The sequence below is a fragment of the Streptomyces sp. NPDC048269 genome, from assembly GCF_040652395.1.
In the GTDB taxonomy this organism is placed as follows: domain Bacteria; phylum Actinomycetota; class Actinomycetes; order Streptomycetales; family Streptomycetaceae; genus Streptomyces.
In genome coordinates, this window is record NZ_JBEZLW010000021.1 from 1 (window position 1) to 57,671 (window position 57,671).

Annotated in this window: 46 protein-coding genes and 1 pseudogene (1 of these 47 running past the window's edge); 28 read left to right on the forward strand and 19 right to left on the reverse strand. The window is 71.3% G+C overall.

Annotated features, from left to right (window positions below; genetic code table 11):
* The first annotated feature begins 318 nt into the window (after positions 1–318).
* Genes AB0D48_RS22475 through AB0D48_RS22505 form a run of 7 tightly spaced genes read left to right on the forward strand, consistent with a single transcriptional unit; the run spans position 319 to position 6,930 of the window.
* Positions 319–1,254, forward strand: a complete 936-nt coding sequence (locus tag AB0D48_RS22475; protein WP_362399613.1) for a 3-oxoacyl-[acyl-carrier-protein] synthase III C-terminal domain-containing protein — start codon at positions 319–321, stop codon at positions 1,252–1,254.
* A complete protein-coding gene (locus tag AB0D48_RS22480) occupies positions 1,251–2,915 on the forward strand; it encodes an AMP-binding protein (RefSeq protein ID WP_362399616.1) in 1,665 nt (554 codons plus the stop codon). The genes AB0D48_RS22475 and AB0D48_RS22480 overlap by 4 nt, the downstream gene beginning before the upstream one ends.
* Positions 2,912–4,084, forward strand: coding sequence for an aminotransferase class III-fold pyridoxal phosphate-dependent enzyme (locus AB0D48_RS22485; protein WP_362399618.1), 1,173 nt, complete (start codon positions 2,912–2,914; stop codon positions 4,082–4,084). Before AB0D48_RS22480 ends, AB0D48_RS22485 begins: the two co-directional genes overlap by 4 nt.
* Positions 4,085–4,131: 47 nt before the next feature.
* On the forward strand, positions 4,132–4,443 hold the full coding sequence (locus tag AB0D48_RS22490; protein ID WP_362399621.1) for a hypothetical protein: 312 nt from the start codon (positions 4,132–4,134) through the stop codon (positions 4,441–4,443).
* Positions 4,440–5,144 (forward strand): RraA family protein, encoded by a 705-nt coding sequence (locus AB0D48_RS22495; protein ID WP_362399623.1) that lies wholly within the window; start codon positions 4,440–4,442, stop codon positions 5,142–5,144. Before AB0D48_RS22490 ends, AB0D48_RS22495 begins: the two co-directional genes overlap by 4 nt.
* Positions 5,144–6,331, forward strand: coding sequence for a cytochrome P450 (locus AB0D48_RS22500; RefSeq protein ID WP_362399626.1), 1,188 nt, complete (start codon positions 5,144–5,146; stop codon positions 6,329–6,331). Before AB0D48_RS22495 ends, AB0D48_RS22500 begins: the two co-directional genes overlap by 1 nt.
* Positions 6,328–6,930 (forward strand): class I SAM-dependent methyltransferase, encoded by a 603-nt coding sequence (locus tag AB0D48_RS22505; RefSeq protein WP_362399629.1) that lies wholly within the window; start codon positions 6,328–6,330, stop codon positions 6,928–6,930. The genes AB0D48_RS22500 and AB0D48_RS22505 overlap by 4 nt, the downstream gene beginning before the upstream one ends.
* Before the next feature lie 61 nt (positions 6,931–6,991).
* Here AB0D48_RS22505 and AB0D48_RS22510 read toward each other — a convergent pair whose 3' ends face one another.
* From AB0D48_RS22510 to AB0D48_RS22550, 9 genes are all read right to left on the reverse strand, one after another.
* The gene (locus AB0D48_RS22510) at positions 6,992–7,825 is read right to left on the reverse strand and encodes a hypothetical protein (RefSeq protein ID WP_362399632.1); all 834 of its coding nucleotides are present in this window, start codon (positions 7,823–7,825) and stop codon (positions 6,992–6,994) included.
* A complete protein-coding gene (locus tag AB0D48_RS22515) occupies positions 7,822–8,973 on the reverse strand; it encodes an acyl-CoA dehydrogenase family protein (RefSeq protein WP_362399635.1) in 1,152 nt (383 codons plus the stop codon). The genes AB0D48_RS22510 and AB0D48_RS22515 overlap by 4 nt, the downstream gene beginning before the upstream one ends.
* Positions 8,970–9,227: an acyl carrier protein gene (locus AB0D48_RS22520; protein WP_362399638.1), complete on the reverse strand. Its 258-nt coding sequence runs from the start codon at positions 9,225–9,227 to the stop codon at positions 8,970–8,972. The genes AB0D48_RS22515 and AB0D48_RS22520 overlap by 4 nt, the downstream gene beginning before the upstream one ends.
* Before the next feature lie 10 nt (positions 9,228–9,237).
* Positions 9,238–10,617: a condensation domain-containing protein gene (locus AB0D48_RS22525; protein WP_362399640.1), complete on the reverse strand. Its 1,380-nt coding sequence runs from the start codon at positions 10,615–10,617 to the stop codon at positions 9,238–9,240.
* A 19-nt stretch (positions 10,618–10,636) separates the two neighbouring features.
* Positions 10,637–11,416, reverse strand: a complete 780-nt coding sequence (locus tag AB0D48_RS22530) for an AfsR/SARP family transcriptional regulator (protein ID WP_362399643.1) — start codon at positions 11,414–11,416, stop codon at positions 10,637–10,639.
* A 245-nt stretch (positions 11,417–11,661) separates the two neighbouring features.
* Entirely contained in the window at positions 11,662–12,435 is a 774-nt protein-coding gene (locus tag AB0D48_RS22535; RefSeq protein WP_362399646.1) for an SDR family oxidoreductase, read from the reverse strand.
* Between the two features lie 148 nt (positions 12,436–12,583).
* The gene (locus tag AB0D48_RS22540; protein WP_362399649.1) at positions 12,584–13,546 is read right to left on the reverse strand and encodes a DMT family transporter; all 963 of its coding nucleotides are present in this window, start codon (positions 13,544–13,546) and stop codon (positions 12,584–12,586) included.
* Positions 13,543–13,980 carry a DUF2000 domain-containing protein gene (locus tag AB0D48_RS22545; protein ID WP_362399652.1) on the reverse strand — a complete coding sequence of 146 codons (438 nt, stop codon included), beginning with the start codon at positions 13,978–13,980 and terminating at the stop codon, positions 13,543–13,545. The genes AB0D48_RS22540 and AB0D48_RS22545 overlap by 4 nt, the downstream gene beginning before the upstream one ends.
* Positions 13,981–14,107: 127 nt before the next feature.
* Positions 14,108–15,529: a PqqD family protein gene (locus tag AB0D48_RS22550; protein ID WP_362399655.1), complete on the reverse strand. Its 1,422-nt coding sequence runs from the start codon at positions 15,527–15,529 to the stop codon at positions 14,108–14,110.
* A gap of 866 nt (positions 15,530–16,395) precedes the next feature.
* Here AB0D48_RS22550 and AB0D48_RS22555 point away from each other — a divergent pair.
* The 7 genes from AB0D48_RS22555 to AB0D48_RS22585 all read left to right on the forward strand — a co-directional run bounded on the left by AB0D48_RS22555 (position 16,396) and on the right by AB0D48_RS22585 (position 24,688).
* Positions 16,396–17,436, forward strand: a complete 1,041-nt coding sequence (locus tag AB0D48_RS22555) for a hypothetical protein (RefSeq protein ID WP_362399657.1) — start codon at positions 16,396–16,398, stop codon at positions 17,434–17,436.
* A 27-nt stretch (positions 17,437–17,463) separates the two neighbouring features.
* A complete protein-coding gene (locus AB0D48_RS22560; RefSeq protein WP_362399660.1) occupies positions 17,464–18,300 on the forward strand; it encodes a fumarylacetoacetate hydrolase family protein in 837 nt (278 codons plus the stop codon).
* A gap of 51 nt (positions 18,301–18,351) precedes the next feature.
* A complete protein-coding gene (locus tag AB0D48_RS22565; RefSeq protein WP_362399663.1) occupies positions 18,352–20,064 on the forward strand; it encodes a non-ribosomal peptide synthetase in 1,713 nt (570 codons plus the stop codon).
* 5 nt (positions 20,065–20,069) lie between these two features.
* Complete coding sequence (asnB, locus tag AB0D48_RS22570) at positions 20,070–21,845, forward strand: asparagine synthase (glutamine-hydrolyzing) (RefSeq protein WP_362399870.1); 1,776 nt, start codon at positions 20,070–20,072, stop codon at positions 21,843–21,845.
* 45 nt (positions 21,846–21,890) lie between these two features.
* A complete protein-coding gene (locus AB0D48_RS22575; RefSeq protein ID WP_362399667.1) occupies positions 21,891–22,643 on the forward strand; it encodes an alpha/beta fold hydrolase in 753 nt (250 codons plus the stop codon).
* Between the two features lie 223 nt (positions 22,644–22,866).
* Positions 22,867–23,676 carry a glycosyltransferase gene (locus AB0D48_RS22580; protein ID WP_362399873.1) on the forward strand — a complete coding sequence of 270 codons (810 nt, stop codon included), beginning with the start codon at positions 22,867–22,869 and terminating at the stop codon, positions 23,674–23,676.
* A gap of 220 nt (positions 23,677–23,896) precedes the next feature.
* Entirely contained in the window at positions 23,897–24,688 is a 792-nt protein-coding gene (locus AB0D48_RS22585; RefSeq protein ID WP_362399670.1) for a DUF72 domain-containing protein, read from the forward strand.
* Positions 24,689–24,859: 171 nt separating this feature from the next.
* Here the strand turns inward: AB0D48_RS22585 and recQ are convergent, their stop codons facing one another.
* A complete protein-coding gene (gene recQ, locus AB0D48_RS22590) occupies positions 24,860–26,938 on the reverse strand; it encodes a DNA helicase RecQ (RefSeq protein ID WP_362399673.1) in 2,079 nt (692 codons plus the stop codon).
* A gap of 391 nt (positions 26,939–27,329) precedes the next feature.
* Entirely contained in the window at positions 27,330–28,319 is a 990-nt protein-coding gene (locus tag AB0D48_RS22595) for a GlxA family transcriptional regulator (RefSeq protein ID WP_362399676.1), read from the reverse strand.
* 134 nt (positions 28,320–28,453) lie between these two features.
* Between AB0D48_RS22595 and AB0D48_RS22600 the strand changes: the two genes are divergently transcribed.
* From AB0D48_RS22600 to AB0D48_RS22630, 7 genes are all read left to right on the forward strand, one after another.
* Entirely contained in the window at positions 28,454–29,044 is a 591-nt protein-coding gene (locus AB0D48_RS22600; protein WP_362399679.1) for an isochorismatase family protein, read from the forward strand.
* A gap of 122 nt (positions 29,045–29,166) precedes the next feature.
* Positions 29,167–30,459: a pyroglutamyl peptidase gene (locus AB0D48_RS22605; RefSeq protein WP_362399682.1), complete on the forward strand. Its 1,293-nt coding sequence runs from the start codon at positions 29,167–29,169 to the stop codon at positions 30,457–30,459.
* A gap of 299 nt (positions 30,460–30,758) precedes the next feature.
* A complete protein-coding gene (locus AB0D48_RS22610; RefSeq protein WP_362399685.1) occupies positions 30,759–32,030 on the forward strand; it encodes a hypothetical protein in 1,272 nt (423 codons plus the stop codon).
* 4 nt (positions 32,031–32,034) lie between these two features.
* On the forward strand, positions 32,035–33,249 hold the full coding sequence (locus AB0D48_RS22615) for a DUF2254 family protein (protein WP_362399688.1): 1,215 nt from the start codon (positions 32,035–32,037) through the stop codon (positions 33,247–33,249).
* Positions 33,250–33,562: 313 nt separating this feature from the next.
* Positions 33,563–33,673, forward strand: a complete 111-nt coding sequence (locus tag AB0D48_RS22620) for a class III lanthipeptide (protein WP_362399691.1) — start codon at positions 33,563–33,565, stop codon at positions 33,671–33,673.
* A 104-nt stretch (positions 33,674–33,777) separates the two neighbouring features.
* Positions 33,778–36,471, forward strand: coding sequence for a class III lanthionine synthetase LanKC (lanKC, locus tag AB0D48_RS22625; protein WP_362399694.1), 2,694 nt, complete (start codon positions 33,778–33,780; stop codon positions 36,469–36,471).
* Entirely contained in the window at positions 36,468–38,039 is a 1,572-nt protein-coding gene (locus AB0D48_RS22630; protein ID WP_362399697.1) for an ABC transporter ATP-binding protein, read from the forward strand. Before lanKC ends, AB0D48_RS22630 begins: the two co-directional genes overlap by 4 nt.
* Here AB0D48_RS22630 and AB0D48_RS22635 read toward each other — a convergent pair.
* The 4 genes from AB0D48_RS22635 to AB0D48_RS22650 all read right to left on the reverse strand — a co-directional run bounded on the left by AB0D48_RS22635 (position 38,036) and on the right by AB0D48_RS22650 (position 44,047).
* Positions 38,036–40,996 carry an AAA family ATPase gene (locus AB0D48_RS22635; protein ID WP_362399700.1) on the reverse strand — a complete coding sequence of 987 codons (2,961 nt, stop codon included), beginning with the start codon at positions 40,994–40,996 and terminating at the stop codon, positions 38,036–38,038. The genes AB0D48_RS22630 and AB0D48_RS22635 overlap by 4 nt on opposite strands.
* Before the next feature lie 111 nt (positions 40,997–41,107).
* A complete protein-coding gene (locus AB0D48_RS22640) occupies positions 41,108–41,782 on the reverse strand; it encodes a response regulator transcription factor (RefSeq protein WP_362399703.1) in 675 nt (224 codons plus the stop codon).
* Positions 41,770–42,897: an ATP-binding protein gene (locus tag AB0D48_RS22645; protein WP_362399706.1), complete on the reverse strand. Its 1,128-nt coding sequence runs from the start codon at positions 42,895–42,897 to the stop codon at positions 41,770–41,772. Before AB0D48_RS22645 ends, AB0D48_RS22640 begins: the two co-directional genes overlap by 13 nt.
* 205 nt (positions 42,898–43,102) lie before the next feature.
* Positions 43,103–44,047, reverse strand: a complete 945-nt coding sequence (locus tag AB0D48_RS22650) for a nucleoside hydrolase (protein ID WP_362399709.1) — start codon at positions 44,045–44,047, stop codon at positions 43,103–43,105.
* Positions 44,048–44,233: 186 nt separating this feature from the next.
* Here AB0D48_RS22650 and AB0D48_RS22655 point away from each other — a divergent pair, with 186 nt between their 5' ends.
* Positions 44,234–48,250: a tetratricopeptide repeat protein gene (locus AB0D48_RS22655; RefSeq protein WP_362399712.1), complete on the forward strand. Its 4,017-nt coding sequence runs from the start codon at positions 44,234–44,236 to the stop codon at positions 48,248–48,250.
* Between the two features lie 713 nt (positions 48,251–48,963).
* Here the strand turns inward: AB0D48_RS22655 and AB0D48_RS22660 are convergent.
* Positions 48,964–49,623: a hypothetical protein gene (locus AB0D48_RS22660; protein WP_362399714.1), complete on the reverse strand. Its 660-nt coding sequence runs from the start codon at positions 49,621–49,623 to the stop codon at positions 48,964–48,966.
* 124 nt (positions 49,624–49,747) lie between these two features.
* The gene (locus tag AB0D48_RS22665) at positions 49,748–51,094 is read right to left on the reverse strand and encodes an AMP-binding protein (RefSeq protein ID WP_362399717.1); all 1,347 of its coding nucleotides are present in this window, start codon (positions 51,092–51,094) and stop codon (positions 49,748–49,750) included.
* Positions 51,095–51,443: 349 nt separating this feature from the next.
* Here AB0D48_RS22665 and AB0D48_RS22670 point away from each other — a divergent pair, with 349 nt between their 5' ends.
* Positions 51,444–52,703 carry a Gfo/Idh/MocA family oxidoreductase gene (locus AB0D48_RS22670; RefSeq protein ID WP_362399720.1) on the forward strand — a complete coding sequence of 420 codons (1,260 nt, stop codon included), beginning with the start codon at positions 51,444–51,446 and terminating at the stop codon, positions 52,701–52,703.
* A 35-nt stretch (positions 52,704–52,738) separates the two neighbouring features.
* Positions 52,739–53,495, forward strand: a pseudogene (locus AB0D48_RS22675) (polysaccharide lyase family 8 super-sandwich domain-containing protein); the annotation flags it as partial.
* A 6-nt stretch (positions 53,496–53,501) separates the two neighbouring features.
* Here the strand turns inward: AB0D48_RS22675 and AB0D48_RS22680 are convergent.
* On the reverse strand, positions 53,502–54,200 hold the full coding sequence (locus AB0D48_RS22680) for a hypothetical protein (RefSeq protein ID WP_362399723.1): 699 nt from the start codon (positions 54,198–54,200) through the stop codon (positions 53,502–53,504).
* 106 nt (positions 54,201–54,306) lie between these two features.
* On the opposite strand from AB0D48_RS22680, the gene AB0D48_RS22685 reads away from it, so the two are divergent.
* From AB0D48_RS22685 to AB0D48_RS22700, 4 genes are all read left to right on the forward strand, one after another.
* Positions 54,307–54,738, forward strand: a complete 432-nt coding sequence (locus AB0D48_RS22685) for an Hsp20/alpha crystallin family protein (RefSeq protein ID WP_362399726.1) — start codon at positions 54,307–54,309, stop codon at positions 54,736–54,738.
* A gap of 90 nt (positions 54,739–54,828) precedes the next feature.
* Positions 54,829–55,179, forward strand: coding sequence for an STAS domain-containing protein (locus tag AB0D48_RS22690; protein WP_362399729.1), 351 nt, complete (start codon positions 54,829–54,831; stop codon positions 55,177–55,179).
* A gap of 92 nt (positions 55,180–55,271) precedes the next feature.
* Positions 55,272–55,814: a hypothetical protein gene (locus tag AB0D48_RS22695; protein WP_362399732.1), complete on the forward strand. Its 543-nt coding sequence runs from the start codon at positions 55,272–55,274 to the stop codon at positions 55,812–55,814.
* Between the two features lies 1 nt (position 55,815).
* Positions 55,816–56,418 (forward strand): hypothetical protein, encoded by a 603-nt coding sequence (locus AB0D48_RS22700; RefSeq protein WP_362399735.1) that lies wholly within the window; start codon positions 55,816–55,818, stop codon positions 56,416–56,418.
* 269 nt (positions 56,419–56,687) lie between these two features.
* On the opposite strand, the gene AB0D48_RS22705 is transcribed toward AB0D48_RS22700, so the two are convergent.
* Positions 56,688–57,671 carry the 3' portion of an NADP-dependent succinic semialdehyde dehydrogenase gene (locus tag AB0D48_RS22705; RefSeq protein WP_362399738.1) on the reverse strand. The gene runs 420 nt beyond the window's last position, so only the last 984 of its 1,404 coding nucleotides appear in the window; its start codon lies beyond the right edge, outside the window; its stop codon occupies positions 56,688–56,690.

A 57,671-nucleotide genomic window follows, 5' to 3' on the forward strand; every position in this document is an offset into this window, starting at 1 on the left:
GCCGTCCGCTGGGAACGCCGCACCGAACTCCACGACGCCTTCGTCTCCCTCGCCTGCAGCCTCATCTGCTGGCGACGCCTCAACAAACCCGAATCATGATCGTGTTACGAGCTCTTACGGCCGAGCTCATGATCAGAGACCAGTACGACCCGAGGCAACTTCCCGGACACATGCTGACCCCAACCTGATACGCCTCTGACAGGACCCTGACGGCCCGTCCACACGGACACACGGGCTCGGGAAACCGCTGGACTTCCCCAGGGGTCACGGGCTCCACTGGGCAAGTCGATCAATTGCTTACGGGGGCGCACGGAAGTCATGACGGGAACTGCGGTATTCCTCACCGGAATCGCCTATGAACTCGGTGAACAGGAAAAGTCTCTGGCGGATCTCACCTCTTTTCCCCCGGATGTCCTGGAGGGGCTGCGCGAAGTGGGTGTGTCGGACTTCCGGACCACTTCCCGTACCTCCTCCCAGCTCGCGCACGCCTCGGCGCTGCGCACGCTCGGAACGCTCGGTCCGGGCCGGCGGGACGCGGTCACCCACGTGATCCACGCAACCAACAGCCACCACGACGGGGCCGCGACCCACGAGGTGGGCAGCGGCCGGCTCCTGCGGGCCCTGGGCCTGGCGAAGGCCTTCCCGCTCGGTGTCTCCCTGGGGTACTGCGCCAATCTGCACGTCGCCCTGCACCTGGCGACGGCGCTGATCTCGGCCGGCGCCGCCGGCGACGTACTCGTGATCTGCGCGGACGCCCTCGGGCCCGACGGCGACCGCTCTGTGAGCGGGGGCATATCGGTGCACTGCGACGCGGCGAGCAGTGTGCTCGTGACACGTGATCCGCTGCCCGGCTCGCTGCGTCTGCTCCACACCGAACTCCACATCGATCCCGCCCTCGCGGACATCGACCCGTCCGTCAACTTCCTGCGTCACATGTCCGTGTTCGGCAAGGGATGCGCGCATACGACGGCGAGGGCCCTGTCGGCAGTCGGATCGCTCTCCCAGGACATCTCCCGCGTCCTGCCGAACAACTACAACAACCGCGTGAACCGCGGGCTCGCGGAGATAACCGGGTTCTCCGTCGAGCAGGTGTTCATGGCGAACATTCCGCGGCTCGGCCACGCGCTGGCCTCCGACAACCTGATCAATCTCGCGGACTCACTCGAACTGAACCCGGCCGAACCAGGAGAACGCATGCTGCTGCTCGCCTCCGGCCCCAACCAGTGGGGCGTCTCCGTGGTGGAGGCCCGGTGACGCCCACCGCTCCGGGTCCGCTGCCGTACGAGCAGCGGCACGCCACGCTGCTGCACCACTTCCTGCTCCAGCACGCCGCCCGCCTCGGCGACCGGCCCGCCGTGATCGGCCGTGAGTCGACCCTCAGCTACGCCGAACTCGCCTCCCGCGCCGCCGCCCTCGCCGGGCAGCTCGCCGCCTGGGGGGTCGAGCCCGGGGACCGGATCGTGCTCGGCCTCGACCCGTCCCCCGATGCGCTCGCTCTGCTGTGCGCCTGCTCGATGACGGGCGCGGTGTTCGTTCCCGTCGGTCCCGAGACCCCCGAGGCCCGCTTCCGGTCCCTCGCCGATCGCACCGAAGCCGTCCTGATCATCGCCGAGGACGGGAGCGGCCCGGAGTCACCCGGGGACGGCTCCGCCACCGCGTGGTCCAAGGCCCGTGTGCACGGTGGGGAGCTGGAGTTCTCCGGGCCGCGCGAGGTGCCGCGGGGCCCGGTCCGCCTGGAGACCACCGGCCGCGACCTCGCGTACCTCATCTTCACCTCGGGGACGACCGGGGAGCCCAAGGGCATCATGATGAGCCACACGGCGGTCCTGGCCTTCTGGCGGGCGCTGGCAGAACACTGCGCCCTCGACGGCGACGCACGGGTCGGCAGCTTCTCACCCCTGCAGTTCGACTTCTCGCTGCTCGACTACGGCCTGGCCCTGGGCTCCGGCGCCACGCTCGTCCTCGTGGACCGCGCCCTCTTCCACCAGCCGCGCCGGATGCTCGACCACCTCGGCGACACCGGCGTGACCCAGATGAACGGCGTGCCCTCGCTGTGGTCCTCCATCCTGCGCTACGTCCCGGGGGAGCTGCACCGAGCCGCCTCGCTCCGTACGGTGTTCTTCGCCGGCGAGGGCTTTCCGGCTTCCGAACTCCGAACGCTGCGGGCGGCGTTCCCCGAGCTGCGGATCATCAACTGCTTCGGCCACTCGGAGTCCGTGGCCTGCTCCTTCCTCGACCTGTCCCACCCGCTGCCCGAGGAGAGCGACAACCTGCCGATGGGCTGGGGCCATCCGGGGGCGCAGCTGCTGCTGCTCGACGCGGACGGCGAACCCGTCACCGAGACGGGCGTGACGGGCGAGCTGTACCTGCGGGCCGACAACCTCTTCTCCGGCTACTGGCGCGATCCCGCGGCGACGGGCCGTGCCCTGGTGCCGAACCCGCTGCGCCCCCACGACCGCGAGTTGGTGTTCCGCAGCGGCGACCGGGCCGAACTCGGCGCGGACGGACACCTCTACTTCAAGGGCCGGGACGACCTCCAGGTCAAGGTGCGGGGCAACCGCATCGAACTGGAAGAGGTGGAACGGGTGCTGGGCAACCACCCCGCGGTCGCCCAGGCCGCCGTCACATCTGCGGCCGGCGGACTGCTGGCCGTGATCGCCCGCCGCCCGGCCGCGGCCGACTCCGACGGCCCTCGCGACCCTCACGACGCTCCCGGCACCCGCGCACCCGCCGCTCCGCTCGACACGGCGGAGCTGCGCCGGTGGTGCGCCGCCTGGCTGCCGCCGTACATGGTGCCCGGCAGCCTCCATTTCACCGACTCCCCGCTCCCCACCACGCCCAACGGCAAGATCGACCGATCGCAGTTGCGTGCGCGGTACGCCGGGAGCGGACCAGCGACCGAAGGATCTCCATGACCACCCGGATCAGCCCGCTCGACGAATCCTCCGTGCTGGGCCGCGGGCTCACCCTGCAGAGCGCCGACAACGCCACGATCCTCCTGCGCGACTCCGATGGCGCCACCGGTTCGTACACCGACCTGATGAGCGCGTACGGCGCGGTGAACTTCGGCCACCTCAACCCCCTCATCACTCCCAGCCTCGACCTCACCGCGGACATCGCCGCCGGCGTGTACCCGCCGGAGGCCGCGGCGTTCGCCGACTGGCTCACGGACCGCCTGGGGCTTCCCGGCCATCAGGTGCTCTTCCAGGTCGGCGGCAGCTTCGCCGTGTCCAGCGCGCTTGCCATCGCGCAGCGCGTCCGGCCGGGCAAGGTGCTCGCACTGGAGGGGGCCTTCCACGGCCTGGGTCTCGACGCCCTGGCCGCGACCCGCACGCACCGTGAACTGGCGCTGCAGAACACCGTGTTCACCGAAGCCGTCGACCCGCTGGTGACGCATCTGAGGCCGGGCGCGGAGTTCAGCGGGTGGGAGGACGTCTCCTGTTTCGTCTTCGAGCCGGTGCAGGGCGCCAACGGCTACGTGCCGATCGACTCCGAGTGGCTCACGGCGACCGTCGCGGCGGCGCGGCGGGCCGGGGTCGTCGTCGTGGCGGATGAGATCCAGGCCGGCTACTACCGCCACGGCCACCTCAGCCCCACCCGGGCCCTGGGCATCGACGCGGACATCCACCTGTTCAGCAAGTCCATGACCAACGGGCTCTACCCGTTGTCCGCCGTGGTCTACCCGAAGGCGTTCGACGCGAGTGCGGGCTCCGCCCTCGCGCTCGCCCACACCTTCCAGACCGGGGTGCTCGGCTTCCGTGCGGCTATGGCGGTCGCCGCCTGGCTCGACCAGGGCTCCCTGGACGAGCTGGTCAGCGAGGTGAGCGAGGCCCTGGCCCTGTGTGCCAAGCGCCTCGGGGAAATTCCGGCCGTGCACGACGTGCACACCACGGGCCCGGCCCTGTCGTTCGGCCACGCCCGGGCCCGGGAGGTGGTGCGCGGTTGCGTCCGCCGCCACGTCCTCCCCTTCACCGGCGGTGCGGCGGGCGACCGGATCCGGGTGGCACCTCCGCTGACCATCCCGCGCGAGCAATTGGCCGACGCGCTCGACGTACTCGTACACGAGGTGGAGCAGGCCGTCTGACGAAGACCGCCGACCGCCACCGATCCTCTGTCACAGGAGCAGCACACATGCAGCGTGAAGAGTTCTACGCCCGATTCTCCGACACCCTTCGAACGCTCCGGGCGCCCCGCGAGTTGCCGGTGCCCGGTCCCACGGACAACCTCTGGGACCTCGGCTTCCTGGACTCCTTCGCGATGGTGGAGGTCCTGATACACCTGGAGGAGCTCGTCGGGCGGGAGATCGAGCTCACCGCCGATTCCCTGCGCACCTTCCACACCCTGGAGCGCATCTACGACACGTACGTGGCCGGGCAGTCCGCCGGCACGCAGGCCTCCACTGCCGGCGCGGCGCGCGCCGGGGACCAGGAGGTGGCGGCGTGAGCGTCCCCGACGAGCAGCGGATCGCCGAGATCCGCGCGGACTTCGCCGGCTTCGGCTGTGCCCAGCTGCGTGACGCAGCACCCAAGTACGTCGAGGTGGTGGCCTGGCCGCTGGAGCGCCGGACCCCGGTCACCCACCTCGCGGGCCCCGCCTTCCCCGTCGCCACGGACAACGACATGCTGCCGGTCCTGCAGGGCCTCGACGCCACCCCGCCGGGGCACGTCCTGCTGGTCAGCAACACCGCCCCGCGCTCCGAAGCGCTCGCCGGGGACATCCTGGCCACGGCGGCCGTCGCCCAGCGGCTGGGCGGCCTGGTGGTCAACGGCGCCGTCCGGGACGTCGGCTATCTGCGGCGCCTCGGCCTCGCCGTGTACTCGACCGAGGTCGACATCATCTCGGCGAAGACCGCGCTGGTACCGTCCGCCCGGCTGCCCATGGAGATCACGGTCCCGGTCGTCGACGGGTCCGGGAGCGGCGACGCGACGGTCCAGGTCGGCGCCGGCGACTGGATCTTCGGTGACGAGGACGCCGTCGTACTCGTGCGCGCACGGCACCTGTCGGCCGTCTTCTCGGCGGCCGGGCTCCTGCAAGGTCAGGAGGAGCAGCTGCGCGAGGCGCTGCGGGCCGGTCACAGGCTCAGCGACGTCTGCGGCCTCCACGACTACGTCGCGGGGACCGGCCCCCTGCGCATGGACGTCTGATGACGCCGGCCGTCGTGGTGCCGGGAGGCGTCGAGGGGCTCGCCGGTTTCGACGCCTCCCTGCATCCGCAGGACCCTTGGGCGTACTACGCCTGGTTCCGCGCGCACCAGCCGGTCGGCTGGTCGGAAGTGCACCGGTGCTTCTTCGTCCACGGCCACGCCCTCGCCGACACCGTGTTCCGCAGTTCCCGTTTCACCGTGGAACACCCCTTCCGGCGGAGCCGCCAGGCACTGGGGCCGACACTGCTCGACACCGACGGCCCCGACCACACCCGGCTGCGGCCCTTCGTGAACGCCGACCTGACCGGCACTGCCGTCCGGACACTGATCGAGCGGGTCGTCAGACCCACCGCGGCGGAACTCGCCGCGAGGATGGTGGCACGGGGCACGGGCGACTTCGTGGAGGACTTCGCCACCGAGCTGCCGCTGCGGGTGGCGGTGGCCCTCACCGGCCTCGACCCCGCCGACCGGTACTGGCTCGCCGACCGGCTGCGCCCGCTCGTCGACTGTCTGGACCGGACCACCGCCCCGCTGGGCCCGGCCGCCGATGCCCGCGACGCGCTGGAGGCGCACACCGCCGAAGTGCTCCGCAAGGGCCTCGGGCGCGGCGGGCTCCTCGAGCGCTGCGCACAGGCCGGCGGCCTGGACCTGTCCGAGGCGGAGATCGTCCGGACCGCCACCCTGCTGCTCAGCGCGGGCACCGAGACGACCGTCTGCTCACTGGCCAACACGGTGGTCTGCCTGCTCACTGTCGACGGCGTCCAGGACGATCTGCGCGAAGGGCGGGTGAGTGTCCCGGACTTCGTCCGCGAGGTGCTGCGCTGGCAGCCCCCCATGCACTTCACCCTGCGCTACGCCCGCCAGGACACGGACCTCGGCGGGGTCGCCATCCCGGCCGGAGCGGCGGTGCAGCTGAACCTGGCCTCCGCCAACCGGGACGAGTCCGTCTTCGCGGAAGCCGACCGGTTCGTGGCGGGCCGCTCCGAACGCTCGGAGCTCACCTTCGGCCGCGGCCGGCACTCCTGCCCGGGAAACCGGCTGGCGGCCGCCGAGATCGAATACGCTGTGGACGAACTGCTGGCGCGCACGGCGGCCTTGACCTCCCCGGACGGCGCCGTTCCGCCGGTGGAAGGCGTCACGTTCCGCAGGCCGCGCAGCCTGCCCGTACTGCTGAGGAGCACCCGGTGAGCGTGGAAGCAGCGGCCGGACGGCCCGCGGACCCGGCGCGATCGCCTGCCGGCGTACTGGAATCGCTCGCCCGGTCCTGCGCCCGGCTCGGTTTCGAGATGTCCTGCGATCCGCGTACGGGATCGCTGCTGCGCACGCTCGCGGCGGCCCGGCCCGGAGGCCGGATCCTCGAACTCGGCACGGGAGCCGGCATGTCCACCGCCTGGTTGCTCGACGGCATGGCCGCCGACAGCACCCTGTTGACGGTCGAGAGCGAAGACTCCCTGGTCGAGGTGGCCCGACAGCACCTGGGGCACGACGCACGGGTGCGGTTCGTCCATGGCGACGCCGGTGCGCTGATCGAGCGGCTCGACGGCGAACGGTTCGACCTGGTCTTCGCCGACACCTGGGCCGGGAAGTTCGAAAGGCTCGACGAGACCCTGGAGCTGCTCGCCCCGGGAGCGCTCTACGTGGTGGACGACCTGCTGCCCCAGCCCTCCTGGCCCGAGGGCCACGGTCCGCGGGCCGAGGCCCTGGCGGAGCGCCTGATGTCCGACGGGCGGCTCAGGGCGACCCGCCTCGACTGGTCTTCGGGCCTGATCGTCGCCGCCAGGATCTGAGGCGCGTACGACACCGTCACGCAGCGGGGCCCGGCCTGTCACAGGCCGGGCCCCCGCTGTGTCAGAGGCCCAGCGCCCTGCGGACGGGCCGCGGCCAGGACTCGAGGTCGTCGCCGTGCCGGTGGCGCAGCGCGATCACGATGCGGTCCAGGCCGAAGGCGAGGCAGGCGCTGTGGCCGACGGACCCGTCTGCCAGCCTGAAGCCGAAGGCCTCTCCGAAGTGCTCCTTGTGCCAGTTGGCCGAGGCGATCGACTGCACGAGCCCGTCGGCGAGCTCGGCGGTCACCTCCCACTTGAGCTCCTCGGCCCGCTGCACGGCTGCCACCAGGCGGCCCGGGCGGCCGAAGAAGGGGTCACTGGCGGCGATCACCCGGGTGGCCATGCCCAGCCCGCCCAGCCAGCCGTCGGCCAGCTCCAGGACCTCGTCCCGCCACCGTTCGACGGCGTCGGGCGCCCCGAACCGTACGACCTCGTACATCCGGAAGGAGCGGAGCCGCCCCGTCTCCGAGGTGGCCTCGCCCCGGTAGCAGGACGCCTCCACGCTCAGGGAGCGCTCGCCCGTGATCTTCTCTCCGGCGACCAGCGGGTAGAGGTGATGGCAGGCCGCCGAGGTGAGGGCCAGGTCCGTCGGACCGGGCACGCCGCCGTCCGGGTTGCCGTGCACGGTGCCGAGCAGCTGGGGGAACGACTGGGGGTAGCCCGCGAGGTCCAGGGTGGTGCGGGCAATCACCGGCGGGGCGCCGTAGTGCTCCTCGGTCTCCGCGCCGAACAGCGTGGCGAGGCCGGCGCGCAGCCCGTCCAGGACGTGGCCGTCCCGTCGCGGGGTGAGGGCCACCCCGGGCGCTTCGGCCCCGTGCGTGGTCGTCGGTACCGACGCGGTGGTCCCCGTGGTCATCGTTCCCCCCTGGCCAGCAGCAGTGTCTGGGCGTTGGCCGCCAGCAGCCGACCGTTGCCGATCATCAGCGGCGCGGAGTAGGTGTCGCGCAGGATCCGCGCGATGGAGTACGGACCGTGCTCGGCGAAGCCGGCCATGCCGCAGACCTGAAGGGCGAGTCTGGCCGTCTCGACGGCGTTCTCCGAGACACCGACCTTGAGGGCGTTGAGCTCGATGCCCAGGCCCAGCGTCGGCTCCCGGCCGGCTTGGAACACGGGCTCGGTGGCCCGTACCGCCGCGTCCACCTGGCCCCGTATCCCGGTGAGCTTCGTGTGCGCCGCGGCGAGGGCGGGCACCTGCGCGGACGACCCCGACCGGGCCTTCTCGCGTACGTACGACACCGCCCGGTGGACCGCCTCGGCGGCGAGCCCGCTCCAGACGCCGGCCCACAGCAGATGGGACAGCGGCACCATGGTGCGGGCCGCGATCTCCCCGAAGGGGACCGGGAGGATCTGTGACTCGTCGAAGGTGGCCCGCAGGCTGAATGCGGGACTGCAGGTGCCGCGCATGCCGAGGGTGTCCCACTCGCCGGTCCGTGTCATCTCGGTCTGCTCGCGGGTGGCCAGTACGGCCACCTGGCCGCTCGCGCCGACGTCCGCGTCCTTGCGGGCGGTGATCAGGTAGGCGTCCGCGTGCGCCCCGTACGAGACGGTCGTGCCCTCCTTCTCCAGCGTACGGGTGCGCTCGCCCCCGTCGGTGACGCCCGCCCGGCTGCTGCGCAGGTCTCCGCCCACTCCGCGCTCGCTGGTCACCGAGGCGATCAGCCAGCGGTCGGTGACGGCGCTCCGCGTCATCGGGGCTTCCGGGTGGTGGCGCACCAGGCAGGCCAGCTGCGCCTGGTGCATGGCCCAGATCATCGCGGTGGCCCCGCAGCCGCGGGCGAGCCGCTCGGCGACGGTCACGAGGGCGGCCGGGCCGAGGCCGGCCCCGCCCAGCTCGACGGGGGCCACGGCGGTCAGCAGGCCGGTGTCGCGTATCACTTTGAGTGCCTCGGCGGGAAGCCGGGCCTCGCGGTCGACGTCGGCTGCGGACGCGGCGGCCTCTTCGGCCGCTGCACGCACGGCCTGTTCGATGTCAGGGGGGAGGTGTTCCCCCGTGGGCGAGGTCATCCGGTGGTGGCCTTCCGTCCTTCGAGGAGCGGGCCGAGCACCGCGCCGAGACTTCTTATGCTGGCGAAGGTCTCCCGGGTCAGGGACCCGTCGGGGAACTCCACCGCGTAGTGGTCCTCCAGCCGCAGCATCATCTGCACGCTTGTCATGGAATCCATGCCCGCGTCCCACAGGTCTCCGTCGGCTGCCAGCTGCGGCACGATCTCGCGGAGCTTGGGCACCTCGGAGATGACCTGCCTGATTTCCTCTTCCATGTGCCTCACCTCAGTGTTCGGGGCGGTTTGGGGATGCGGTCGCCGGGCCGAGCGTCGACTCGGCGAGGCGGCCGACCGGGCCGTCGTCGGCTCCGGCGGCGGCCCGCAGCAGGGCCAGCACTTCGTGGCCGATCTCCTCGGAAACCTCCAGGCCTCCGGCCGGCCCTCCGAAATACGAACGGAGCGTCGTCCTGCGCGGCGAGAAGCCGAACCGCCAGGTGGTGACGGTCAGATCGTGCGAGGGTGCGAACGCGCCGTGTTCGGTCACCATGCGCCGCTCCACCGGATCGGCGGCGTGGGCGTCGTCGGCGTCCTCCATCCAGACGTGCAGCTGGATGTACTCCACTCCGTCGTCGAGCAGGGTCCGGCCGAACTCCGGTATCTCCCGGGCCAGTTCCGGGACGCTCAGCAGTGCGCCCCGGAAACCTCGCCAGGTGCCGGCCATCATCGCCTTCATGAAGGCGGACAGAGGCTGTTCGGGGTCCACGTGGCAGACGACGGGCCGGTCGTGGGCGAAGAGGCCGACGGCGACCTCCGAGGCGGCGTCGCGGCGGGTGGAGACGGGACTGAAGAGGACGAAGCGGTTGCGGCCGCTGCGGCGCCAGATCGCGAGCGCAGTGAGGGCGGACATCAGGGCGAACGGGGTGGATTCGTGGGTCTCGCTCACCGCCGCCACCAGGGCGTACAGTTCCGGCCCGACGAAGGTGCTGTCGACTTGACTGCGCATCAGGGGCGCGTCTCCATGGACGCCGGAGGCGTCGGCGGAGCAGTGCGGCATGAGCCCGGTGAGCGGCTCGACCTTCTCCATGGCCGCGGTCCAGCCCCGCAGTTCCCTCTCGCGCTGCGCTCCCGCCCTGGTGGTCCGGTCGCGGCACAGGTCCGGGAAGCCCTTGGGAAGCGGCTCGAGGTCCCCTCGTCCCTCGAGGAGACGGGTCAGGTCGGCGGCGACGATCGCCGCCGAGTTGCCGTCGCACGTGAAGTGGTCGAGCGCGACAGTGAGATGGCGGTTGCACCCCCGCGAGTCCTGGACGAGTTCGAAGCGGGTCCGACCGGCCTCACCGCGGCGCTGCTCGGTGTTGAGCAGCGCCGCCCGCCGTCGCTCGAGGAGCGCCACGTGGTCCTCGCCGGGCCCGGCCGTGATGACGACCAGGTCGGCCGTCTCGGCGGTCACCGTCTGCACGAACGGCGAGCGTCCGCAGAGGTGGGTGCGCAGCGCGTCCTGGCGCTGCTGGAAGCGGGTCACGGCGTCACGCACGGCGCCGACGCCCACGCCCTCGGGCACGGCCACCGTGACACGCATGTTGTGGAAGATTCCCGGCCCGAAAAGGCCTTCGAGAAAAAGCATGCTCTCTTGTTCCGGCGAGAGCGGAAAATATGTCAACGCATTCACCTGTTCTGAGCTGGGCCCGTCACGCCGCCGAAGCGGGAAGCAGCGGCTCGGCGGACGGAATGTCGTGGCGAAGTACGGCGGCCAGGCATTCCTTCAGCAACGGGGACGGCTCGACACCCTGCCCCTCGCGCAAGGCCCGTCTGATGCGGGCGTATTCCGTCAGGGCTTCCGTCTGCCGGCCCGCCCGATAGAGCGCGATCATGAGCTGGCGGGAGAAGTCCTCATGCACCGGATACAGCGCGGTCAGCTCCTGCAACTCACACATGACGTGTATGTGGTGGCCGAGGACGAGCTGGATGTTGATCTTCTCGCTGGTGGCAGCCAGCCGGCCCTCTTCCAGCCGGGCACGAACCCCGCGGAGCCAGGCACTGTCCGACACTCCGCCCAAGGCGGGCCCGCGCCACAGGGAGAGGGCGCGCTCGTAGAGCCCCAGCGCCCCTTCCCCGGACACCGCCCGGGCCTCGGTGCACAGCCGGTCGAAGAGGTGCGAGTCGACCTCGTTCTCGCCCAGACGCAGTCCGTACCCCGGCCGGCCGGTGACCACGCGGGCGTTGGCGAACCCGGATCCGCAAGTGGAGTCGAGGTCCCTGCGCAGCCTGGACATCAGGGCGTAGAGGGCGTTGTCGGCCTTTTCGGGACTGCGTCGGGGCCAGATCTCCCCCACCAGCGTGGAGCTGGAAACGATGGAAGGAGAAGCACTCGCGAGAACGGCGAGCAAAGTGCAGAGCCGTTCTCCCCTGACCGCGAACGTTCCCTGAGTCGATTGAATGGCCACAGGCCCCAACAAAGACACGCGCATGGCAGAATCCCCCGTTCCTGCCGCCCATGTGCCGCCAATGCGGTAGTCATGCGACGGCCAATGCGCTGATCATGCTCACATGCAACCCATGGGCGCAGTCAACGGCCATCTCATCATTTGGTCTAAACCATCAACTGACTTCTAGACAAATGGTGTTGATCGCACGTCAGCCTGACACGCACAGGAAACCCCGGCCGCCGCTCACAGGCGTCGGAAAAGCCCGGAGACCGTCTCCGACGCCCCGGCTAAAGGCTGCGTACGAGCCCGCCGTCGCACCGCACGGCGGTCCCCGTGATGTACGAGGCCTGCGCGCTGCAGAGGAACGCGGCGACCGCGGCGAACTCCGCGGGGCGCCCGTAGCGCCGGGCCGGGATCGTGGCGACCGATGCCTGCTCCACCTCCGCGACGGTACGGCCGGAGCGGGCCGCGTTCGCGGCGTCGACCTGTGCGGTGCGGCCGGTCTCGATGCGGCCGGGCAGCAGGAGGTTGACGGTCACTCCGTCCGCGGCGACCTCTGCGGCCAGCGTCTTGAGATAGCCGGCCAGTGCGGCGCGGCCGAGGTTCGACAGGGCGAGGTTCGGCAGCGGAGCGGCGATCCCGCTGGAGCCGACAGCCAGGATCCGGCCCCAGCCCCGCGCTCGCATGGCGGGCAGGGCCAGCGAGACCAGCTGGACGTGCCGGCGTACCGTGGCGTCGAGTGCGGCGTCGAGGTCGGCGATGCCGACGCCGGTCGCCGGAGCCGGCCGGGGACCGGGGCCGTTGAGCACGAGGATGTCGGGGGGCCCGAATGCCGCGACCGTGGCCCGGAGCAGCTCGTCCGGCCCCTCCTCGGTGAGGAGGTCGACCTCGACGCCGACAGCGCTGGGCAGGTCAGCGGCGATCTCCTTCGCCCGCTCCCCCCGTCGGCCGCAGACCACCGTGTCGGCTCCTTCCGCGGCCAGCAGCCGGGCGACCGCTTCACCGAGCCCTCCCGTGGAGGAGCAGACCAGAGCCGTGCGTCCGGCAATGCCGAGATCCATCAGCGCACCTCCGGCCGGCGGGCGGCCGGTGCGACCGCGGGCGGAAGGAGCGGCCGATCGTGACAGCACATCATCAAGCAACCTCCTGTAGGACCGACCGGCTGTCGCGCCGGCAGGCGGGCTCCTCGACCGCGCCCCTGACCGGCCCCTAGCCGGCGTGCACGGAATCCGGGGCGGTGCGTCGACGGAGCGGACTGGCTCCGAGGACGGCGAAGAGCGCCCCGCCCAGCATGATCAGCGTGCCGACGAGCTGCACGCTCGTGAACGACTCGCCCAGGAACACGGTCGAGAAGAAGGAACCGAAAACCGGAACGGTGAACATCATGGTGGTGGCCGTGGACGCGCTCACACTGCGCAGTCCGCGGTAGTAGAACAGGTAGGCGATCGTGGTCGGCCCGACGGCGAGGAACACGACGTTCGCCCACGCCAGGCCCGAGACCGACTGCCACGACACGTCACCGGCCGCCGGGACGGCGAGCACGATGAGTCCGAGCCCGCCGACGCCCGTTCCCCAGGCCGTGGCCCGCAACGGGTCCACTCCCGACAGGATCGACTTCGACAGGATGCTGTAGGCAGCCCAGCAGCCGGCCCCCGCCACGAAGACGAGGTCGCCGACCAGCCGGGTGGACCCGGCCGCCTCCCCGCTGATCCCCAGGAAGAACACCAGCGCGCCGAGCGCGCCGACCGCCAGACCGGCGACCCGCGGCCAGGCAGCCGTCTCCCGGCCCAGCAGGATCAGCGTGGCGGTGGTCAGGATGGGGCTCAGTACGGGCACGATGACGCCGCCGTCGAGCGAAGGGGCCAGGGACAGCCCCCAGAAGAAGAAGACGTTGTAGGCCAGGACGCCCAGCAGACCGGCCAGCCCCGCGCGTACCGCCGCGGCACGCCCGATCGGACGCGAGCGCCCCCGGAGCACCACGGCGAGGAGGATCAGCAGCAGTCCGCCGCCGCCGAACCGGAGGGCCGCCGCGACCTCGTGCGGCATCTCCCCCACGACCACCTTGGAGCTGGCGAAGGCGCTGCCGAACATGATCATGGTGACGAGGAGGTTCAGGTACGGAACGGCCGTTGACCGCGCCGCCGCCGCAGGGCTGGACACATCGCTCGTCACCGGTACATCACCGCGCCCTTGACCACCTTGTCGACCTGGTTCTTCCCGCCGTGGAGCGCGATGCCCACGAGGTCGAGCTTCGCCGTCCCCACCGCGCGCACCGCCGCACGGTTGTCGTGGTCGTTGCCCGTCGCGAACAGGTCCGAGGTGAAGACCGAGAGCGGCATGCCGCGCGCGACCGCGCGGCCGTGCGCGGCGGTGAGCACCTCGTCGGTCGCCCTGAGCACCAGAACGGGCTGGCGGAACATGGGGAGGTAGGCGACCCCGTCCGCGTCGAGGTACTCCTCCCCGATGATGTCGGGGTCCGCGGTCGGAAGGCCGCTGACCAGGAACGCCGTCACGTTCACGGCCTGCCAGCTCTCGAGGTCGTCACGCAGGACGACCACGATCTTGGTCTTGGGCGGCGCCGGAGTCTCGTGCTGTTCAAATTCCATAGCTGGGGACCCTACTTGGTCACATGATCACGCTGACGTCGAACGGTGTACTGCGCCCCTCGGTGCGGGGACGGACCGGGAACCGGGCCGGCCGCGCACCGGCAGGACACGATCCGAGGGGGACGGGCTAGCGGCCGGAGACCCTGTCGAGGACCTCTTCGCCCTCGGGGTTGCGCTTCGCCGTGATGACCTTCTGGTGCGGGTCGCTGACCATGACCTTCGCGAGGAGTCCCGGCTGAGCGGACATGTCCTGGAACGGCGACCACAGTGCGCCGTCGTGGAGAGCCCGCAGATCGGTCACGCTCAGTCCGCTGATCCGCTCCAGGCGGGCGGCGAGCGCCTGGTCCTCCGCCCCGGCGAGCAGTGCTCGGATGCGGTCCTCCTCCGGCAGCAGGTCGGGCTGCTCTCCGGCGAGGTACTCGTGCAGGTTCGCCGCCCGTCCGGCGAAGGGCGAGTACACCATGCAGACCAGCTGCGTGGTGTCCAGCCCGAAGGCCACCTCGCCGTACTCGGTCGCCGCCTCGCGCATCGACTTGACGCCGACGTCGGTGCGGTAGCGGTCCTCCATCTCCTCGACGAGGTGCTCCGGGAAGTGCTTGCGGCGCATCAGCTCCAGTGCGAAGTCCACGTACTGGGCGATGCCCTCCCGGTAGGAGCGCTTGTAGACGTGCTCGGTCCTCAGTCCGCGCAAGTGGGCCATGAGCGCGGGGTTCGCGCAGTCCGACTCGGTGAAGTTGAAGGCGATCTCGTCGAAGACGAAGTCCAGGAAGTCCGTCAGCAGGCTCCAGTGCGCCCCTGAGGCGTAGCTCGTGTAGTCGTAGATCGAGAAGAAGGCCAGCGTGTCGGAGATGTCCGAGGTCACCCCCCGGTCCTTGACCCGCTCCCCGTTCTCCGGTCCGTGGATCTCCTCGAAGTAGGCCTTGGCCAGCCCGTCGAGCGTCTCCAGCGTGCCCTTGAAACCCTTCCTGCCGTCAGCGGGCTTCTGGCCGGCCCCGCGCGCCAGCTGGCGGATCCACAGGGCGTAGTCGCGCTGCTCCTGCGGGGAGTCGCCGGTGATGATGAGGTCCACTCCCCCACCGTGGCGGGCAGCCACGCCGAAGGAGTTGGCCACGTTCAGGTTGCAGGCGTTGCAGAAGGTCGCCCGGCCGTCGCCGTAGGTGCGGTGTCCGCCCATGAGCATGTCGACGCGATTGAACTCGATGAGCCGGTGCGGCATGGCGCGGTCCCGGGCGAAGGGCCGGACCTGGTCACCCTCCAGGAGCAGCAGCTCCGCGTCCGGGTCGTCGTAGAGCCCCAGGGCACGGTACGTGCGGTCGATGTTGAGCATCACCTGGTAGGGCATTCCTCCGTGGCGCATGGTCACCACGCGCAACCGGAAGGTCTCGCCGTGCCGTTCGGCGAGCGTCAGATGGACCGCACGCACGAAGGCCACCGCATAGGCACTGTCCTTGCCGCCGCCGTAGGCGACCATCACCGTGTTCTGCCCGAGATCGTCCTGCCGCGGCAAGGCGTTGTACAGCTTCGTGGCGCACTCTTCGACCGCCGGCACATCCTGCTCCGGTAGAGCCCTCCGCAAATCATCCAGCATTGTCGTGCGCATCGGAATCCTTCCTGGCTGCTTCTTCGTTAACGGCGCAGCCGGCTTCAGTCGTCGAAGTTCTGTTCGTGGAGGTCTGGTGTCGTGAACGAACGCACCGACCGGCACCAATCCTGAAAGGACCCGTGTGGGTCGGCAGATTGGCGCCCTGTCCGGAATCATCCGGTCGGTTCTCGGTATCCGTCAGCGTGCGAGTCGGCAGGATCCAGCCTGTCGAACGGTGCAGCGGGGTGAAGTGCCGAGCGGCCCGATCGAGGGGCCAACTCTTCGCCGGGCAAGCCAAACACAGAGTGTGAGTCGTGTCCAGGCCAAGATCGACACTAGCAGTCGGGCGGCCCGGCGCGGGCCGATCGAGTTCCTGATACGGAGCTGACACGCCTCTGGGAGTTCCTGATATGGAGCTGACACACCGCTCGAAACCAGCCACCCGCACGGCCCACATCCCGCCAACCGGCCGGATTGTCACGCTTCGATCGTTGATCCTCGACGAAATCAGGTGTTAGGTAATCCAGGCCGCATCGACTACCGACGACGCCGGCCTCTCCAGGAAACGTCCGCGGCTCTTCCGCGAGGCGACTACGCCTGCCGCTCCGGAAAATCCCGGCCGGTGCCGGTGTTTCCGTTGAACGTACGAGCCCGGTCGATCCGGCGTTCCGACATCGATGCGTACCGGGGGCGATTCTTCCGCCCACTCCACGGTGCCGTCATTGCCGTCATGTGATCACCGTGGCTTGCGCCGGCAGAGATCTACGCCGGCGCGACTTCCGCGAAAAGCTGACCGGACCTACCCGCAAACCGCCGAGCCTGTGAGGATGGACATGCCTGCAGCACACGCCCCGATCTTCGAGCCGCCGACGACCGAACTTCTTGACGCGACACTGCGTGACGGTTCCTACGCGGTCGACTTCCAACTCGAAGAGAAGTTCGTGATCGAGCTCCTCGGCCGGCTGAACGAGACGCCCATCCGGAAGATCGAGATCGGTCACGGTCTCGGTTTCGAGGCGGAGCGGGCCGGCATCACGCCGTGCAACATCGACCTCGAACGCTGGTGCGAGATCGCACGTGCGGAACTGACGGCCTCCTCGTGGGGAATGTTCGCGCAGCCGGAATTCAGCCGGCTCACGACCCTCGCCGAACTCTGCGACCGGGGAATGTCGTTCGTCCGCATCGGCATCGAGGCAGAACGGGTCTCCGAACACCTCGACTACATCGAGCGCGCCACCGAGATCTGCGGCGAGGTCTACCTCAACCTCATGAAGACCAGTGCCACACCCGCCGAGCAGCTGCCCGCCCTGCTGGAAGGGGTGACGCCGGACATCGCCGGGCTGTACGTCGTGGACTCGTACGGCTCGATGCTCCCCAGCGACGTACGCCGCTACGTGACCGTCGCGAAGCAGTCCTTCCCCGTCGTCGGTTTCCACGGCCACGACAACCTCGGTATGGCGAACGCGAACACCATCGCCGCGGTCGAGGCGGGCGCCACGATCGTCGACGGCACGCTCAACGGCATCGGCCGGGGCGCCGGAAACGCGGAGACCGAATCGCTGGCCGGCATCCTCAGCCTCACCGGCGGCGACGTCTACGACTACAAGACGCTGGGCAAGCTCGCGGAGTTCTGCCGCAGCAGCATGGACGTCATCCCGGAGAACCGGACCATGCAGGTGCTCGGCGGCGTGATCGGGATTCACTCCGGATTCTTCCCGCTCGTCGAAGAACTGTGCGCCGAACTCACCGTGGACGCGGCTTCCGTGATGGAGGCCGCCGTCGAGCTGGCACCCGCGAGCGCGGGAAAGAACGACATTCGCGCCGCGGCGCAGCGGATCGCCCAGCGCTCCGCAGGTGTCGAGAGCACCGTCTAACCAACACGCAACGGGGAGCAAAACGCTGTGAGACTGGCAAGGTTCGACACCGAACAGGGACACCACATCTTCGCGAGTCATGCCGGGGGCTGGATTCCGCTCTCCGGAATAGACGGGTACGAAGCTCCGACCCGCATCACCGACCTGCTGGACGAGGCGCGGAGGAGGGAGCTCGGCGCCCTGCTCCGTTCTCTGCCGCCGACCGAACCGGCCGACATCCGGCTCGACGGCGCCGCGACCATTGTCGACGACGGTGACATCTGGGGGGCAGGCCTGAACTACAAAGGCCACTCCGCCGATCTGAACGCCCAGCAGCCCACGTCCGGACCCGGGTCCTACTTGAGGCCTGGCAATTGCCTCATCGGCAATGGCCAGGACATCGAACTTCCCTCCCAGAGCAAGCGGGTGACCGCCGAAGCGGAACTCGGGCTGATCATCGGCACGGAGTGCAAGAACGTACGGCGTGAAGAATGGCGGTCGGTCGTCGCAGGCGTCACGGCCGTCCTCGACATGACCGCCGAAGACGTCATCCGCGAGAACCCCCGCTACATTCCCTGGGCCAAGGGATTCGACACCTTCTGCAGCGTCGGTCCGCAGTTCGTGTCGCTGGACGAGTTCGACGACTCGGCCCTCGCCTCGATTCGCGTGTCGACCATCCGCAACGGCGAAGTCGTCTCCTCCGCGCTGGTGTCCGACATGAAGTACGACCTGGGATATCTGGTCGAATACTTCACGGCCGGCCGAACCCTCACCCCTGGAACCGTCATCTGCACGGGAACTCCGGGAGCCGCCGTGATCAGCCCCGGGGACTCGATCCAGTCCGTGGTCGAGGGCGTGGGCACCCTCACTCACACCGTGAGGTGACCAGAATCCCAATGACGAGCGTAAAGGCCTGAGCAGTTGACCGTACAGCAGATGTCAGTAGTGGATGCGATCGAGCGTGCCGTTCAGGAGAATCCTGAAGGCGGAGCGATCGAAACTCCGGACGGGGTGATCACCTACCGGGAGTTCGGTGAGCAGGTCCGTGACTTCACCTCGCGGCTCGACGCGGAGACCGTGCCCGGTGAGTTCATCGGGATCGAGGCCGTACGGACCTCCGGCTCCATCGTCGCCATGGTGGGCGCGCTTCGGGCCGGGCGTCCGTTCGTGTTCATCGACCCGCGCGACAGCGAGTCGTCGAACAGGACCAAGGTGTCCCGGCTCGGTGTCAACACGGTCGCCAGGAGCGCGACGTCCTGCGACGCCCCCGCCCTCACCTCGACGCCCGCCGAGTGGCGGGGTGATGCGGGAGCCGAACCCCTCCCGGCACCTGAGGGACTAGCGGCCCACCACGGCACGATCGGCTATGCGATCCACACGTCGGGATCGACGGGCGAACCCAAGTGCGTCGTGGTGCGCACCGGCCCGCTGGCCGCGATGGTCCAGGACCACGTGCGGTCCCTGGGGTTGGATGCGCGGTGCCGCACGCTGCAGTTCGCCCGGCTGACCTTCGACGGATGCATCACGGAGATCCTGTGGACCCTGACCGCGGGCGCATGCCTGGTGGTCCTGGGAGAGGCGCAGCTCAGCCCCGGAACGGTCCTTCAGAGGACGCTGGAGAACTTCCGCATCACCCACCTGAAGACCACCCCGTTCGCGTTGACCGCCACCGAGCCCACACCGGCGATGAGCCTGAAGCACGTGATCAACGGCGGTGGGTCGTGCCGTCAGGCGGTGGTCCAGAAGTGGTCGTCCGCAGCGGCGTTCCACAACGCGTACGGAACCACGGAAACCACGGTCTGCAACTTCCTCAGTGGCCCCCTGGACCCGGCTCACTGCACCGAGTCCGTGCCGCTCGGCGAGGTGGTGGGTGACTGCGGTTACGAGATCGTCCCCCTGCCGGCTCCGGACGGGGAGGAGCTCACCGGTTCGTCCGTGGTCCGCGGCGAACTCGTCATCACCGGGGAGAGCGTCGCGATCGGCTACCTCACCGCGCACGGTCTGCAGCCCTTCCTCGACGAGGATGCGAACCGGCGCTACCGGACGGGGGACGTGGTCGAACTCCGCGGCGGAGAGGTCTTCTTCGTCGAACGGCTGGACCGGCAGCTGAAGGTACGCGGTTACCGCCTCGACCCGGGTGAGATCGAGGCGGCGGCATGCCGGCTCGACTCGGTGATGGAGGCGGTGGTGACCGCCGAGTCGCACGACGGTGCGGACCACTCCGGCGCCGACGCCCTCGTCTGCTACTACCAGGGCGCCGTGACCCCGCGGGCGATGCGCTCCCACCTCGAGTCGGTCCTCGACTCCTACAAGGTCCCCTCGGTGATCAAGCAGGTCGCCGCACTGCCCTACACGCCGAACGGCAAGGTCGACCGCGACGCCCTCAGCGCCAGCCGGAAAGCCGCACCCGAGGCGGGCGGGGCAGTGGCACCGGAGGAGCAGATCCTCGAGCTGGTCCGCCACCTCACCGGAGTGAGCGACCCCGGCCTCGACGACAACTTCTACGACCTCGGTGGCGATTCGGCCTCCACCGTGGTGCTTGTCAGCAGGCTCAAGAAGCTCGGCTGGATGGACGCCGGGGTGCGGGACGTACTCCGCGCCGAGAACCTGAGGGCTCTCGCCGATGAACTACGCGATCGGAGTGTTTGAGCACGATGTGTGGCGTGTGCGGGACTTTTTCCCCGGACGGTCGGATCGATCGCAGCGTCTCCGCTGCCATGCACACCCGGCTGGTCCATCGCGGCCCCGACGAGACCTACTCGCTGAACACCGAGACGGTCTCGGCGAAGCTCGGCCGCCTCGGCATGAACGGTCTGACCGACGGCTGGCAGCCCGCGGAGGACCGCAGCGGCCGCTACGTCGCCATGACGAACGGTGAGGTGTTCAACCTCAAGGCCCTTCGCGAAAAGGTGGGTTCCGGCCGGCAGGCCAACGGCGTCGACGTAGCCGTCATCCCCGAAATCGTCGCTCAGTTCGGGATCCAGGGGCTGAGCCTGGTGGACGGGCAGTTCGCCACCGTCGTCTTCGACCGCGCCGAGAACACGCTGACCCTGGCTCGGGACCGGTTCGGGATCTGCCCGTTGTACTACACGGTGACCGGCTCGGACGTGCACTTCTGCTCGGAGATCAAACCGCTGGTCCAGTGCGTCGCCCAGTCCTGGAAGGTCGACATCGGTGCCGTCGACCAGTACTTCGCGCTGGGGAACATCGTCGCGCCGCGCACTCTCGTCGAGGGAGTGCGGGCCGTCCCGCCGGGCTGCGCCGTCCGGTTCGGCGCGGACCACCAGGAGACCGTGCGCTACTGGCGCTACGGAGAGTTCTCGCCGGCCTCGCAGCCCGTCTCGGGAGAGGCGCTCCGGGAGGGTCTGAAGCAGTCGACACTCGACCGTCTGCATGCCGACGTGGAGATCGGGGCCTATCTGAGCGGCGGATTCGACTCCACCGCGATCCTGATGGAAGCAGCCGCCCTCCTCGACCGCCCGGTCCGGACGTTCTCAGCGGTGTTCGACGACCCGGCGCTGGACGAGGGACGCTTCCAGCGCGAGGTGGCGGCCGCCGTCGGGAGCAAGCACGAACAGGTCCTGTGCAGCCAGAGCGACATCGCCTCGAAATTCGAGGAGATGGTCAGGCACTGCTGCTATCCGCAGCGCGAGACCTACAACGTGGCGGCCATGATGCTGGCGGACGCCGCGCGTTCCGCCGGGGTCAAGGGAGTTGTCTCCGGTGAGGGGGCGGATGAGCTGTTCTTCGGCTACGACTCCTATGCCTTCGACAGCGTGACCAGGTCCGTACGTGCCTCCCGTGCGGAGAACGAACGGTCATGGGGGAGGGCGGATTTCAGCTGGGAGGTCAACTGGCGGAACGTGGACAGGCGACGGGAGGAGTACCTCACTGCGGATGCACGTGAGGCGCTCGCGGGCAACGAGTTCTGGCGGACGAGGCTCATCCCGTTCTCCGACGACGAGGTGAAGTCCCTCTCGCAGATGCAGCTGCGGTCCGTCGCCGACGTCTACGTCCAGATGTCAGGTCACCTCCTCGGTGATCACGGCGACTCCATGCTCATGGGAAGCTCGATCGAGGGCCGCTATCCATTCCTCTCGCATTCGGTCGTCTCCCTCGCCCTGCAGATCGACGACAGCGCCAAGGTGGTCGACTTCGAAGGGAAGTCGTGCCTCAAGTCGGCCTACGAAGGGATCGTTCCCGAATCCGTTCTTCGCCGCGGGAAGCACGGGTTCACCGCATACGACCTGCGGTCGGTCACGGATAGGCGGACCTGGGACGACTGGCGCGACCTCGTGACGGCGAGCGGCGTCTTCACCAGCGGCTGCCTCGACACGGCCCCCCGTGAGGGCCGGGCGGAGAAATGGGATTCCAGACTCAGCGCCATCAGCATCGCCGTGGTGATGGACGAGCTGGATCTCCGGTTCTGATTCCTGAGACACGGGTTTGCCCGTGTCCCGAGATTGGAGGGGCCAGTGCCTCACGAACGTCCTGGCGTCGTTGTCTTCCCTGGCGCCGGATCATTTGGCGGCGAACTACTGCCGCTGCTGCGCGATGTGGGTCCAGCCGCATGGCTCGCCCGGTACCCGGGGCGCTTCGGCAAGGATGTCGGCAAACCCGCGGGATCGTTCGAGGAGATCGTGCAGTCGTGCGTCGCCCAGGTGACGCGCCGGCAGGTGGCCGGATCCGTTCTCGTCGGGCACAGCTTCGGCGCCTACGTGGCACGCGCCACGGCAGCGAGGCTGGAGGAGATGGGGGCAGGGGTGTCAGCCCTGGTGGTCGTCGGTGCCACCGCACCGGAGCTGCTCACCGTGCCCGAGTCAGCCACCCGAAGCCCGTCGGGTACCGCCGCCTTCTTCAACGAAATCGACCCCGGTCTCATCCCGGGCGAGGCATCCGACGAGTGGAGGGACATCGTGCTCGAAACCGCCATGCAGGATCTCCGTCTGCTCAAGGACTTCACGGCAAGGGCATCGGGGTACGCCGAGGTGCGCTGCCCTGTTTTCGCCGCCCGTGGAGAGGCGGATCCGCTGACGTCCACCAGCGGAATCGGCCGATGGGCCGGTACCACCTCCGCCGCTTGTGTGCACCGGGTGTTCCCGGGCGGTCATTCGGACGTGCTGCGCTCACCCGAGTTCACATCGTGGCTCGTCGACGTGTGCGCCGCCGCACCTCAGGCCTCGTCCGGACCGCTCGGGAGCGCCATGTCGACTGCGGAAGGCCTCTGAGTCCGGCCGCCTCGTCCTCCCGGAAGCAGGGGAGGCGGCCGGAGCGCGCGGCGGGCTCGGCGGAACGAGCCCGGTGCGCCACCGCGCCAACTGCGCGGGTACCCCCTTCTCGAACCGGTGACGGGCGAACGGCCCGCGCCCGCAGTCCGGCCGGAATCCGTCAGCCCAGGCCCACCTTCCTCTGGAGAATCCGCTGTCCCCGCATGCCCGTCCCGAGATCACGATCGTCATCGCCACGCAGCTGCGCGAGGACCGGCTCGGCTACCTCGACGCCATGCATGCCAGCCTGCGGCGGCAGAACGTGCCGTGGGAGGCCGTGATCGCGATCGACGGGGCCGACCCCGCCCGCCTGCCCGCGTCGCTGGCCGAGGACCCCCGCGTACGCACCCTCGCCCTGCCCCGCCCGGTCGGCGCCGCCTGCGCCCGCAATCTCGCGCTCAACGAGGTGCGCACCCCGCTGATGAACTGGGCCGACGATGACGACGAACTCACCGAGGACAGTCTCAGCACACGGCTGACGGAGCTGAAGAACACCGGGGTCGGCTGGGTGGCCGGATACAGCGAGGACCTCCACCCGGACGGTTCGACCACCCTGTGGAGGTGCCCCACCCCACCCGGCCGGCATGAGGCGGGGGACGTCTGGACGTACTGGAAGAGTCCCTCGGACACCATCCCGATCGGCCCCACCACGATCCTGGCCCGCACCGACCTCGTGCGCGCTGCCCCCATGGGCGGGCTCGTCCAGGGCGAGGACTACGTATCGGCCCTGGGCATCACCGGCCTCGCTCCCGGCATCCTCCTGCCCCGGCCGGTCTACCGGTACCGCAAACACCCGGGTCAGATGACCGCCCAAGGAGCCGCCTACCAGGCTTTGGAGGCGAAGGCCCGCATCCATGCCTGGAACTTCGGCCGCAGCCTCCGCGCCTTGGTGACCCCGCGGCACAGCCAGGCGGCCCACGTCTCCTGGCCGGCCGCCGACCTCCTCATCGGTCCCGCCCTGGAACCCCGGGCCCGGAGCGGCGCTCCCCTCTGACCGCACCAGGACGGCCGCGCCCCAAAACCTGGACGAAGCCGAAACATCTCCCGGTTCGGCGAATCCGTCCCCCGGACTTCATGCGGGTCCCCGGGCGGCCCGGGGCGCCCGCTCCCGGCGGGCTTCTCGGTCATCCTCCCGCTGAGCCGGCCTACCACTGGACGGGGGAATCGACCGGCAGGCCGGCGAGGGCGCCCGCCCCGGCGGGCAGGGATCGGGCGTGCCCATGCTTGTCGGAACCTCGGGGTGGCAGTACAAGGACTGGCGGGGCGTTCTCTACCCGCCCGAGCAGCCGCAGCGGCTGTGGCTGGAGGAGTACGCCCGGCAGTTCGCCACCGTCGAGAACAACAACGCCTTCTACCGGCTTCCGACGACGGAGGTCTTCGGATCGTGGCGGGATCGGACGCCCGAGGGGTTCGTCATGGCGGTCAAGGCCAGCCGCTACCTGACCCATCTGAAGCGGCTGCACGACCCCGGGGAGCCGGTGCACCGGCTGATGGAACACGCCGCGGGCCTCGGCGACCGGATGGGGCCCGTCCTGGTGCAGTTGCCGCCGAACTTCCGGGAGGACGTCGGGGCGCTGGACGCGTGCCTCAGCTGCTTTCCCGACACGGTGCGGGTGGCCGTCGAATTCCGCCACGCGTCGTGGTGGGAGGCGGAGCGGGAGGTCCGGGCGGTGCTGGAGCGGCACGGCAGTGCGCTGTGCTGGGCGGACAGGGGGTCCCGCCCGGTGACTCCGTTGTGGCGTACCGCGTCATGGGGGTACGTCCGCTTCCACGGCGGCACGGCCGAGCCGCCGCCGCGTTACGGCCGGCAGGCGTTGAGGTCCTGGGCCGGACGCATCGCCGACGGGTGGCCGGACGAGGCAGACGTGTACGTGTACTTCAACAACGACCTCGGTGGTGCGGCCGTCGTCGATGCCGTGAAATTCGCCCGGACGGCGGCCGCACTGGGCAGGACGGTGAGCCGTACGCCTCCGTCCCCGGCGGATCGGTCTACGTGGCCGCCTTGAGCGGGAACGAGCCGCCGGAACCGTGGAACGCTCCGACGAAACCGGTGGTGCTCCGCGTCACCGTGGTACGCCGCGCTCATGACGGACGAGTACCGCCCTCCGGGCCCGACGGGGCGGTGAGGGGCGGACCGCCACCGGCTGACCACGGCGCGGGACTGCTCGCCGCGCCGGCTACTGCCAGTCGTCCCAGGGCGGGTCCATCTCGTCCAGGTCGAAGGGCGGCTCGTCGTCGTGCGATGCCGTGGGCCGCGCCCGCGCCACCGGGGGTGCGGCCGGGCCGGCGGAGGAGGGAGGGGCGGACTCCGCCGTGAGGGTGGGGGCCGGGGCCTCGGCGGAGGTGGGGGCCGGGGCCTCGGCGGAGGCGACGGGTGGGGCTGTGGCCGGGGCGGGCCCTGGAGTGTCGCACTCCGCCAGGGCGTCGAGGACGCCCTCGCCGTACTTGGTGAGTTTGGCCTCGCCGACCCCGCCGATCGTGGCCAGCTCCTCGACGGTGGCGGGGAGCCGCGTCGCGATCTCCCGCAGCGTCGCGTCGTGGAAGACGACGTACGCCGGTACGCCCTGCTCGCGGGCCGTCGCGGCCCGCCAGGCACGGAGGGCCTCGAAGACCGGTACGGCGGCCGCCGGCAGGTCGACGGGTACGCGGGCTCCCTTCCCGGAGCGCGACCCGGACTCCTTCCGTTGCGGCCCGACGGTCGCCTTCTCCTTCCGCATCAGGACGCTGCGGCGCCCTCCCAGCACCTCGCCGCTGTCGTCCGTCAGCACGAGCGTGCCGTAGTCGCCCTCCACTGCCAGCAGCCGCAGCGCCAGCAGCTGCCTGACGACGCTCCGCCACTCCGCGGTGCTCAGGTCCGACCCGATGCCGAACACCGAGAGCCCGTCGTGGTCGAACTGGATGACCTTGGCCGTCTTCTTGCCCTGCAGGATGTCGATGATCTGGCCGGCGCCGAACTTCTGGCGCCGCTCCTTCGCCAGCCGCCACACCGTCGACAGCAGCTTCTGCGCCGCGACCGTGCCGTCCCAGGACTCCGCCGGTGTCAGACAGGTGTCGCAGTTGCCGCAGGGCTCGCCCGACTGCCCGAAGTACTCCAGCAACCGCACCCGGCGGCAGTTGACCGTCTCGCACAGCGCGAGCATGGCGTCCAGGTGCATGGCCAGGGACCGGCGGTGCGCCTCGTCGCCCTCGGAGCCGTCGATGAGCTTGCGCTGCTGGACCACGTCCTGCAGGCCGTACGCCAGCCAGGCCGTGGCCGGCTCGCCGTCGCGGCCGGCCCGGCCGGTCTCCTGGTAATAGCCCTCGACCGACTTCGGCAGGTCGAGGTGGGCCACGAAGCGCACGTCCGGCTTGTCGATGCCCATGCCGAAGGCGATCGTGGCCACCACCACGACCCCGTCCTCGCGCAGGAAGCGCGACTGGTTCGCCGCACGCGCGCGGGCGTCCATTCCGGCGTGGTACGGAACGGCCTCGATGCCGTGCTCCACCAGGAACGCCGCGGTCTTCTCCACGGAGGATCGCGAGAGGCAGTAGACGACTCCGGCGTCCCCGTCGTGCTCGGTCCGCAGCAGCTCCAGCAGCTGCTTGAGCGGGTTGTCCTTCGCGACGATGCGGTACTGGATGTTCGGCCGGTCGAAGCCGGCGACGAAGTGCCGGGCATCCTCCAGACCGAGCCGCGCCGCGATCTCGGCGTGGGTGGCCTCGGTGGCCGTCGCGGTCAGCGCGATCCGCGGCACCTTCGGCCAGCGCTCGTGCAGCATGGACAGTGCGAGGTAGTCGGGCCGGAAGTCGTGACCCCACTGGGCGACACAGTGCGCCTCGTCGATCGCGAAGAGCGCCACCTTGCACCGGTCGAGCAGCCGCTGCGTGCTCTCGGTGCGCAGCCGCTCGGGAGCCAGGTAGAGCAGGTCCAGCTCGTCGGCGAGGAAGGCCTGCTCGACCGCCTGCCGCTCATGCGGGGCCTGGGTCGAGTTGAGGAACCCGGCGCGCACCCCGAGGGCGGTGAGCGCGTCCACCTGGTCCTGCATCAGCGCGATCAGGGGTGAGATCACGACGCCCGTGCCCTCTCTGACGAGCGCCGGGATCTGGTAGCAGAGCGACTTGCCGCCGCCGGTCGGCATGAGCACGAGGGCATCACCGCCGTCGACGACCTGCTCGATGATCTGCTGCTGCTCACCGCGGAAGGAGCCGTAACCGAAAACGCGGTGGAGCACCTGCAGAGCATCGGAGATCTCGGGGGAAGCGTCCGAAAGGGCCATTCACGAAGCGTAACGGCACCCGCCGACACCCCGGCCCCGCGCATCCGAGCCTGTGGACAACCTCACCGGCCCGGGCCACCAGGGAGGACCGGGCCGTCACCGCGCACGGCGCCGGCGTCCTCGGCTTCACCTGCGTGATCACCGCGGTCGGCCCGGCGCACGTGACCCTGCCGCGTCACGGCCCGGCAGCAGCGCCGCCTCGCCGCAGCGATCAAGAACGCCCGCGAGGTGGCCTGCCCCCGGACCTGGTCCACCGGACGCCTCGACCGCCGGCTGAGAGCTGCCTCGACCCGGCCTCGTACACCTGGGGCCCGCCGATCCGCCCGGTGCCGCTGTCCGCCCGACCGTGCCCGCCCAGCGAGGACGGCGTGGCTCCCGCGCACGGGGAGCGCTAGACGGGAGACCGGAATCGGTTGCGGTATTCCGTCGGTGTCGTATCGAGCTTCCGGCGGAACGCCCGGATGAGGGTGTCGGTCGTGTTGAAGCCGCAGGCGGACGCGATGCGTTCCAGGGTGGCGTCCGTGGATTCGAGTTGATTGCGGGCGACTTCGACGCGGGCCGATTCGATGTACGAGGCCGGGGTCATACCGAGTTCGGTCTTGAAGATCCGGGTGAGCTGGCGCTCACTCACATGGGCGTGCCCCGCGAGATCGGCGACCGTGAGCTGCTCGGCGATGTTCCGGGTGACGTAGTGGCGGAGGTCCTCGATGCGCCGCGTCGTCGAGACGGGCTCGAGCGGGACGCTGAACTGGCTCTGCCCGCTCGGCCGTTTCAGGTACATCACGAGCTGCCGGGCCACGCGCAGCGCGACGACCTCGCCGAAGTCGTCGGCGACGAGGGCGAGGGACAGGTCGAGGCAGGCGCTGATTCCCGCGCCGGTCCACACGTCCTGGTCCCGGATGAAGATCGGATCGGCGTCGACCTCGATCGAGGGGTGTTCGGCGGCGAGCTGCCGCGCGGTCGACCAGTGGGTCGTGGCGCGCTTGCCGTCCAGCAGTCCGGCGGCTGCGAGGATGTGCGCCCCCACACAGACGGACGCGACGCGCCGTGACGTGCCGGCGAGCGTCCTCACCCAGTCGACGACGGTGGGATCGGTGACGGCGTGTACGCGGCGCCCGCCGTCGACTTCGACCGCGCCGGGCACCAGGAGGGTGTCGATACTCCTCCCCGCCACCTCCTGGAAGGTGACGTCGGGGAGGACGCGCACCCCGGCGGAGGTGGTGACGGGGTCCATGGTCCCGGCCGCCAGGACCACGTCGTAGCCCGCGGTGTCGTCCACCTCGCGTTGCAGCAGGGCGAACACCTCCGGGGGGCCGGTGACGTCCAGCAGGTCGACGCCGTCGAAGAGGACGACGACGACGAATCGTTTGACGGTACTCAAGTGATCTCCACGCGATGTCCGTATCTGCAAGTTGGATGACATTGCCGACACATCTGGTGGGTCGTAGCGTTCCATACGCAGCCACCGCGTGATGGCCCACCCCTTTCGACACGACGCCCGTGGAGGGTATTTCCATGGCTACGACGACCCTGCGTGAGCTCAACGGCTTCGATCAGACTCCGGCCTCGCTGGCCGATGCGACGCTGATCCTGGTCGACTACCAGAACACCTACACCCGTGGCGTGATGGAGTTGACGGGATGGCAGCCAGCCCTCGACTCCGCCGCCGCGTTGCTGGCCCGGGCCCGGGAGGCCGGCGCGAAGGTCATCCATGTCGTGAACGACGGCGGCGCGGGTACCCCGTACGACATCCGGAGCGAGATCGGCCGGATCCACCCCCGTGTGGCCCCCGTCGAGGGCGAGCCCGTCGTCGTCAAGGCGGTTCCCAACGCGTTCGTCGACACCGATCTGGGCGAGCACGTCGACGCCGCCGGCAACGAGAACGTCATCGTCGTCGGGTTCATGACCAACATGTGCGTGACGTTCACGGTGGAAGGCGCGTTCCTGCGGGGCAACCGGCCCACGGTGGTCGCCGACGCCTGCGCGACCCGGCCTCTGCAGACGGCGGTCGCCGACCTGTCCGCCGAACAGATCCACCACGGTGCGCTCGCGACGATCGCCGATCTGTACGGGGTCGTCGTGCCGTCCGGCTCGTCCGTGGGCTGAGGCCCGTCACGCCGGTGCCGGTGCCGGTGCCGACCCCGGCGCCGACGCGAAGGAAGAGGGCGCCGTGATGGGCGAAAAGGCGCCTGGTGGGGCGGGTCGCGCGCTATGTAATGTCACATCGCATGATGCTCTTACGTCGTGCCGCGACGGCCGCGGTCCTCCTCGCCACCTTCCTTCCGACGGCAATCGCCGCCCCCGCGCAGGCGGCTGACGGTTCCTCCTGTTCCACGCCCGCGCCCACGTCCGCCGCCACCGCCGCCGCGCTCGATCCCGAGCAGGCACGGCTCGCCGATCCCCGGACCTCGGCGCTCGTCGAGCGGGGCGGGCTGGCGAGCTTCGTACAGCGTTTTCCCGCCGCGCTGTGCAGCGCCCGGCGGCCGGCCGAGGCCGCCCGGCTGCTCGACGGGTGGGGCGAGGCGCTGTGGCAGGCCTCCGTACGACGGGCCCAGGGCCTGCGGCCCGGCGGCGATCTCGCGAGCGGCGACGACCGGCCGCTGTACTGGGCGCGGCTGGCCATGACCGCCGCGCTCGCCCGCTGGGAACCGGGCTTCGCGGTCGACCGGCCCACGCTGCGCGCCCGTTTCGAGGACGCCTCCCGCGGCCTCACGGACAACGCCTTCACCAGCCCGCCCGGTGTACGGCGCGTCTTCATCAGCGGCTTCGACCCCTTCGGGCTCGACACCGAGATCCGCCGCGGCAACCCTTCCGGCTCGGCCGCCCTCCGGCTCAACGGCAGGCGCGTGACCCTCGCCGACGGCAGCGCGGCAGAGATACGCGCGGTCGTCCTCCCCGTGCGGTACGCCGACTTCGACGCCGGCATCGTGGAACGGGCGTTCACCCCCCGACTGACGGCCGGCGCTCCCGGATCGGCGGACCTCATCACCACCGTCAGCCAGGGCTACCCCGGCATCTTCACCCTGGAGGCGTGGGCGGGCCGGTCCCGGTCGGCGGATCCCTATCCCGACAACACCGGCGCCCTCTCGGGGGGCACCCGTACCCACCCGGTGACCGCGCCCGGCCTGGGCGCGGGACCGGAGTTCATCCGCACCACGCTCCCCACGGACGCGGTGACGGACGCCGTCCGGACGCCGTACCCGGTGCTGCTGAACACCGCCGTCACCGAGATACCGGCCGGCGGGACGGAGCCCGTCGACCGGGAGGACGGCCCGACGCCCGGGTCGCGCGCCGTGGAGGGCGGCGGAGGCGGCTACCTGTCCAACGAGGTGGCCTACCGCTCCAACCGGCTACGCGGCGAACTCGCCCCGCGGCTGTCCGGCGGCCATCTGCACACCCCCGTACTCACCGGACTGCCGACGGATCCGCAGCTGCTGACCGGCCCCGAGTTCGAGCGCAACGAGAGCGCCATCGCCGCGGAGGTCCGTGCGGTCCTCGAACGGGTCGCCGTGCGGCCCTGAGACCGGGAGGCGTCCGACCGGGTGGCGTCCGGCGCGGTGCGGGAGGCGGCGGTCGCGTTCACGACGACGGTGCGGCGACGCCCGTGATCCCCCGAAGGGGGTGAGCACGGCTCGGCCGGTGGGCGCAGCCCGAGGTGCGGACGCCGCCGCGGTGCGTATCCAATGGACGGCGAGTGCCTGATCCACCGCAGCCGTCCCCGGGAGTGTCCGTGACTACACCGCCCGACCAGCCCGGACCCTCCGACGCCACAGCCCCCGGACCGGCGCCCACCCGTGGGAGTTCGAGGACCGGCCGGATCGTGAAGAGCACCGTCTCGGCCGTGCTGATCACGCTCACGTGTGTCCTCGTGGCGGTTTCGCTGCTCACCGTCTGGGTTCACGACATCGTCCTGGACACCGACCGCTACGTGTCGACGGTCTCCCCTCTCGCATCGGACCCGGCCGTCGAAGCCGCCGCCGTCCACCGCATCACCACGGCCGTCGACGTCCGGGTCGACGGCCCGCAGGTCGCGGCGGACGTGGCGGCATGGCTGGAGTCCCGGGGGCTGCCGCCCCGCGCCAGCGACGCGGTCAAGAAGCTGGGGCCGCAACTGGACTCGGCCGTCGACCAGGCCGTCACCAAGGTCGCGACCCGCTTCGTCGAGAGCGACAAGTTCGAGACCCTCTGGACCGGGGCCAACCGGGTCGCCCACACCGCGGTGGTGCACGCACTCACCGGGAAGGGCCGCGGCGCGATCGGGGTCAGCGGGGGCACCGTCACCCTCGATGTCGGTGCCGCCGTGGAACGGGTCAAGGAGGAGCTCGTGGACGCGGGCCTCTCCCCGGCTGAGAAGATCCCCGACGTCGACAAGCAGATGGTGCTCTTCCAGTCCGACAAGCTGGAGAAGATCAGGGACGGGGTGCGGCTGCTAGACATCGCCGGCAACTGGCTGCCCATCCTCACCGTCGTCCTCGGGGCGATCGGGGTGCTCCTCGCCCGCCGCCGGCGCCGGGCCCTGGTGACCACCGCCCTGGGGGCGGCGGCAGCCTGCCTGATCCTCGCCATCGGCCTGGTGGTCGCCCGCCGCTACTACCTCGACCACCTGCCCGCACAGGTCCAGTCGCCGGCCGCGGCGGCGGCGATCTTCGACACGCTGGTCCGCTTCCTGCGCGTCAGCATCCGCACCGCGCTCGTGCTCGGCGTCGTCGTGGCGCTCGGCGCCTACCTGTCCGGTGCCGGGCGCATGCCGCGAGCCCTGCGCGGCAGGGCCGAGCGTACGGCCGACACCGCCGCACGCTGGGGCAGCGTCCACGGGGTGCGCACCGGAAGGGTCGGCGCGTGGGTGAACACCTACCGGCGGTGGCTCACGGTCGGGGTGCTGCTGATCCTCGCGCTGGTGTTCGCACTGTGGAACCACCCGACGGTGCTGACGGTCCTGCTGATGGTGCTCATCCTGCTCGCCGTACTCGCCGTACTCGCGCTGCTCGCGGCCGGCGGCCGCACCGGCGAGCCGGGCGGGCCGCGTGAACCGACCGAACCGACCGGACCTGCCGGACCTGCCGGACCTGCCGGACCTGCCGGGAGGCGGTAGCCGAGTGGACCACTCGATCCCCCCGCGACGGCGGGGCCTGCGCGCCGGGCTCACCCAGCTGCTGGCCGTGCTGATCGGGGTGGGCCTGGGGATCGCGCTGCCCAACATCGACCGCGGACCGATGATGGCGACCCAGCCGGTGGTGGACGTGCTGATGGCGATCGGCCTCGGGTTGCTGGGCGCGACCACCCTCATCTTCTCGCTGCTGTTCGTGGTGGTGCAGTGGGCGGCGACCACCTTCACTCCGCGCCTGACCCTGTTCCGGGACGCGCCGCTGGTCTGGCGGACCTTCGCCTTCGCCCTTGCCGTGGCCGTCTTCTGTCTCACGGCGGCGCTGACCATCGGCACCCGTACGGCGGTCTCGACGGCCGTGCCGACCATCGCCGTACTGCTGCTGCTCACGATGCTGCCCCTGCTGCGGCAGCTGAACCTGAGGGCCATGGCCGCGATCCAGCTGGCACCGGTCCTCAACTCGGTCACCGAACGGGGCCGCGTCGTCCTCGACGCCCTCTACCCCCCGGTGGGCGGGCCCGCGCCGTCGTCGGCGCCTCCGCTGTCCCCGCCCCGTTCGACGGTCACCTGGCCGCATCCTCCGGCCGTGCTGCAACAGGTGGACGTGAAGATGCTGCTCGGCGTCGCGCGGGCCGCGGACGCGGTCATCGTGCTGCGTGAGATCCCGGGTGCCACCCTGCAGCACGGAGCCGCCCTCGCCGATGTGCACGAGGGGGAGCTCGCCGCCTCCGCCGTACTCGACGGAATCGTGGCCGGAGGCGAGCGGACCTTCGACCAGGACCCGATGCTCGCCTTCCGGCTGCTCGCCGACATCGCCCTGAGGGCGCTCTCCCCCGCGGTGAACGACCCCGCCACCGCGGTGCAGGCCCTCGACGGCATCGAGGACCTGCTCAGCCGGTCGGCGGCCGGGGCGCAGGCCGGCCCGCGGAGCATCACCGACGGCGAGGGGACGGTACGTGTCGTGGTCCCGCTCCCCGGCTGGGAGGACTTCCTCCGCACCGGCCTGGACGACGTCGTCGCGGCCGCCATGCGCTCCCCGATGGTGCTGATCCGTATCCGGACGCTTCTGGTCCGGTTGCAGGCCCGGGGTCGCCCCGGTGGCCACGCGCTGCTGGCCCGGCGGCTGAGCTGGGTGGAGGAAGGTCTGGACGGCAGCTTCTCCGTGTTGTGGCAGGAGATGAACGAGGAGCCGCCGCCTTCCGGATGAGTCCAGCGCTGTGTCCGCCAGGCCGAAGGTCGTGCTGATCGTCGAGATCGGTGGCGGCCGGCCGGCTGCCCCGCCACGAGATGAATGCGGGAGAGGGGAACGTCCGGCATTTCCGTACAGCGCCGGATGCGCGCCGGGTGGGACCACCACCATTCGCCCCTGCCCGGGCCGGCCCTCGTCTGGGGGCCGCGCGCGGAAATTATGGGGGCGGAACTCCCATGTGCGTGTCAGGTGCATGGCGTTGACTCGGGCATGCCGGTCGGCCGGCCGGTACGGACCCCGAATCCACTCGACCTCCGAGGAGGTGACCCCGATGAGCGTACTCAAGCTCCAGAACCTGCAGCCCGTGGCGACCACCAACGGCACTGCCGTCCTCAGCATCACGAGCAGCAGCAGCACCTGCTGTGACAGCAAGCCGGTGTGACCCTGACGGCGATCCGTGCGAGGACGCGCTGCGTCCCCGCACGGATCCGCCATTCTCACCAGCCGCTGCCGGCGGCGGCCCCCCGGACGAACACAGAGGCTGAGATGCGCAACGAACGATGGGTCTACCGGTTCCTCTTCGCCTGGAACGACACGCTGTTCTTCGACCCGCTCGACGTCTCCTACGAGCCGAGGGCCGATCACTTCCTCGCCGGACTCGACGAGCAGGTCCGGGCGCGATTCGTCCGCAGCGGCATCTGGTGGAGCCATCGGCACAACCCGGACCTGCCGGCGCAGGGCTGGAAGATCCACGTGTCGGCGAGTCAGCACAACGTGCGCGAGGTCGCCTCCGCGGTGATCGGACATCTCGTGGCGCACGAGATCGACTTCAAGATCGCTCTCGACCTCAACGTCTTCGAAATGCTCAACTCCAAGGCCATGTCCCGGGGCAGTGGCGGCAAGCTCGTCACCGTCTACCCTCGCGACGACGACGAGTTCCGGGCCTGCCTGGCCGACCTGGCCCGCATCCTGGAGGGCGCCGAGGGGGCCTACGTCCTGTCGGACCTGCGGTACCGCGACAACAAGGCGCTCTACTTCCGGTACGGCCAGTTCCTCCCCGCCCACACCGTCGACGTCCTCGGCCGGCGGGTGCCGCACATCGACGGACCGGACGGAGCCGTCCCGGACGACAGGCGCCCCGGGTTCGCCCAGCCGTGGTGGGTCCCCTGGCCGTTCACCGACTGGAAGCCCGCGGACGACGACGAGGAGGAGGACGGCTTGCTCGGGGGCCGTTTCCGGGTGACCGGGGCGCTCCAGTTCTCCAACAGCGGCGGCGTGTACACGGCCGAGGACACGGCGGACGACGACCGGCCGGTGGTGCTCAAGGAAGCCCGCCCGCACACCAACATCAACCCGCGTCAGGACCACGACGCCGTGGGCATCCTCGCCCGGGAGTGGATGTTCCTGAACCGGCTGGCCGACGCCGGCTCGTATCCCGCTCCGATCGCCCTGTTCCAGCACTGGGAGCACCACTACATAGCCGAGGAGTTCATCGACGGCTCCGACATCCGCTCGGTGCTGCTCGAACGCAACCCGCTCGCGCGGCCGGGGTTCGACGTCGAGCAGTCGCGCGAGTTCCTGAAGATCTTCATCGCCGTCTTCCGCGGGCTGGCGCGGGCGATCCGCGCCGCCCACGAGCGCCAGGTGATCCTCGGCGACTTCACCCCCGCGAACCTCCTCATCGACCCCGACACCTACGCGGTGACCATCGTCGACCTGGAGGCGTGCCGGCTGTTCGGGGCCGGCGACGGCGATGCGCCGCTGGAGAAGCCGGTCGAGCTCTTCACCCCGGGTTTCAGCCTGTCCCGGAACCGCTTCGAGGCGTTCGGAACGGAAGGCGATCTGTACGGTCTGGCGAACACCATGGCGTACTTCATCTTCCCGATCGCGGCGATGTCGTACCTGCGCGAGGACGTCCTCGACACGTACCGGATCTTCATCGACGGCCTGGCCTGGCCGGAGCGGATCCACCAGCTGCTCACCGAGCTGGCCCAGGCCCGGATCACCCTCGACGAGGTGCTCGAAGCCCTGGACGACGAGGCGGAGCTGCTCGGGCAGGTCCGGGCCGCGCCGCCGCGCCCGGTCGTCGAGGAGCGGCTCGGGCTCGCGGAGGCCGAAGCCGGGGTGGCCGCGTTCGTCGGCGCCGTCGCCGACGGCGACCGGGAATCGCTCTTCCCGGTGGACCCGTTCGCGCACGTCACCAACCCGCTGAGCCTCGGCTTCGGGGCGAGCGGCGTCCTGTGGTCGCTGAACGCCTCCGGTGTCCCGGTCCGGCCCGAATGGCGTGACTGGCTGAGCGACAAGCTGGCCGGCATCGACGTGGCCGAGTACCCGGACGGCCTGATGAGCGGCCTTGCCGGCATCGCCTGGGCGGCCGACTCGCTCGGGCTGCGGACCCAGGCCAGGGAGTTGCTGGCACAGGCCAACCGGCGCGGGCCCAGGACCGGCGACCACACCTTCTACTACGGCCTCTCCGGGCTGGGGATGACCAATCTGCACTTCTTCCTGCGCGGCCGCGACCCGCGCGATCTCGCCGCCGCGACGGAGTGCGCGCGTGCGCTGTGCGATTCGGCGCACCGCGACGGCGGGCAGGCCTACTGGCTGAACGGATTCGCGACCGAAGAGCCGCTGACGGGCCTCGGCTTCGGGCAGGCCGGGGTGGCGATGTTCCTGTTGCGGATGCACCAGGTCACGGGGGAGGAACACTATCTGCGGCTCGGGCGGGACGCGCTCGCCTGGGAGATGGCCCACGCCAAGCCGCTGGACCCGGATGTCGAGGGCAGCCCGGTCATGTTCGAGCACGAAGGGACCATGGAGCCGTACATCGAGGTGGGGTCCGCGGGCGTGGCACAGGTGCTGCTGCGCTACGGCGACCTCGACTCCGCGCGGACGGTCCTGCGCGGGCTGGACATCAGGCACTCGGTGCTGCCCGGGTACGCCTTCGGCATGAGCGGCGTCGCCGACGCGCTGCTGGACGCGGCCCGGTTCACCGGAGACCGGTCGTACCGCGACACCGCCCTGCGCCAGCTCGACTTCGTCCGGAAGGTGTTCCTCTTCGAGCCCGCCGAGCACTTCGCGGTGCCGCGCCGCGACGGGCAGACCCTGCTGGGCGTCCCGGGTGAGGGCCTGCTGCGCTGCTCGACCGACTACCTGACGGGGTCGGCGGGCGTGCTGCGGGTGCTCCACCGCGTGAACAGCGGCGGTCCGGCCGACTTCCTCCTGGACGAGGCCGCCCGGTGAACCAGCTGTGGCGCACCCTGCGGGGTCACCGGGGCCCGTTCGTCGTGATCATCGCCGCCGAGGCGACCACGGGCGGGCTCGAGGCACTGCTGCACCCGCTCCTGCTCAAGGCCCTGTTCGACCAGGCGATCCTGACCGCGGACTTCCGCCGGTTCCTCGTCCTCGGCGCCTGCTACCTGCTGCTCGGCCTGACCCTCAACCTCGCGGGTTACTGGATCTCCTGGTGGCGCAAGCGGTACGAAAACACGTTCACGCTGGTGCTGGAGACGGAGCTGCTGGGCCGCACGCTCGGCCTGGACGGACGCACGGTGTCGGAGGCGGGCAACGCCTCCTACGTCAGCCGGATCCACAACGACGTCTCCGAGGGCGTCCTGCCGGCCGTCGACGTCTGCATCCGGATCGCCCGGCAGACGGTCGCCTCGGTCGTCTTCCTCGGCGTGCTGTTGTACCTGTCCTGGCAGGCCAGCCTCATCCTGCTGGTCATCGTGCCGCCGCTGGTGCTCGTGAGCAACCGGCTGGCCAAGCGGATCGAGGACAACACCGAGCCCGAACGGGAGGCGGAGGCACGGTACATCAACAGCCTGACCCGGACGCTGGAGTCCTTCCACGCGCTGCGCGGTCTGCCGTCGCTGCTGCCCGGCACCCGTGCGGCGAACCAGGACGCGCTGCGCGGATTCCTCGGCATCACCTTCGTCAACTACCGGCTGTCGCTGAAGCAGCGGACCCTCAGCGACCTGGTCATGAACCTGTCGGACACCGCTTCGATGGTCATCGGAGCCTTCTTCGTCTTCTCGGGCAGGATGTCGTTCGGCAGCTTCCTGGCGTTCGTGAACTCGCTGTGGCGGGCCGTCACCGGGATCTTCGACCTCATCAACATGATTCCGCAGGTCCGCCGGAACTCGGCCGTCCTCAAGCGGATCGAGACGCTGCGCGGCTCGCGCCGGGCGCCGTACCACGACGAGGGATCCCTGGTGCTGGTCCGCGGGGCCCGGGTCGGGTACGGCGACGGCGCCGAGGTGTCGATCGACGACTTCGAGCTGCGCGCCGGCGAACACGTGCTGCTCCGCGGCCCCAACGGCTGCGGAAAGACCACCCTCCTGCACGTCATCTCCGGGACGCTCGCCCCCGACGCCGGCGCGGTGATCCTGCCGCCCCGGGTGGCGAGCCTGACCACTCCGGTGAACCTGCCGCCGCTGCCGGTGCGCAACCTGGTCGCCGACGAACGACTGCGCACCTCGATGGGCCTGGACGCCCTGGCCGACCAGCTGCCCTCGGAGCTGTCGTCGGGCCAGCGCCAACGGGTCGGGGTCGCCGCGCTCCTGTGCGAGGACGCGGACGTGTACCTCGCCGACGAGCCGTTCTCGAACCTCGACGAGAACGGCAGGGACCTGGTGCTCCGGACCTTGCAGGAGCGGACCGCGGGCCGCGCCCTGCTCGTCGTGCACCACGGGGACGAGGAACTCGACGGCCGCTTCGACCGGGTGGCGACCTTGACGGCGACGCCCGCCCTGTCCTGGGCCCTGCCGTCAAACTCGGGGGCCGGGCGGGACGTTGACGACAGGGTCTAGACCGGTCGCATGACCAGGTCACGGGCGGCCGAGGCGAAGGCAGACCGGTTGGGGTGGCCGGTCTTCTGGAGGAGGCTCGCCACGTGCTTCTCGACGGTGCGCGGCGAGATGTGCAACCGGCCGGCGATGTCCTTGTTGCCGATCCGCTCGGCGAGCAGCCGGGCCACCTCGAACTCGCGGACGGTGATGCCGCACCGGCGCAGGTCCGGCGGCACCTGCTCGGTGCCCGTGCGCCGTTGCCGGACCGGTGCGCCCATCCCGCGGAGCAGGGACCGGCAGGCGCCGACGACCGACTGGAGGCCGGCGCCGTGGAAGTACTCCTCCGCCTCGCGCAACCAGTCGACCGGCGCGCCCCACCCGTCCTCGTACGCCGGCCGCGCGACCAGGCGCAGACACAGGTGGCGTGCCATGGGGTAGAGCTCGGCCGCTTCCAGCGCCGCACGCGCGGCGGCCGTCGCCTCGCCGGGGCGGCCCTCGCGGCCCAGCAGTACGGCGTGCGCCAGGCCGGTGAACTGGCGGTTCCAGCGGGCACCGCTGACGTCGGCCTCCACCACGTTCGTGTAGTGCCGCCGGCCCATGCGCCCGGCCAGCACACCCAGCAGCAGGATGACGCCGTGCTTGCCGAACTCGCCGGTCGCCGGGTTCTCCGCGTCGTACGCGAGGGCCTGCGCGAACTCCTGCTCGGCGGCGTCGTGCCTCTCCTCCAGCAGTGAACAGAACGCCCGCGCCAAGCCGTACGCCATGGACCGCAGGCCCGGCGCGGCGTCGATCAGCGGGGCCAGCTGCTGCAGCGCCTCCTCCATCTCGGTGCGCCGGCCCTGGTGGGCGCAGCGCACCGCGTCGGCCAGCCGCAGCAGGGACAGGGCCCGGCCCAGCCTCAGCCGCGTCGTTTCGGCCGCCCCCTCGCGGATCCGGTCCCGGGCCGCCTCGAACGCGCCGCGCTGGATCTGGTCCAGGGCGAGGACGAAGCCGGTCTCGTGCGCCAGGGGCAACAGGCCCATCCGTACGGCCTCCTGCCGGGCCTGTTCGACCCGGGCGGGCCGGCCGTCGCGCCGCGCCGCGATCCTGGCCAGGTACGTCTCGGCGGACACCCTGAGTGCGGGGAGCCGGCGCGCGTGGGCGATCGCGCAGGCATCCGTGAAGTGGGCCGTCGCGGTCGGCTCGTCCCGTTCCCAGGCCAGTTCCCCGAGCACGAGCAGAGCTCTGCAGGCCACTTCCGGCAGCCCGGCGCGGTGGGCGGCGTCCGCCGCCCGGCGGGCGAACCCGGCGGCGGTGGCCAGCCGGTCGGGCGCGAACCGGCTCAGCTCCACGTGGGCCGCGGCGAGGTCCACGAGGGCGGCAGGGGCCGGAGCCGGGCTGGCGCCGAGCAGCCATCGGGCGATGTCCACGTGCCGGTGGGCTTCCGCCGGCCGTCCCATCAGGGTGGCGATGTCGGCGAGCCGTGCGTGGAGCCCCGCCCGGCGCTGGGCGGGTATGCCGTGGTCGCCGCCCAGGGCTTCCACGCCGGCGGCCAGGGCGGGTACCCGGTCGAACCGGGCCGAGCAGGTGACGGCGTCCAGCAGGTGTTCCAGCACCGTGGCGTGCGGTTCGGGCGCGGTGCCGGGGTCGACGAGTCGCTGTGCCCGGGTCAGCAGCGCCACCGCCCGGTCCACGGTGCCCTCGGTCATCGCCCGCCCCGCCGCCTCGCAGTACAGGCGGATGGCCTCCGGGGTGTCGCCCGCGTGCCCGTACAGCCCGGCGGCGTGTGCGCACCACGCTCCGGGCAGACCCGGGTGCAGCTCGGCCAGTGCGCGCGCCGCCCTCGTCGCGTAGCCGGCGCGCTCACCCGGTCCGAGGTCGTCCAGCAGGGCCCGCGCCACCAGCCGGTTCCGGAACGCGTACCAGTGCGCGCTCGACCGGTCCGGCACGATCAGGTAGGACGCGACCCCCGCGCGCAGGATCGCGGACAGGTCCTTGTGGTCACAGCCCAGCGCGTGCTGGAGCACCGGCAGCGGGAAGCGCTGTCCGAACAGGGCTGCCATCCCCAGGAATTCCACACCGGGCTGCCCCAGCTCCTCGGCCCGGCGCCTGACGCTGTCCGTGACGGACGCGGGGACGGCGAGGGGGGTCTGCGTCCGGCTACCGCCGACGGCGCCGCCGAGGAGGTCCTGGACGAGCTCCTTGACCACGAACGGGATCCCCGCGCTGCCGCTCAGCACGCGGTGGACGAGCTCGGGGCCGACCTCGGCCGGGGCGATGCCCAGCTCGGCCGCGACGAGGTCGTGCACGTGGGTGCGGCCGAGGGGGCGCAGGTCGAGGATCACCGCCGCCCCGCGCTGGCGGGCCCGCGCGGCCAGCTCGGCCGCCACGCAGGATTCGCGCCCCGCGGTGAGCAGGAGCACGGCGGGCTGCTGCCCGATGTTGTCCAGCAGGTACTCGACGACGGCGAGGGTCCCGGCGTCGGCGTCGTGCAGATCGTCCAGGACCAGCAGGCAGCCCCGCCTCTGTCCGATGACGGCGATCAGGCGCAGCACCGCCTCGGCGACCATGAGGTGTGACGCGGCGGCGCCTCCCGGGCCCCCGGTGTCGGTCAGCAGGCGGGCGACGACCGGCCCGTAGCGGCCCAGCTCGTGCGGGTCCGGCAGCACGCCGCCGCGGGCCAGCGAGAGCAGCGCTTCGACCAGCGGGCGGTACGGGACGGGCGAGCCCACTGTGCTCGCCCGCCCCTGCGCCGTGACCATGGCCGCCTCCCCCGCGGCGGCGACGGCCTCGGCGGCGAGCCGGGTCTTGCCGACCCCCGGCTCGCCGGTGACGAAGACGGCTCCGCCCCGCCCCGACCTGGCGGCGGCCAGCGAGGTCGCCACCTCCCCCATCTCGGCTTCCCGCCCGAGGAGTTCCCCCCGTCCCGGGTGACGGCCGTCGGGGCCCGTCGTGGTGCGGAACGCGTCGTCCGTCAAGGTCGGCCAGAAATCGGACACCGGCTCATCCCCCTACCCCCGGCGGGCCTTCCTCGACGCCGCCGGGGACGACGATAGGGAGGGGGCGGCCCTTGCCGGTAGCCGTCCGTTTGGGGGGCTTGCGCCGGGTGGTCAGCTCCCTTCGAGGCTGTCCTCGCGTACCCGCCGGGCCAGGTCGAGCTTGGTGTGAGCGGGACGGCCCGCCTGCTGGTACTTGGCCTTCACCCGGTCCAGGTAGTCCTTGGCCGTGTAGACCGTGATGCCCGCGCGCCGGGCGGCGGACTTCAGGGTCAGCCCGGAGGCGTAGTCGAGCAGGATCTGCCGCTCCCGGGGCGAGAGCCGGGGACGGGCGGGGCCGTTGTCGTGCGCGCAGGCGAAGGCGAGTTCCACGGAGTGGGCGCCCCGGCCCGCCGCGACGTCCTTGATCGCGGCGACCAGTGTCGGAAGGTCGTTGTCCTTGGTCAGGTAGCCGTCGGCGCCGGCCCGGACCGACTCGATGATCCGGGAGCGGTCCGGAACGGTGCTGATCATCAGGACCCGGCTTCCGGAACGCAACAGCCGACGGATGTTGCCGGCGGGGGCGGAGCCGTCGCGCAGCGCGAGGTCGAGGAGGACCACGTCGGGCGGGTCGTACACCGACTCGCCCGGCCGGTAAGGGAGTTCCGTGTCCGGCGTGCCGAGGAGCTCGCCGACGGTGGCCACGGTCGCCACCAGCCGCAGCTCGGGGACCCCTCCCAGCCAGGCCCGCATGCCGTCGAGGAGCATCCGGTCGTCGTCGACCACGGCGACGGTGATCACCCGGGCCATCTCAGCTCCACCCGTACCCCCTCACCGGGAGCGGCGTCCACGGTCGCCCGGCCGCCCACCTCCGCCATCCGGCCGCGGACCGAACCGCGCAGCCCGAGGCCGGGCACGCAACGCTCGGGATCGAAGCCGGGACCCTGGTCGACCACGGTGACGACCGCTCCCCCACGCCCGTCGGCGTCCCCGGTCGCGGTGAGGTAGGCGTGTCCGGTGCCCGCGTGCCGCCGTACGTTGTTGAGCGCCTCCCGCGCCGCGTCCGCGAACGCGGCGGCGACCTCGGGCGGCACCTGCGGCAGGTCGTGGTACTGGGCGGTGACCCGCAGTTGCAGGCTCTCCACGGACCCGACCGCCTCCTCCAAGGCAGCGCCGATCTCCCGGTGGTGGACCTCGTCGGCGGTCTGCTGGATCAGCCGGCGCAGGTACGCGGCCTCGCGGGCGCAACGTTCCCTCACCTCGGGGGCGTTGGCGTCGAGCCCGCCGGCCGCGAGGGTGGTCAGCGTCGCGAGCACGGTGTCGTGCAGCGCCCGGTGGTGTTCCAGCCGCTCGGCGTAGCGCGCCTTGTGCGCCTCGGCGGCCAGCGCACGGGCGTTGGCCTCGTCGAGGAGACGTCCCTGGCGGCGCAGGTACCACCAGAAGACCCAGACCATCACGGCCGAGGACAGCAGCGAGCTGACGTGTCCGACGACGATCGCGGGGTTCGCGTTCACCGCCCGGTAGCCGATGAAGTGGGTCACCACGAGGAGCGCGATGGCGGCGAGGGCGTGGGCCCGTTCGAGGGCGATGGCCGCGACGGCGCTCGCCGATCCGCCGAGCAGCATCGCCCAGGCGAGCAGGGGGGGTTCCCTGACACCGCCCCACGCGATGAGGGCGTACGGCAGCGCGCACCCGACGACCAGGACGTCCGCCCAGACGTACCGCCGGTCGAACCAGCCCCGTCGCCGGGCCGTGCCGTAGCCCAGCGCGCTCAGCCCCACAGCCGCGGCGAGCCCCGCGTACTGCAGGGGAATGTCCCGCTGGCGCTGAGCCACCGCGAGGACGCCGACCGTCAGATGGCTCGCGCGGTAGAGCAGGGTGGCCACGATCATGAAGGACTGGGCGCGCTGCAGCCCCGACCCCACTCCCGTCGTCCCCCGCCGTACCCGTAATCGCCGTATCGGTAAGGAGCCAACCGCCACAGCCACGCCTCTCCGAACCGGAGCACCGCAGAGCCCCGGACGTGATCCCGTGCACAACGGGGTGGGGCCGTGCTGCCCACGATGGTCACTGACGTCACGCATTGTGCCCCAGCGTGTACATGCCGAGAGCGCTATCCGGAAACCCTCTTCAGGCGGTCCGGGAGCCCAGCGCCGCCACCGCGGCGATCATCCGGTCCCAGAACAGGCCGGCGTCCACGGCCACCGCGACCTGCGCGTTGACCGGGAGGTCCAGGGACCGGTGGAGGTCGACGACCGTCGCCCCCCGCGTGTACTGCCCGCGCAGCTCCACGACCACGCCCGCCGGGACGCAGCGCACGATGGCCGGATCGATGACGCGGGCGACGGCGACCGGGTCGTGCAGCGGCGGACTCGCGAAGCCCCACAGCCGGCGGTAGGTGGAGGCGAAGAAGGTCATCAACTCGGCGCAGACGCGCCCGAGATCCGTGCCGAGCCCTTCGAAGCGCGCCACCACCTCGGGTGTGGCGAGCGCCTGGTGGGTCGCGTTGAGGCCGCACATGGTGATCGGCACACCGCTGCGGAAGACGATGTCCGCGGCCTCGGGGTCGGTCTGGATGTTGAACTCGGCGGCCGGGGTCCGGTTGCCGCGCTCGGTGGAACCGCCCATGAGGACGATCTCGCGGATGTACGGGACCACGTCGGGATGCCGGGTCAGCAGCAGGGCGATGTTGGTCAGGGGCGCGGTCGGTACGAGGGTGACGGGCTCCGGGTGCGTGGTCAGGATCCGGTGGATGAGGTCCACCGCATGTTCGGGGACCGCGTCCACGGTGGGTTCGGGGAACCGCGGCCCGTCCATGCCGGATTCCCCGTGGACGTCGTCGGCGACCACCAGCGGCTGGAGCAGCGGGCGGTCGCAGCCCGGCGCGATGGGCACGCCGGTGATGCCCGCGACCGTACAGACCCGGCGCGCGTTCAGGGTCGTCTTGGCGAGCGTCTGGTTGCCGGCGACCGTGGTGATCGCGAGCAGGTCGACCGCGGGATCGGCCGCCGCCAGCATGATCGCGAGGGCGTCGTCGTGGCCGGGATCGCAGTCGATGATGATCGGAACGGGCACGCTCACTCCTCGGCATATCGGGCGTCCGGGCCACCAGTCTGCCCCTTCGCCCCGTGCCGGGTACTCCGGTCGATCTTCGCGGGTGTTTTTGCGATCCGGCTGCGTCGGGGCGGGGCGGCCTCGTAGCGTCGGGGCAGGAGGTGGCGGCCGAGGCCTCTCTCCGGACACAGGACACGGAGGGCAGAGGTGACCGCTCCCGGCTTACCGGACGGTGCGGGAAGCGCCAGGATCGTCCAGAACGTATACGCCTTCGGCGGGTTCGCGTACGGCGCGATCCACGCGGACGTGCACGTGTACGGAGACGGCCGGCCGGTGTACCTCCTGACGGAGCACGAGCCGCCGGCCGGGGAACCCCACCCCGCGTGGGCCGGACAGCCCAGTCGGCTGCTCAACGCGGGCAACGCGGTCGTGCCCTTCACCGGCCGCGAGGCCGAACTGCGCGAGCTGGCGGACTGGTGCGACAGCGGCGACGCGGGCCTGGCGGTCCGCTGGCTGCACGGCCCCGGCGGGCGGGGCAAGACCCGGTTGGCCGATGAGCTGGCCGCGTCCTCTGCCCGGCGCGGCTGGAAGACGATCGTCGCCCGGCACGGCGGCGCGGTGGTCCCGGAGTCCGGGGGCAGCCATGACGGCCGCGTCGGGGATCGCCGCGGACTGCTGGTCCTGGTGGACTACGCCGACCGCTGGCCCCTGCGGGACCTGACCTGGCTGTTCGCGAACAGCGTGCTCGGCGGCGGCCCCGGGCGGCGGACACCGGTGCGCGTGCTGCTGCTGGCCCGCACCGCCCACGCGTGGCCCGCGGTGAAGTCGATGATCGGCGACCGTGCCGCGACCTCGGACCGGGAGCTGGAGGCCCTGCCCGCGGACCCCGGCGGCCGGGAGCAGGTGTTCGCCGCCGCCCGCACCAGGTTCTCCGAGCTGTACCGGCGGCCCGACGCCGCCACGGCCCTCTCGTCCCTTCCGCTGGAACACCCCGCTTTCGGGCTCACCCTCACCGTGCACATGGCCGCCCTGGTCGCCGTCGACGCCCACGTCCACGGCCGCAGGCCTCCTCAGGACACGGCCGGTCTGTCGGCCTATCTGCTGGAGCGGGAACAAGAGCACTGGGCACGGCTGTACGAGAACGCCGCGGCGGGGCTGGATTTCCGTACGTCACCGGACGACATGGCGAGCGTGGCGTTCGTCGCTGCCCTGACCGGGGCCTCCGCCTGGGAGGCCGGTGCGGCGGCGCTGGAGCGGGCCGCCCTGGCCACCGCGCCCGAGACCGTACGGTCCCTGCTGCGCGACCACGCACGCTGCTACCCGCCGCTCGATCCGCAGACCGTCCTCGAACCGCTGTATCCCGACCGGCTGGCCGAGGACTTCCTGGCCTTGACCGTGCCGGGCCACGCGGTCGGCGGATACCGCGCGGACGCCTGGGCGACGGGGGTTCCGAAGGCGCTGCTGACCTCGCCCGGCACCGCCGCATGCGCCCCGCGCGCCGTCACCCTGCTGGCCTCGGCGGCCGACCGGTGGCCCCACCTGGCCGAGAAGGTCCTCTTCCCCCTGCTGCGGGAGAGAGCGGACATAGCCCTCGACGCCGGGAGCGCCGCGCTGGTGGCCATCGCCGGTATCAACAGCGCGGACAGGGCCGTCCTGCGGGCCATCGAAGTCGCCGCGTTCACCAAGGTGGGCGTGCTGCCGCAGGTCAACCTGGACGCCGGGCTCGCCGCCGTCGCCATGCGCTACGCCGCCCTCACCGAGCCCGGCTCCACCGACGCCGAACGGGCCCTGCTGTACCGGCACCTGGAAATGAAGCTCCGTCACGCCGGACGGCGGGCGGAGGCCCTCGACTACGCCCAGCGGGCCGCGGACCTCTACGGCGAACTGGCCCGGGCGGACCCGGAAGCCCACTCGCGCGATCTGGCCGGGACCCTGTCCGCCCTCGCGATCGCCCTGGCGCACGCCGGGCGCCGGGCGGAGGCCCTGGACCATTCCCAAAAGGCCGTCGACCGCTACGGCATGCTGGCCCGGGCCGACCCCGAGGCACACCTGCCGCTGTTGGCGGAGGCACTGGCCAATCACGCGAACAGACTGGTGCAGGCCGGACGGCGGGCGGAGGCCCGGGAAACCTCCGAGCGCGCCGTCACCTTGTTGCAGAAGCTGTCCGCGGCACACCCGGGGACCTACCGCACCTCGCTGGCGGGGGCACTGGACAACCACGCCACCCTGCTCGCGGAGGCCGGACGGCACGGGGAGGCGCTGGACCACTCCCAGCGGGCCGGCGAACACTACTGGACCCTCGCCGAGGCGGATCCGGAGATCTACTGGCCCATGATGACCCGGCTGTTGCACAACGACTCGATCCGGCGGTCGTGGGCCGGGAACCCGGCAACGGCCGTGGAGGGCTCCGCACTGGCCGTCGAGAACTACCGCAAGCTGGCCGAGACCAGCCCCGCCTACCTGCCCGCCCTGGCCGAGGCGCTGACCACCCACGTGGGCCACCTGTGGAAGGCCGGGAAGCGCGGGGAGGAGTCCTTGGAGTGGTCCTGGCGCGCCGTCGAGGTATGGCGCAAGGCGGCGGAGGCCGACGCCGACCCCGTCGTCCACCTGCCCGGCCTGGCCGCAGCACACTGCAACCACGCGGGAAACCTGGCACACGCCGGGCAGCGGGAGCAGGCCCTGGAGCACTCCCTGTGGGCCGTCGAGCTGTGCGAGGAGCTGGCCGACACCGACCGTGACGCCCATCTCCCCGGCCTGGCCCGTGCGCTGACGGGCTTCGCGCTGGTCAGGAGCGAATTGGACGCCGACCTGAACCACGCGCTCACGGCGGCCGCCCGCGCGGTCCAGATTTGCCGTGACCTCGCCGAGCACGATCCGGAGGGGTTCACCGACGACCTGCTCGGCGGCTACGGCATCTTCGCCGACCTGCTCGCGCGACTCGGCCGTACCGACGAAGCCAGCCATTTCCGTCTCCGCGCCGCCAAGCAGCGGGCGAAGGCGAAAGGCGCGGGCCCCCGCGAGACGGAGGAGCTCGAACGGGTCTTCCGGGCAGAGGCGGAAGCCGGTCACGTGCCCGCGATGATCGACCTCGGTTACCTGCTGGCGAAGGCCGAGCGGATGGAGGAGGCCGAGCCTTGGTACCGGCGGGCCGCGGAAACCGGCCACCCCACGGGCATCACCCTGCTGGCCGCGACGCTGCTCCTCATGGGCCGGGCGGAGGAGGCCGAGCCGTGGCTGGAGCGGTCCGCCCGGGCCGGCGACGTCACGGCCATGAGCCGGCTCGGCGAACAACTGGCGAGAACCGGCCGGGGAGGCCAGGCCGAGCCGTGGCTGCGGCGGGCCGCCGAGGCGGGTGACGACGCCGCCATGTACGAGCTCGGCCTCCTTCTGGAGTCCACCCGGCGGGCGGACGAGGCCGAGCAGTGGTACCGCCGCGCCGCCGAGGCGGGCCACCTCCGCGCCACCAGCGCCTTGGGCGTCGTCCTGCACGAGCGCAACCGGGCCGGAGAGTCCGAGCAGTTCCTCCGGCGTGCCGCCGAAGCCGGTGACGCGGCCTCGATGAGCAACCTCGGAACCCTGCTCTACCGGGCTGGCCGGATGGAGGAGGCCGAACAGTGGTACCGGCGCGCCGTCGACGCCGGGTTCGACCGCGCCCTGTACGACATCGCCGTCCTGATGGAGAACACCGGGCGGGCGGACGAGGCCGAGCGGTGGTACCGCCGCGCGGCCGAAACCGGCCACCTGGCGGCCACCGCCGCCCTGGCCATCCGGCTGTGCGAGAGCGGCAGGCTGCAGGAGGCCGAGCCGTGGCTGCGGCGCGCCGCCGACGGCGGGGACGCCGGCTCGATGATCAACCTGGGGCTCCTGCTGGACAGGACCGGCCGGTCCGGGGAGGCCGAGCCGTGGCTGCGGCGCGCGGTCGAAGCCGGGGAGGTCAGGGCCGCGGGCCCGCTCGGCGGCCTGCTCTGCGATGCCGGCCGGCTGCGGGAGGCCGAGCCGTGGCTGCGGCGCGCGGGTGAAGCGGGAGACGTCAACGCCATGGTCAACCTGGGCACGGTGCTGCTCGGCAACGGCCGGCAGGGAGAGGCCGAGGAGTGGTACCGGCGCGCCGCGGCCGCGGGCGACGCGGACGCCATCAAGGTGCTCCGGGGCCCGCTGTTCAGAGCCGGCCGGACCACCGGGCCCAAGCCCCGCCGGCGTTGGGGAATCCGCCGGCCCGACTGAACGCCGAGCCCCACAGACCCGCACCGGCACCGGCACCGGCACCGGCACCGGCACCCGTACCCGTACCCGTACCCGTACCCACGCCTGCCCGCGCCGGACGGTGAGAGGATCCGGCGGGCGCTCGGCACGCAGCCCGCCGAGGTACTCCTCGAAGTACCGGCGCCGGGAACGAGGCGGGTTCGGTGGTCAAGCGTGCCGGGTCCTCCATGTCTGCGGCCACCAGGAGCCAGGCGAGCGAGGGACTCTCCGAGAAGGCGGCCCGCCGTCACTCCGCGGGTTCTGGCGGCGTGACCCCTACCAGGCGCGGGGTGGAGAAGCACCGGCGCAGCCACAACACTGATTCGATGTCCCAGAACGGCGCCGCGGCCAGGCCGTCAGCCACCGGGATCCGGAACCCCTGGCCGCGACGATCGCACGGAGCGTCATGTGCACCCCGGCGAAGTCCCGGGCAGCCTTCGCCCAGTCGGGGTAGACCTCGTCGCCGCGGACGAGCGGGTAGCGCCCGACGAAAGCCGCCCAGTCACCGGCGCCGCCGATTTCGCATACGCCGGTGGCGGGGCCGGTGACCGGCAGCTGCCAGGTCTGCCGGGGCCGGGGAGGGAGACTCGACCCGAGATCGAGGTACATCCGCCACATGCCCGGCCCGTCACGGCCGCGTTGTTCTGGGCGCTGCGGCCGTGTACACGGCGCTGAATTCCACTCCGGTCGCGCGGCTACGGTGAGCCGTTCGTCAGGAGCAGACAGAAGACCGGCCCTCGGTGGAAGAGCGTGGCGGTATCGCTCTCGGACCCGTCGAAGTACACGGGACGCAGCGGGGGCTCCTGCGTGTAGTACTCCGACGAGCGCAGGAAGTCGGGCTCCACGGAGGCGAACGCCCACCCCCACTCGGCGGGACCGCCGTCGCGGCCCGCGGGAGCCAGAACCTCGCGGAGGAAGTCCTGCACCACCTGGTCGGCCTCGGCCGTGGGCAGGCGGCGGCTGTACGGGGAGGGTGCCCGGCTGAGCATCCAGTGCAACCGCTGCGCGAACTCCCCTTCTCCGAGAGGCGTGACTGCTGCCTGGAAGCCTTCGCGCAGCAACCTGACGGGGCCGCCCCCGGGTGCCGCATCGCCGCTCTCTCCCGGCTCGGCGATGAAGCCGCTCAGGTTGTACCACTCGCGCTGGCGGTCGGCTTCGAGCATCATCTGCTCGAACAGGTCGCTCCGCAGGTACGCCTCCAGCACACCCTGCCGGTTGCCGACGGTCAGCGGTTGATCGGCCTCGACCTTCAGCAGCAAGGTGTTGCTGTTCATCACCGAGTCGACTGCCGACAGGAAACGGTCGATCGCGGCCCGGTCCACCTCGGCGAGCAACGACTGCACGGTCGCTCCCATATGTCAGGCCCTTGGTCCACGGGGGCTGGTCGTCACGTGATCATCCAGGTGGATGCCCGTCCGTACAACAGGTACACCAGTCGCCCTCGTACTGATCACAGTGGTCCACCCACCGCAGGAGGTCCTAGTGGCGGCCGGTCACCACCAGATTGCCGTCCGGGGTGCGCCGCGCGAGGTCGCCGGTGCGGAAGTAGCCGTCGGGGGTGAAGGCGCGTGCATTGTCGTCGGGCGCCCGGTAGTAGCCCCGCACGGTGTACGGGCCGCGGGCGAGGAGTTCGCCGGGCTCCCCGTCGGGCACGTCCTTGCCGTCGACGTCGACGATGCGGATCTCGTCGTCGGATGAGAGGGGGCGGCCCTGCGTGGTGAGCACGGTCTCGTCCGGATCGGCGGGCCGGGTGAGGGTGAGCAGCCCCGCCGCCGTGCCGAAGACCTGCTGCAGGCGACAGCCCCATTCGGGACCGATCCTTTCGGCTGTCTCCCGGTACGGGGGCGCGCCGCCGATCTGCACGAGACGCAAGCTGCTCAGGTCGGCCCGGGCCGTGGGGAGTGCGTCGAGCCAGAGCCGGGCGACGGCGGGCACCACCGACGTGATGGTGACCCGCTCCCGTCCGATGACCGGGAGGCATTGCGCGGGTTCCGGGTCCTCGGCCAGGACGACGGTGCCGCCGACGGAGAGGGTGCCCACGATGCCGGGGCAGCCGAACGCGAAGTTGGACTCGGCGGGCAGCGCGGCGAGATACACGTCGTTCTCGGTGAGCGACACCAGCTCGGCGGCGGCCCGCGCCTGGTAGGCGTAGTCGTTGTGGGTGCGCGGAACGAGCCCGGGCGCCGCGGTGGTACCGCCGGAGAAGAGGAACGCCACCTGGTCGGCGCTCTGCGTGAGGGCCGGCCCCGGCGGGGCGTCGATGGAGCCCAGCGGGCAGTACTGACAGCCCGACGGGTCGGTCGTCAGACCGCCGTAGGGGGACGGGGCGTCCGGCGCCTCAAGGGTGAACACCCGCCGCAGAAAGGGACCTTCGGCCGCGATGTCCGCGGCCATCGCCGTGTGGTCGAAGCCCTGGTACGTCGAGGGACCGACGTAGCCGGCGGCCTGGGTGACCCGCACGAGGGGGGACATCTCGGACTCGCGGTGCGAGACGGGGCACAACACGGGGACCACGCCGGCGCGCATCAGCGCGAACACGGTGATGACGAACTCGGGGACGTTCGGCAGCTGCACGACGACCCGTTGCCCGGGCCGGAGGCCGCGCAGCCGGAATCCGGCGGCCATCCGGTCCACGCGCCGGTTCAGGGCGGCGTACGTGATGCGGGTGCCGCCGTGTACGAGCGCGGTCCGCGCGCCGTTCTGCAGGGCCCAGCCGCGCAGCAGGTTGTCGAGCGTGTTGCCACGCCAGTGCCCGGCCGCCCAGTAGCGGTCGACGAACACCTCGGGCCAGGGAGTACAGCCGTCGAGCATGGGACGCGACCCCATTTCGCCCCCCTCCTCACCCCAGGGGAGCAACCCCGCCGTCTTGACCTTGTTTTTCAATCCAAACCCTCAACACCCCGATGCACAATGCGCCTTCCCCACCATGAACGCCGAATCCCCTCAGCAGAAAGACCAATGAGCACCCCTGACCAGGAGGAATGCTCAAGCCTGGTCCGACTCGACCGCACGCCACGGCGGAACCCCGTGACGCCGCGTCCCCGGCCCGGGCCCTGTCCGGGCGATCTCAGCGGGCCCGGAGCGGGCCCAGTGGGTCTTGCCCCGGTGATCCGGGATCGCTAGCCTCGCGCACCGAGCGCCTTCCGGGCGGGTTCGGCAGGGGAAAGCGGGACGGATGCCCTCTGGAATCACACTTGCCGTCGTCGGTGCCGGGGACCGCGGGACCGGGTACGCCCGCTGGGCGCTCGCCCATCCGGAGCGGGCTTCGGTCGTCGCGGTGGCCGAGCCGCGGAAGGTCCGGCGGGACCGGTTCGCGGCCGTCCACGCCCTGGAGGCCGGGGCCGCGGTGGACGACTGGCGGGCGCTGGCGGCGCGTGGCCGGGTCGCGGACGCGGTATTGGTCTGCACGCTGGACCGTGAACACCTGGAGCCGGTACTGGCGTTCGCCGCGCTCGGGTACCACGTCCTGCTCGAAAAGCCGATGGCACTGACGGAGGACGAGTGCCGGCGCATCGTGGACGCGGTGGAGCAGGCCGGAGTGATCCTCGCCGTCGGCCACGTCCTGCGGTACACCCCGTACACGCGGGCACTGAAGCGCGTCCTCGGCTCCGGCCGCATCGGCGACGTCGTCAGTGTCCAGCACCTGGAGCCGGTCGGTTTCTGGCACCAGGCCCACTCGTTCGTACGCGGCAACTGGCGGCGTGAGGACGAGGCGACCTCCATGCTGATGGCGAAGTCCTGCCACGATCTGGACTGGCTGCAGTACGTGCTCGGCCACCCCCCGGCGCGCGTCTCCAGCTTCGGGCGGCTGTCGCACTTCCGGCCCGGGAACGAGCCCACCGGCGCCGCAGGCCGTTGCCTGGACTGCGACCGCGCGGTCGAGGCCTCGTGCCCGTACTCCGCCAAGCGCGACTACGGCGACCGGCTCGCGCAGGGCAGGCACGGCTGGCCGTTGAGCGTGCTGATCGACGAGTTCACCCCGCAGGCCCTGGAGACCGCGCTGCGGGAAGGCCCGTACGGGCGGTGCGTGTACGCCTGCGACAACGACGTGGTCGACCACCAGGTGGTGGCCATGGAGTTCGCCTCCGGGGCGACGGCCACCTTCACCATGACGGCGTTCACCGAGCAGGCGGACCGCCAGACCCGGATCTTCGGCACGCGCGGCGAACTCCGCGGGGACGGACGGCAATTGCGGGTCTACGACTTCCTGACCCGCACGGAGGAGGTCATCGGCCTCGGCGGAGGAACGATGGACACCGCGGGCGGCCACGGGGGCGGCGACGCCGGCCTGATGGACGCCTTCGTCGGGGCCGTCGCGACCGGGAACCCCGGGCTGGTGAAATCAGGCCCGCGCGAATCCCTCACCAGCCACCTGACCGTGCTCGCCGCCGAACGCGCCCGGCGTGCCGGGACCGTTGAGACCATCCAGTCGTGAACGGGACGCGATCGATCAATCGATCAACACGGTTAACGTACGCCAACGGCCAGTACACCGACGGCTTCCGGCCCACCGTCGACCCGTACCGGCTGCCGGGGACGACCGTCTCCGGCAAGGTGCTCGCCGATGCCGAGGGCGGTGCCTGGGGCCTGCCGAGGCCGGACGTCCGCTGGGTGGGAGGCGCCACGGACGGGGAGTACGCCTCCCTGGGGCAGTTCCTGCGCGGGCTGTCCAGCTCCCTGTACGCGAAGAAGTCCTGGTTTTCTGCCTGGCCGACGCGGTCGTCTGCCTGGCGGGTGCCGTGCGCAGCACCGACGGCGTCGCGGTCGAGGCCGTGGTCGAGAACCGAAACCTCGGCGCCACCGGCACCCACGCCCTCACCGTGAACGGCCCCGCCCAGTCCCCCGCCCTCGGCTGGTCCGCCACCTTCAGCGGAGCCACGTGGGCGCGGATCGCCGGACACGGCGGGTACGTGTTCCCCGGCGGGGCCACGCTCAAGGCGCCGCCGTCAACTTCTTGTTCGGCGGGACGGTCGGCACCCTCAGCGCCGACAACCCCGCCTGCGTCCTGGTCCGGGAACACGGCGACGGCACGGCCACCGTCTGCGTATCGGACCCGATGCGGATGCGGACGGACCTCACGGTGACATGGAACCGTCCCGTCACCTCGGTGATCTCCGAACCGGCCACGGTCACCTCCGCCACCACCGGCTCCGCCCTCTCCCTCACGTTCGGGGACCTCACCGGCCGGGCGGGGGCCACCCAGCGGATCAGGGTCGCCCTGGGCTGAGCCGCCTCAGCCGGACTTGCGCTGCTCGTGACTGTCCTGGCGGAGCCGGTCCGTCTGCCGGGTCACCGCGTCGATGCGGGCGGCGAGTTCGGGGTGGCCGGGCTGGAGGTGGGGCCGGGCGGCGACGAGCGGGCCGACCATGCCGGCGGCGTCGTTCGCGCCGAGGGCCTCGTCCAGGCGGGCGATGGATTCGCGGGCGGCGCCGGGCAGGCCCGTCGCCGCGGTGATCGCCGCGGCGAGCCGGCGCAGGTCGGCCGCATTGGCGCGGGCCCAGGCCGTGACGGTCCGCTCGGCCGCGCGGTGGTCGCGCGTGGCCCGTACCCGCTGGTCGCCGGTGCTCCCGGCGGCCCCTGGACGCAGGCGGAGGTAGCGGCGCTCGGCGGCCTGCCGGCTGGCGACGCCGAGGGGGTGGGCGAGGTCGGCCCAGCTCGCTCCCGCGTCCCGGGCCGCCTCGATGAGCCCGCTCTCCCAGCCGGCCAGCCGCTCGCGGACCTGCCGCAGGAGCAGCAGGGCGGCCAGGGCCTGGCTGGGGTCCGGGGCTTCGCCGCCGCCGTCGGCGGGGTGCGGTCCGCCGACCCGGGACCGGGGCGGCGCGGTGTTCAGGGCGTTCTCGATGGCCCCCAGGGCGGCGGCCGCCGCAGGGGCAGGAGGGGGGTCGTGCCAGGTGTCCGGGGCCACGGGGATCTCCTTGGTACTCAGCGTCATCCATCAGGCGACTTTGCGCTTGTCATCGTTTCGACGACATGTTACAACGGTGTCGCGTTGCAGCGCATTGGCAGTGACTGACCGAACCGACTGGAGGTGTTTCGCGATGTTGATGCGCACCGACCCGTTCCGCGAGCTCGACCGGATCAGCCGGGATGTGCTGAGCCCCCGCGCGTGGTCCGCGCCGACGGTGATGCCGATGGACGCCTACCGCGAAGGCGACGAGTACGTCGTGGCCTTCGACCTGCCCGGCGTCACCCCCGGGGCGATCGACATCGACGTGGAACGGAACATGCTGACCGTGAAGGCCGAGCGGCGCCCCGCCGAGCATGCCGGCACCGTGCAGAGGGAACTCTCGGAGCGCCCGCTGGGTGTCTTCTCCCGCCAGATCATGCTGGCCGACTCCCTCGACACCGAGCACATCAGTGCGGACTACGACGCGGGGGTCCTGACCCTGCGCATCCCGATCGCCGAGCGCGCGAAGCCGCGCAAGATCAGCATCGGCCGCGTCGGCGACCGCAAGCAGATCGACGCCTGAACCGGCCGCGGAGGACGGGTGCCCGCAACCCCTCCGGCACGCCCCGTCCTCCGCGCTCCCTCCCGCGCCGCGAGACGAAGGAACGTTGTGATGAGCGAGGAATCCACCATCGGCGCCCTGCCCGTCACCGTCGATGTCGGGCCGGATGTGATCACGGTCCGTCCCACCGGCGCGATGGACATCGAGCACGCCGAAGATCTGCGCGTGGCCCTGCTCACCGCCCTCACGCACGTGAGCGGCCCCACGGACGTCGTCGTGGACCTCAGTGGTCTCACGTTCTGCGATTCCGCCGGACTGAACGCCCTCCTCAGGGGGCGGCTCATTGCCGACGCATCCGGCCGGACGCTGCGGCTGGCCGCTCCGACCCGGCAGATCCGCCGCCTGCTGGAGCTCACCGGGTCCGATCACCTCTTCCGGATCGACCCCTCGGCTCCTGCCTGACGTCGCGGCTTTGCGGGAAGACGGGTTTGTCCGGCGGCAGCGCGGGCAGCCGCGTGAGCACACACGCAAAGGCCCCGGAACGGAGGCCGGACATGTCGACAAACACCCTCATAACCGTGATCGTCGTGGCGGCGGTCGTGGTGCTCGCGCTCTCCCTGATGTTGTGGATGCTGGCGAGACGACGGCACCTGCGCGGTCAGTTCGGGCCCGAGTACGAGCGCACGGTCGAGGAAAAGGGCGGGAAGCTGGCCGCCGAGCGCGACCTGCGCGCCCGCGAGGAACGGCACGACCAGCTCGACATCAAGGAACTGCCGCCCGAACGCCGACGCCACTACACCGAGGAGTGGAGCGGCGTCCAGGAGCACTTCGTGGACCGCCCGGAGGGTGCCGTCGCCGAGGCCGACCAGCTGGTGACCCGGCTGATGCGCGAGCGCGGCTACCCCACCGACGGCTACAGCGGGCAGCTCCGCGACCTGTCGGTCGAGCACGGACGCACGCTGGAGCACTACCGCGCCGCCCACGACGTCCAGGTGCGCAGCGACGGGGGACAGGCGACGACAGAGGAGCTCCGCGGGGCGATGGTGCACTACCGCGCCCTGTTCGAGGAGATGCTCACCGATCAGAGGAGCAGGTGACATGCAGACCCACGACGACAGGGAGGACCCGGCCCGTGAGCCCGGCCTGACCACGGAGGACCTCGCCCACCCGGACACGGCCGGCGAACGCGGTGCGGCCGTCTACCCGGGGGAGGCCGTCGCCACGGAGGAAGACGACGCGTTCGGACGAGGCGCGGGTGAAGCCGGCGACGTCGAAGGCGGTACGGCCGAGGACACCACGGCCGGCGAAAATGCCACGGCGGAAGGCCGCGCCGCAGCAGGCGGCACGACCGGAGCCGGCACGGCCGAGGCCGACACGGCAGAGCCCGGCACAGTGGAAGGCCGCACCGCGGAAGGCGACGCGGAAGGCGGCGCCGAACCGCTCCTCGGCAGCGGAGAGGCGGAGGAGTACCGGACGAAGTGGAGCGAGATCCAGGGCCGGTTCGTCGACGACCCGCAGGACGCGGTCAGGTCGGCGGACTCGCTCGTGGCAGAGGTCATGCAGAACCTCGCCGGCACCTTCGCCACGCACAAGCAGGGGCTGGAGGGCCAGTGGGACCGCGGTGAGCAGGTGGCCACCGAGGACCTGCGGCTGGCGCTGCAGCACTACCGCTCGTTCTTCAACCGGCTGCTCAAGACGTGAGCAGCACCCCGGACGGGCGGACCCGGCGGAGCCGGGCCGGCCCGGACGGCCGGACCCGGCGGAGCCACGAGGCGAGCGGGAGACGAGCCCGGGCCTGACCGTCGCGACGGCCCCGGCGAGGCTCTTCGTCCCGCCCGCCGCCCCCGGGCGGACATCAGGCCGTTCCCGCGCCCGTATGGCCGGGCCAGGGCGGGCATGGCTGGTGTCCGCCCGGGGGCGGCCCGGGACCACGACCGATCCGTCCCGCGCACTCCCCCGGCCCGGACGGACTAGGCCTCGCCGTCCGCCGCCTGCCAGATCGTGGTGATGTTGCAGAACTCCCGGATGCCGTGGCCGGACAGTTCGCGCCCGAATCCGGAGCGCTTGACGCCGCCGAAGGGCAGGGCCGGGTGCGACGCGGTCATGCCGTTGACGAAGATGCCGCCGGCCTCCAGGTCGCGCGCGACGTGCGCGATGTCGTCCTCGCTGCGCGTCCAGACGTTCGAGCTGAGCCCGAAGGGGGTGTCGTTCGCGCGTTCGACGGCCTCCCCCAGGCTCCCGACCCGGTAAAGGGTGGCGACGGGCCCGAACGCCTCCTCCTGGTCGATGCGCATGGCCGGGGTGACGTCGGCCAGGACCGTCGGCTCGTAGAACCAGCCGTTCTCGCGGCGGGGCGGGCGCCGGCCGCCGCACAGGACCGTGGCACCGTGCCGTACGGCGTCGTCGACGAGCTGCTCCAGGTCCTCGCGCCCGGCTTCGGTGGCCAGTGGGCCGACGTCGGTGGACTCTTCCATCGGATCGCCCACCGTGAGCGCCGCCATACCGGCCGTGAAGCGCTCGGCGAATTCGTCGTGGACGTCGGTGTGCACGATGAAGCGCTTGGCGGCGATGCAGGACTGCCCGTTGTTCTGCACACGGGCGGTCACGGCGGTACGGGCGGCCTTGTCGATGTCGGCCGAGGGCATCACGATGTACGGATCGCTGCCGCCGAGTTCCAGGACGGTCTTCTTGACCTCGTCCCCGGCGACGGACGCGACCGCGCGCCCGGCGGGCTCGCTGCCCGTCAAGGTGGCCGCGGCCACCCTCGGGTCGCGCAGTACGTCCTCCACGGCCGCCGAGCCGATGAGCAGGGTCTGGAAGCAGCCGCGGGGGAACCCGGCGCGGTGGAAGAGTTCGCCCAGGTAGAGCGCGGTCTGGGGGACGTTCGAGGCGTGCTTGAGCAGGCCCACGTTGCCGGCCATGAGCGCCGGTGCGGCGAACCGTACGACCTGCCA

Coding starts and splice junctions, on each gene's coding strand:
- AB0D48_RS22475 (WP_362399613.1), top strand. CDS start 319: ATGACGGGAACTGCGGTATTCCTCACCGGAATCGCCTATGAACTCGGT.
- AB0D48_RS22485 (WP_362399618.1), top strand. CDS start 2,912: ATGACCACCCGGATCAGCCCGCTCGACGAATCCTCCGTGCTGGGCCGC.
- AB0D48_RS22490 (WP_362399621.1), top strand. CDS start 4,132: ATGCAGCGTGAAGAGTTCTACGCCCGATTCTCCGACACCCTTCGAACG.
- AB0D48_RS22500 (WP_362399626.1), top strand. CDS start 5,144: ATGACGCCGGCCGTCGTGGTGCCGGGAGGCGTCGAGGGGCTCGCCGGT.
- AB0D48_RS22510 (WP_362399632.1), bottom strand. CDS start 7,825: ATGACCACGGGGACCACCGCGTCGGTACCGACGACCACGCACGGGGCC.
- AB0D48_RS22515 (WP_362399635.1), bottom strand. CDS start 8,973: ATGACCTCGCCCACGGGGGAACACCTCCCCCCTGACATCGAACAGGCC.
- AB0D48_RS22520 (WP_362399638.1), bottom strand. CDS start 9,227: ATGGAAGAGGAAATCAGGCAGGTCATCTCCGAGGTGCCCAAGCTCCGC.
- AB0D48_RS22530 (WP_362399643.1), bottom strand. CDS start 11,416: ATGCGCGTGTCTTTGTTGGGGCCTGTGGCCATTCAATCGACTCAGGGA.
- AB0D48_RS22535 (WP_362399646.1), bottom strand. CDS start 12,435: ATGGATCTCGGCATTGCCGGACGCACGGCTCTGGTCTGCTCCTCCACG.
- AB0D48_RS22545 (WP_362399652.1), bottom strand. CDS start 13,980: ATGGAATTTGAACAGCACGAGACTCCGGCGCCGCCCAAGACCAAGATC.
- AB0D48_RS22555 (WP_362399657.1), top strand. CDS start 16,396: ATGCCTGCAGCACACGCCCCGATCTTCGAGCCGCCGACGACCGAACTT.
- AB0D48_RS22565 (WP_362399663.1), top strand. CDS start 18,352: ATGTCAGTAGTGGATGCGATCGAGCGTGCCGTTCAGGAGAATCCTGAA.
- asnB (WP_362399870.1), top strand. CDS start 20,070: ATGTGTGGCGTGTGCGGGACTTTTTCCCCGGACGGTCGGATCGATCGC.
- recQ (WP_362399673.1), bottom strand. CDS start 26,938: ATGGCCCTTTCGGACGCTTCCCCCGAGATCTCCGATGCTCTGCAGGTG.
- AB0D48_RS22600 (WP_362399679.1), top strand. CDS start 28,454: ATGGCTACGACGACCCTGCGTGAGCTCAACGGCTTCGATCAGACTCCG.
- AB0D48_RS22605 (WP_362399682.1), top strand. CDS start 29,167: ATGATGCTCTTACGTCGTGCCGCGACGGCCGCGGTCCTCCTCGCCACC.
- AB0D48_RS22620 (WP_362399691.1), top strand. CDS start 33,563: ATGAGCGTACTCAAGCTCCAGAACCTGCAGCCCGTGGCGACCACCAAC.
- lanKC (WP_362399694.1), top strand. CDS start 33,778: ATGCGCAACGAACGATGGGTCTACCGGTTCCTCTTCGCCTGGAACGAC.
- AB0D48_RS22640 (WP_362399703.1), bottom strand. CDS start 41,782: ATGGCCCGGGTGATCACCGTCGCCGTGGTCGACGACGACCGGATGCTC.
- AB0D48_RS22660 (WP_362399714.1), bottom strand. CDS start 49,623: ATGGGAGCGACCGTGCAGTCGTTGCTCGCCGAGGTGGACCGGGCCGCG.
- AB0D48_RS22665 (WP_362399717.1), bottom strand. CDS start 51,094: ATGGGGTCGCGTCCCATGCTCGACGGCTGTACTCCCTGGCCCGAGGTG.
- AB0D48_RS22670 (WP_362399720.1), top strand. CDS start 51,444: ATGCCCTCTGGAATCACACTTGCCGTCGTCGGTGCCGGGGACCGCGGG.
- AB0D48_RS22680 (WP_362399723.1), bottom strand. CDS start 54,200: ATGACGCTGAGTACCAAGGAGATCCCCGTGGCCCCGGACACCTGGCAC.
- AB0D48_RS22685 (WP_362399726.1), top strand. CDS start 54,307: ATGTTGATGCGCACCGACCCGTTCCGCGAGCTCGACCGGATCAGCCGG.
- AB0D48_RS22690 (WP_362399729.1), top strand. CDS start 54,829: ATGAGCGAGGAATCCACCATCGGCGCCCTGCCCGTCACCGTCGATGTC.
- AB0D48_RS22695 (WP_362399732.1), top strand. CDS start 55,272: ATGTCGACAAACACCCTCATAACCGTGATCGTCGTGGCGGCGGTCGTG.
- AB0D48_RS22700 (WP_362399735.1), top strand. CDS start 55,816: ATGCAGACCCACGACGACAGGGAGGACCCGGCCCGTGAGCCCGGCCTG.